The organism is Plantactinospora sp. ZYX-F-223 (genome assembly GCF_039649625.1).
GTDB lineage: Bacteria > Actinomycetota > Actinomycetes > Mycobacteriales > Micromonosporaceae > Plantactinospora.
The window spans coordinates 115,344-172,164 of the sequence record NZ_JBDJAV010000015.1 but is presented as its reverse complement, the minus strand read 5'-3'; the positions used below and the strand labels follow the sequence as shown (position 1 = coordinate 172,164).

49 protein-coding genes, 1 tRNA gene and 2 pseudogenes (2 of these 52 only partly in view) are annotated in these 56,821 nt (G+C 72.2%); 22 read left to right on the top strand and 30 right to left on the bottom strand.

The annotated features are described in order from the left end of the window. Positions 1–4 carry the final stretch of an ABC transporter ATP-binding protein gene (locus AAH979_RS17455; protein ID WP_346259148.1) on the top strand. The gene continues 1,124 nt to the left of window position 1, outside the view, so only the last 4 of its 1,128 coding nucleotides appear in the window; the start codon falls outside the window, past its left edge; it ends in the stop codon at positions 2–4. Beyond that, entirely contained in the window at positions 1–1,122 is a 1,122-nt protein-coding gene (locus tag AAH979_RS17450) for an oligopeptide/dipeptide ABC transporter ATP-binding protein (protein WP_346259147.1), read from the top strand. The genes AAH979_RS17455 and AAH979_RS17450 overlap by 4 nt, the downstream gene beginning before the upstream one ends. Positions 1,123–1,240: 118 nt before the next feature. Here AAH979_RS17450 and AAH979_RS17445 read toward each other — a convergent pair whose 3' ends face one another. Beyond that, the gene (locus AAH979_RS17445; RefSeq protein WP_346259146.1) at positions 1,241–2,113 is read right to left on the bottom strand and encodes an SRPBCC domain-containing protein; all 873 of its coding nucleotides are present in this window, start codon (positions 2,111–2,113) and stop codon (positions 1,241–1,243) included. Here AAH979_RS17445 and AAH979_RS17440 point away from each other — a divergent pair. Beyond that, positions 2,104–3,441 carry a transposase gene (locus AAH979_RS17440; protein WP_346259145.1) on the top strand — a complete coding sequence of 446 codons (1,338 nt, stop codon included), beginning with the start codon at positions 2,104–2,106 and terminating at the stop codon, positions 3,439–3,441. The two genes, AAH979_RS17445 and AAH979_RS17440, sit on opposite strands and share 10 nt — an antisense overlap. Here the strand turns inward: AAH979_RS17440 and AAH979_RS17435 are convergent. The 3 genes from AAH979_RS17435 to AAH979_RS17425 form a co-directional block, all read right to left on the bottom strand. Next, positions 3,438–3,992: a helix-turn-helix domain-containing protein gene (locus AAH979_RS17435; RefSeq protein ID WP_346259144.1), complete on the bottom strand. Its 555-nt coding sequence runs from the start codon at positions 3,990–3,992 to the stop codon at positions 3,438–3,440. The two genes, AAH979_RS17440 and AAH979_RS17435, sit on opposite strands and share 4 nt — an antisense overlap. An 86-nt stretch (positions 3,993–4,078) precedes the next feature. After that, entirely contained in the window at positions 4,079–4,447 is a 369-nt protein-coding gene (locus AAH979_RS17430; RefSeq protein ID WP_346259177.1) for a hypothetical protein, read from the bottom strand. After that, positions 4,342–4,980, bottom strand: a complete 639-nt coding sequence (locus AAH979_RS17425; protein ID WP_346259176.1) for an HNH endonuclease family protein — start codon at positions 4,978–4,980, stop codon at positions 4,342–4,344. The genes AAH979_RS17430 and AAH979_RS17425 overlap by 106 nt, the downstream gene beginning before the upstream one ends. A 133-nt stretch (positions 4,981–5,113) precedes the next feature. On the opposite strand from AAH979_RS17425, the gene AAH979_RS17420 reads away from it, so the two are divergent. Then, on the top strand, positions 5,114–6,601 hold the full coding sequence (locus AAH979_RS17420; protein WP_346259175.1) for a DHA2 family efflux MFS transporter permease subunit: 1,488 nt from the start codon (positions 5,114–5,116) through the stop codon (positions 6,599–6,601). Between the two features lie 160 nt (positions 6,602–6,761). On the opposite strand, the gene leuA is transcribed toward AAH979_RS17420, so the two are convergent. The 3 genes from leuA to AAH979_RS17405 form a co-directional block, all read right to left on the bottom strand. Further along, complete coding sequence (gene leuA / locus AAH979_RS17415) at positions 6,762–8,516, bottom strand: 2-isopropylmalate synthase (RefSeq protein ID WP_346259143.1); 1,755 nt, start codon at positions 8,514–8,516, stop codon at positions 6,762–6,764. A 310-nt stretch (positions 8,517–8,826) separates the two neighbouring features. Beyond that, positions 8,827–9,372: a nitroreductase family protein gene (locus AAH979_RS17410; protein ID WP_346259174.1), complete on the bottom strand. Its 546-nt coding sequence runs from the start codon at positions 9,370–9,372 to the stop codon at positions 8,827–8,829. A gap of 85 nt (positions 9,373–9,457) precedes the next feature. After that, entirely contained in the window at positions 9,458–10,273 is an 816-nt protein-coding gene (locus AAH979_RS17405; protein WP_346259142.1) for a hypothetical protein, read from the bottom strand. A 215-nt stretch (positions 10,274–10,488) separates the two neighbouring features. On the opposite strand from AAH979_RS17405, the gene AAH979_RS17400 reads away from it, so the two are divergent. Beyond that, entirely contained in the window at positions 10,489–11,754 is a 1,266-nt protein-coding gene (locus AAH979_RS17400) for an aspartate kinase (RefSeq protein WP_318396887.1), read from the top strand. Between the two features lie 6 nt (positions 11,755–11,760). Further along, positions 11,761–12,825 carry an aspartate-semialdehyde dehydrogenase gene (locus tag AAH979_RS17395; RefSeq protein ID WP_346259141.1) on the top strand — a complete coding sequence of 355 codons (1,065 nt, stop codon included), beginning with the start codon at positions 11,761–11,763 and terminating at the stop codon, positions 12,823–12,825. Between the two features lie 124 nt (positions 12,826–12,949). Here AAH979_RS17395 and AAH979_RS17390 read toward each other — a convergent pair whose 3' ends face one another. From AAH979_RS17390 to AAH979_RS17380, 3 genes are all read right to left on the bottom strand, one after another. Beyond that, a complete protein-coding gene (locus AAH979_RS17390) occupies positions 12,950–14,380 on the bottom strand; it encodes a diguanylate cyclase (RefSeq protein WP_346259140.1) in 1,431 nt (476 codons plus the stop codon). A gap of 106 nt (positions 14,381–14,486) precedes the next feature. Then, positions 14,487–15,110, bottom strand: a complete 624-nt coding sequence (locus AAH979_RS17385; RefSeq protein WP_346259139.1) for a DJ-1/PfpI family protein — start codon at positions 15,108–15,110, stop codon at positions 14,487–14,489. 194 nt (positions 15,111–15,304) lie between these two features. Further along, on the bottom strand, positions 15,305–16,273 hold the full coding sequence (locus AAH979_RS17380; protein WP_346259138.1) for a DJ-1/PfpI family protein: 969 nt from the start codon (positions 16,271–16,273) through the stop codon (positions 15,305–15,307). Positions 16,274–16,488: 215 nt separating this feature from the next. On the opposite strand from AAH979_RS17380, the gene AAH979_RS17375 reads away from it, so the two are divergent. From AAH979_RS17375 to AAH979_RS17365, 3 genes are all read left to right on the top strand, one after another. Beyond that, positions 16,489–16,938, top strand: a complete 450-nt coding sequence (locus tag AAH979_RS17375) for a hypothetical protein (RefSeq protein ID WP_346259137.1) — start codon at positions 16,489–16,491, stop codon at positions 16,936–16,938. 101 nt (positions 16,939–17,039) lie between these two features. Continuing rightward, positions 17,040–17,522 carry a GNAT family N-acetyltransferase gene (locus AAH979_RS17370; protein WP_346259136.1) on the top strand — a complete coding sequence of 161 codons (483 nt, stop codon included), beginning with the start codon at positions 17,040–17,042 and terminating at the stop codon, positions 17,520–17,522. Between the two features lie 186 nt (positions 17,523–17,708). Continuing rightward, positions 17,709–18,314 (top strand): hypothetical protein, encoded by a 606-nt coding sequence (locus AAH979_RS17365; RefSeq protein WP_346259135.1) that lies wholly within the window; start codon positions 17,709–17,711, stop codon positions 18,312–18,314. A gap of 108 nt (positions 18,315–18,422) precedes the next feature. Here the strand turns inward: AAH979_RS17365 and AAH979_RS17360 are convergent, their stop codons facing one another. Beyond that, a complete protein-coding gene (locus AAH979_RS17360; protein WP_346259134.1) occupies positions 18,423–18,608 on the bottom strand; it encodes a hypothetical protein in 186 nt (61 codons plus the stop codon). A gap of 171 nt (positions 18,609–18,779) precedes the next feature. Between AAH979_RS17360 and AAH979_RS17355 the strand changes: the two genes are divergently transcribed. Together AAH979_RS17355 and AAH979_RS17350 are read left to right on the top strand one after the other, a co-directional pair. Next, a complete protein-coding gene (locus AAH979_RS17355; RefSeq protein WP_346259133.1) occupies positions 18,780–19,928 on the top strand; it encodes a helix-turn-helix transcriptional regulator in 1,149 nt (382 codons plus the stop codon). A gap of 287 nt (positions 19,929–20,215) precedes the next feature. Then, on the top strand, positions 20,216–21,649 hold the full coding sequence (locus AAH979_RS17350; RefSeq protein WP_346259132.1) for a hypothetical protein: 1,434 nt from the start codon (positions 20,216–20,218) through the stop codon (positions 21,647–21,649). 51 nt (positions 21,650–21,700) lie between these two features. Here the strand turns inward: AAH979_RS17350 and AAH979_RS17345 are convergent, their stop codons facing one another. The 9 genes from AAH979_RS17345 to AAH979_RS17305 form a co-directional block, all read right to left on the bottom strand. Further along, a complete protein-coding gene (locus tag AAH979_RS17345) occupies positions 21,701–22,360 on the bottom strand; it encodes a methyltransferase domain-containing protein (RefSeq protein ID WP_346259131.1) in 660 nt (219 codons plus the stop codon). Between the two features lie 191 nt (positions 22,361–22,551). After that, complete coding sequence (locus tag AAH979_RS17340; RefSeq protein ID WP_346259130.1) at positions 22,552–24,150, bottom strand: alkaline phosphatase D family protein; 1,599 nt, start codon at positions 24,148–24,150, stop codon at positions 22,552–22,554. Between the two features lie 15 nt (positions 24,151–24,165). Next, positions 24,166–25,365: an ABC transporter permease gene (locus AAH979_RS17335; protein ID WP_346259129.1), complete on the bottom strand. Its 1,200-nt coding sequence runs from the start codon at positions 25,363–25,365 to the stop codon at positions 24,166–24,168. After that, positions 25,362–26,039 (bottom strand): ABC transporter ATP-binding protein, encoded by a 678-nt coding sequence (locus AAH979_RS17330; RefSeq protein ID WP_346259173.1) that lies wholly within the window; start codon positions 26,037–26,039, stop codon positions 25,362–25,364. Before AAH979_RS17330 ends, AAH979_RS17335 begins: the two co-directional genes overlap by 4 nt. 8 nt (positions 26,040–26,047) lie before the next feature. Beyond that, complete coding sequence (locus tag AAH979_RS17325) at positions 26,048–27,118, bottom strand: peptidoglycan-binding protein (RefSeq protein WP_346259128.1); 1,071 nt, start codon at positions 27,116–27,118, stop codon at positions 26,048–26,050. Then, positions 27,115–27,618, bottom strand: a complete 504-nt coding sequence (locus AAH979_RS17320) for a hypothetical protein (RefSeq protein WP_346259127.1) — start codon at positions 27,616–27,618, stop codon at positions 27,115–27,117. Before AAH979_RS17320 ends, AAH979_RS17325 begins: the two co-directional genes overlap by 4 nt. A gap of 295 nt (positions 27,619–27,913) precedes the next feature. Further along, entirely contained in the window at positions 27,914–29,407 is a 1,494-nt protein-coding gene (locus AAH979_RS17315) for a HAMP domain-containing sensor histidine kinase (RefSeq protein ID WP_346259126.1), read from the bottom strand. Next, a complete protein-coding gene (locus tag AAH979_RS17310; protein ID WP_346259125.1) occupies positions 29,404–30,144 on the bottom strand; it encodes a response regulator transcription factor in 741 nt (246 codons plus the stop codon). The genes AAH979_RS17315 and AAH979_RS17310 overlap by 4 nt, the downstream gene beginning before the upstream one ends. Positions 30,145–30,832: 688 nt before the next feature. Continuing rightward, positions 30,833–31,141, bottom strand: coding sequence for a hypothetical protein (locus AAH979_RS17305; RefSeq protein ID WP_346259124.1), 309 nt, complete (start codon positions 31,139–31,141; stop codon positions 30,833–30,835). A gap of 392 nt (positions 31,142–31,533) precedes the next feature. On the opposite strand from AAH979_RS17305, the pseudogene AAH979_RS17300 reads away from it, so the two are divergent. Continuing rightward, positions 31,534–31,783, top strand: a pseudogene (locus AAH979_RS17300) (site-specific integrase); the annotation flags it as partial. Positions 31,784–31,987: 204 nt separating this feature from the next. Here the strand turns inward: AAH979_RS17300 and AAH979_RS17295 are convergent. Continuing rightward, positions 31,988–32,061: transfer RNA gene (locus AAH979_RS17295), tRNA-Pro, on the bottom strand. Between the two features lie 98 nt (positions 32,062–32,159). Continuing rightward, the gene (locus tag AAH979_RS17290; protein ID WP_346259123.1) at positions 32,160–33,053 is read right to left on the bottom strand and encodes a metallophosphoesterase; all 894 of its coding nucleotides are present in this window, start codon (positions 33,051–33,053) and stop codon (positions 32,160–32,162) included. Between the two features lie 25 nt (positions 33,054–33,078). Here AAH979_RS17290 and AAH979_RS17285 point away from each other — a divergent pair, with 25 nt between their 5' ends. After that, a complete protein-coding gene (locus tag AAH979_RS17285; protein WP_346259122.1) occupies positions 33,079–33,537 on the top strand; it encodes a GatB/YqeY domain-containing protein in 459 nt (152 codons plus the stop codon). A gap of 168 nt (positions 33,538–33,705) precedes the next feature. Here AAH979_RS17285 and AAH979_RS17280 read toward each other — a convergent pair whose 3' ends face one another. Further along, positions 33,706–36,138 (bottom strand): transglycosylase domain-containing protein, encoded by a 2,433-nt coding sequence (locus AAH979_RS17280; RefSeq protein ID WP_346259121.1) that lies wholly within the window; start codon positions 36,136–36,138, stop codon positions 33,706–33,708. A 407-nt stretch (positions 36,139–36,545) separates the two neighbouring features. Here AAH979_RS17280 and AAH979_RS17275 point away from each other — a divergent pair, with 407 nt between their 5' ends. Further along, the gene (locus tag AAH979_RS17275; RefSeq protein ID WP_101369108.1) at positions 36,546–36,842 is read left to right on the top strand and encodes a WhiB family transcriptional regulator; all 297 of its coding nucleotides are present in this window, start codon (positions 36,546–36,548) and stop codon (positions 36,840–36,842) included. On the opposite strand, the gene AAH979_RS17270 is transcribed toward AAH979_RS17275, so the two are convergent. The 3 genes from AAH979_RS17270 to AAH979_RS17260 form a co-directional block, all read right to left on the bottom strand. After that, on the bottom strand, positions 36,829–37,980 hold the full coding sequence (locus AAH979_RS17270) for an ArsA-related P-loop ATPase (protein ID WP_346259120.1): 1,152 nt from the start codon (positions 37,978–37,980) through the stop codon (positions 36,829–36,831). The two genes, AAH979_RS17275 and AAH979_RS17270, sit on opposite strands and share 14 nt — an antisense overlap. A 274-nt stretch (positions 37,981–38,254) precedes the next feature. Next, a complete protein-coding gene (locus tag AAH979_RS17265) occupies positions 38,255–39,244 on the bottom strand; it encodes an ArsA-related P-loop ATPase (RefSeq protein ID WP_346259119.1) in 990 nt (329 codons plus the stop codon). A 41-nt stretch (positions 39,245–39,285) separates the two neighbouring features. Next, positions 39,286–40,713: a hypothetical protein gene (locus AAH979_RS17260; RefSeq protein ID WP_346259118.1), complete on the bottom strand. Its 1,428-nt coding sequence runs from the start codon at positions 40,711–40,713 to the stop codon at positions 39,286–39,288. 266 nt (positions 40,714–40,979) lie between these two features. Here AAH979_RS17260 and AAH979_RS17255 point away from each other — a divergent pair, with 266 nt between their 5' ends. From AAH979_RS17255 to AAH979_RS17220, 8 genes and pseudogenes are all read left to right on the top strand, one after another. After that, positions 40,980–41,135, top strand: coding sequence for a DUF4177 domain-containing protein (locus tag AAH979_RS17255; protein ID WP_130465462.1), 156 nt, complete (start codon positions 40,980–40,982; stop codon positions 41,133–41,135). Continuing rightward, positions 41,132–41,593, top strand: a complete 462-nt coding sequence (locus AAH979_RS17250) for a RidA family protein (RefSeq protein ID WP_346259117.1) — start codon at positions 41,132–41,134, stop codon at positions 41,591–41,593. The genes AAH979_RS17255 and AAH979_RS17250 overlap by 4 nt, the downstream gene beginning before the upstream one ends. Positions 41,594–41,817: 224 nt before the next feature. Next, positions 41,818–42,618 (top strand): MBL fold metallo-hydrolase, encoded by an 801-nt coding sequence (locus tag AAH979_RS17245; protein WP_346259116.1) that lies wholly within the window; start codon positions 41,818–41,820, stop codon positions 42,616–42,618. Beyond that, positions 42,615–45,902 (top strand): annotated as a pseudogene (locus AAH979_RS17240) (adenylate/guanylate cyclase domain-containing protein); the annotation flags it as partial. The gene AAH979_RS17245 and the pseudogene AAH979_RS17240, both read left to right, overlap by 4 nt. 764 nt (positions 45,903–46,666) lie before the next feature. Further along, entirely contained in the window at positions 46,667–47,110 is a 444-nt protein-coding gene (locus AAH979_RS17235; protein ID WP_346259115.1) for a hypothetical protein, read from the top strand. A 31-nt stretch (positions 47,111–47,141) separates the two neighbouring features. Further along, positions 47,142–48,911, top strand: a complete 1,770-nt coding sequence (locus AAH979_RS17230) for a serine/threonine-protein kinase (protein WP_346259114.1) — start codon at positions 47,142–47,144, stop codon at positions 48,909–48,911. A gap of 83 nt (positions 48,912–48,994) precedes the next feature. Then, complete coding sequence (locus AAH979_RS17225) at positions 48,995–49,936, top strand: transporter substrate-binding domain-containing protein (protein WP_346259113.1); 942 nt, start codon at positions 48,995–48,997, stop codon at positions 49,934–49,936. After that, entirely contained in the window at positions 49,933–51,273 is a 1,341-nt protein-coding gene (locus AAH979_RS17220) for a hypothetical protein (RefSeq protein WP_346259112.1), read from the top strand. The genes AAH979_RS17225 and AAH979_RS17220 overlap by 4 nt, the downstream gene beginning before the upstream one ends. Here AAH979_RS17220 and AAH979_RS17215 read toward each other — a convergent pair. The 4 genes in view from AAH979_RS17215 to AAH979_RS17200 are tightly spaced (at most 48 nt apart) and all read right to left on the bottom strand, a layout consistent with a single transcriptional unit that may run on beyond the window. Next, positions 51,267–52,505, bottom strand: coding sequence for an acyl-CoA dehydrogenase (locus tag AAH979_RS17215; RefSeq protein ID WP_346259111.1), 1,239 nt, complete (start codon positions 52,503–52,505; stop codon positions 51,267–51,269). The genes AAH979_RS17220 and AAH979_RS17215 overlap by 7 nt on opposite strands. A gap of 43 nt (positions 52,506–52,548) precedes the next feature. Beyond that, entirely contained in the window at positions 52,549–54,624 is a 2,076-nt protein-coding gene (locus AAH979_RS17210) for a biotin carboxylase N-terminal domain-containing protein (RefSeq protein ID WP_346259110.1), read from the bottom strand. 48 nt (positions 54,625–54,672) lie between these two features. Beyond that, positions 54,673–56,274, bottom strand: coding sequence for a carboxyl transferase domain-containing protein (locus AAH979_RS17205; RefSeq protein ID WP_346259109.1), 1,602 nt, complete (start codon positions 56,272–56,274; stop codon positions 54,673–54,675). 45 nt (positions 56,275–56,319) lie between these two features. Then, positions 56,320–56,821 carry the end of an acyl-CoA dehydrogenase family protein gene (locus AAH979_RS17200; protein ID WP_346259108.1) on the bottom strand. 668 nt of this gene lie beyond the right edge of the window, so the window shows 502 of its 1,170 coding nt (coding positions 669–1,170); its start codon lies off the right edge, out of view — the gene reads right to left on this strand; the stop codon is at positions 56,320–56,322.

Sequence of the window (56,821 nt, the reverse complement as noted above, 5' to 3'; positions counted from 1 at the left end):
ATGACCGACGTGAAGGTCACCGGGCAGTCCGCGAACCTGGTCGAGGTCCGGGATCTCAAGGTGCACTTCCCGATCACCCGGGGCGTGATCTTCGACCGGGTCGTCGGGCATGTCAAGGCGGTGGACGGGGTCGACCTGACCATCCCGCGCGGCAAGACGTACGGGCTGGTCGGCGAGTCCGGCTGCGGCAAGTCGACGCTCGGCCGGGCACTGCTCCAGTTGACCCGGCCGACGAGCGGGCAGGTGAACTTCGACGGTGTCGAGCTGACCGGACTGCCGCCGAACCGGCTCCGGGCGATGCGCCGCCGGATGCAGATGATCTTCCAGGATCCGATGTCCAGCCTGGACCCCCGGCAGAACGTCGAGTCGATCCTGGTCGAGGGTTTGCAGGCGCACGGGATCGGCGCCGACCGGGCCGCCCGGCGGGACATCATCGCCAGGACGCTGGACGCGGTCGGGCTGCCGAAGTGGGCGCTGTCCCGCTATCCGCACGAGTTCTCCGGCGGGCAGCGGCAGCGCATCGGCATCGCCCGGGCCCTGGTGCTCGGTCCCGAGCTGATCGTCGCCGACGAGCCGGTCTCGGCGCTGGACGTGTCGATCCAGGCCCAGGTGGTGAACCTGCTCGACGAACTCCAGGACGAGCTGGGGCTGACCTATCTGGTGATCGCGCACGACCTGGCGGTGGTCCGACACATCTCCGACGTGGTCGGTGTGATGTATCTCGGCGCGCTGGTCGAGGAGGCGCCGAGCGACCGGCTCTACCGGGAGCCGCTGCACCCGTACACCCGGGCGCTGATGTCGGCGGTGCCGGTGCCGGACCCGGAGGTGGAGGACCGCCGGGAGCGGATCCTGCTCGCCGGTGACCTGCCCTCGCCGGCCAACCCGCCGGCCGGCTGCCGGTTCCACACCCGCTGCCCGTGGGCGCAGCCGACCAGGTGTGCCGACGAGCGGCCGGTGCTGCGCCAGATCGGCGAGAGCCGGGTGGCCTGCCACTGGGCGGAGCAGATCGCCAGCGGCGAGATCCGGCCGCACAAGGTGACCGCGCAGATCGTCCGGCCGGAGGACGAGGGCGAGACGCCCGGCGTCGTCTCCGCGCCGAGCGAGCCGGGCTCGTTCGTCTAGTGCGTCCCGCGGCCGGAAGGGTCGCCCGCCGGCAGCGTGCTGGTGGGGCTCCCGGTTCCCGGACGTGCCTGTGCCGCCGAACCCGTACGACGGTTCGGCGGCACAGGCGGCCGGATTGTCAGCTCTCGGCGTGCGCCTCGGCCGGTACGTTGTCGGTCGGCTCGTAGAGCCAGATCGGGCGCCAGTCGGCCAGCTCGTGGTAGCGGCGCAGCTCGGCGACCCCGCTGAGCCACCCGGTCCAGGCCGCGTACGGCGGCTGGTCGAAGCCGCTCTGCACGAAGGAGAGCTTCGTCTTGCCCCCGCTGCCCTCCAGCTCCCAGCTCGCCACCCCGGCCGGCCCCCAGTCGACGGTCATCGCCTTGCCGGGGGTCAGGTCCAGCACCTTCGCCGGGTTGGGGTTGTTGTCGAAGCCGCCCATCGCGTAGCGGCCGCCGACGAAGGGCTCGATCCCGATCGGGTAGCCGAACCACTCGCTGGCCTTGGCCGAGTCGGTCAGCGACTCGAAGAGCGCCTCGGGGGAGGCGTCGATGAGGACCTCGTCGCGCAGCGTCGCCGAGGTGAAGTCGGTCCTCGGGGTGAGCGGCCGTCCCTCGACGTGGTCGACGAGGTTCGCGATCGCCAGCGACCAGTACGTCTGGAGCACGCCCCGGATGCTCGCGCCGGTCATCACGTCCTGGAAGCTCCAGTGGGTCTGCGAGAGCGCGATGATCGTGGAGTCCGGGCTCTCCTCGGTGAGGGTGATCTCGGTGGTGGTCTCCTCGCCGTCCAGTAGCCAGCCGAACCGGAGGCTGTGCTCGCCGATGTCGCGCAGGCGCTGGTGCGGGGCGTCGCCCTCGGGGACGTGCCGGCCCCAGAACTCGTACCGGTGCGGCAGCTCGACCTCGGCGTGGTCGGCGAGCCAGACGCGCAGCTCGGCGGCGTCGGTCAGGGCGTGCCAGACGGTCTTGACCGGTGCGGCGGCGCGGGCGCGGAGGGTCAGCGGTGCGGTCATCGAGAGCCGCCCGAGAAGCCCCTGGCTTCAGCCATGGGGAGGAAAGGGCGGTCGGGCGTGGTGTTGGTTTTCGGCATGGCGTCGACTCCTCTGTGTGGGCGAAACTGTCGGATGTAGCTGGGATGGTTGTGGGTGTGGGCGAGACGGTGCGGTACACCTACCGGTTGCGTCCCGGCGCGACTGCGGAGGCTGCGCTGGCGGTGGAGTGGGGGCGGTGTCGCTGGTTGTGGAACGAGGCCGTCCACCAGTACAAGACCGGTCGCAAACCCACCTTCCGCAAGCTGTCGAAGCTGCTGACCGAGGCGCGGGTCCGCTCGTCGTGGTTGCGGGACGGGTCTCAGGTCGCGCAGCAGCAGACGTTGCGTACCTACGCTCTGGCCCTCCAGCACTCCTTCAGGGTGAAGGGACGGGGCCGGCCGAGACCGAAGCGGCGCAAGGACAGCCTGCCCAGCCTGGAATACACGGTACGTGGGTTCTCGATCCGCGACCGTCGGCTGCGGCTGCCCGGCGGCGTCAGGATTCCGGTCGTCTGGTCGCGCGAGCTGCCGTCCGATCCGAGCAGTGTCCGGGTCTACCAGGACTCGCTCGGGCACTGGTACGCCTCCTTCGTCGTCCGCCGTGACGCCACACCCGTCCCCGATGCCGAGGGGGCGATCGGTGTCGACTGGGGTGTCACCGCGACTGCGACGACCACCGACCCGGCCTACGATCTGCCGTACCTCGGCCACCGGAAACGGTGTGCCGCCGAGCTTGCCAAACTCCAGCGCCGGATGGCCCGCCGTCGGCGCCCACGGGGTGTGAAGCCGTCGAGCGGCTACCTGCGGGCCAAGCGGCAGGCGGCGAAGCTGGCCAGGAAGGCGGCCCGGCAGAACATCCACGACGCCCGCGTCTGGGCGAAGAAGATCGTCGACAACCATGCGACAATCGCGGTCGAGGACTTCAAGCCCACATTCCTGACCAAATCCCGGATGGCCCGCAAGGCTGCTGATGCGGCGATTGGTGCGGCGAAGCGGGAACTGGTTGACCGTGGCTTGCGGGCGGGCCGGAGGGTGGTGTTGGTGCCGCCCGCCTACACCACGATGACCTGCTCGCAGTGCGGTACGAGAGCCAAGCACCGCCTCGGGCTGGGTGTCAGAGTCTTCCGGTGCGACACCTGCGGATACACCGCCTGCCGCGACCGGAACGCCGCGAGGACGATCCTCGCCACGGCAGAGCGCGACCGTGCTGGTGCCGACGACGTGAGACATGCGATCACCTCCTTCCGGAACGGTGGCCTCGTGCGGTCTGAGCCAGAAATCCCCCGGCTTCCAGCCGTGGGGAAGCGTTAAGTGGTGCCTCCATGTGGGTAACAGGCGACGGCGAGCTTGAAGGCGTCGCCTTCGGCTCCGCCGTAGCGGGTGAACAGCTCTTGCAGTGCGGTCTGTAGGTCGGTGAGGAACTGCTGGCGTTGTTCGGCCGGCACCCGGATCTCGCCGGAGACGCCGATCGACGGCAGCTCCGGAGCGGTCCGGTCCAGGGCGGCGATGTCGGCCTGGACCTCCTCCATCAGGTTGAGCAGGTAGCCGAGGCTCATCTCGTCCTGCGCCTTGCGCAGCCCGAGCCGGCCGACCAGCCGGGGCGAGAGCCAGTACGACCGGGCGCTCGCCTGGTAGATGCCCTCGGAGATGCCCCGCACTTTCCGCTCGGAGACCTGGTCGACGAGGCCGGCGTCGACCAGGCGCTTGACGTGGTAGTAGACCCGTTGCGGGGTCTGGCCGAGCTGGTTCGCCACCTCGGTGCAGGTGTGCGGCTCGGCGAGTTGCCGCAGCACCTCGATGCGCTGCGGCTTGAGCAGGGTCTCGGCCTGCTCGATCTGCTCCAGGTACATCACGTCTCTCATAGCGAAAACAATCCTGTACGTAAAACAAGATTTTGTCAATCGAGCATGCGAAGGCGGAGCAGGTCTCGCGGTGGATGCCGAGAAGCTCAGCCCTCGGGGCGGTTGAGCAGGCCGACCGCGACGGTGTGTACCGCGACCAGGTCGGCCGGGTCGGCCAGCGTCGCCCGCCCACCGGTGACGGCGTACCACTCGGCGGCGTCCTTGTACTGCACCCGCAGCACGGCGTCCTTCCCGTCCAGCTCGGTGCGGAGCGTCAGCTCCCCGGTGATCACCCCGACCTCGTCGGTCATCACCCCACCCGGGCCGGCGGTGATGTCGGTGCTCTGCGCGGCGGTTCCCGTCTCGCCCATCAGCAGCTCCCCAGCATGTCGTCGAGCGCGGCCTTCTCGCCGGAGGTCACCGAGAGCCGCCAGTAGTGCTTGACCGCGATCCAGTCCTCCGCGTACTGGCACCAGTCGTCCCGGTTCGACGGCTTCCACTGGGACGGGTCCTGGTCGCCCTTGGCCCGGTTGGAGCTCGCCGAGACCGCCACCAACTGTGGCCGGTCCAGGTCGTTGGCGAAGTCGCTCCGCTTGTCGTCGTCCCACTCGTCGGCACCCGAACGCCAGGCGTTGGCCAGCGGCACCATGTGGTCGATGTCCACGTCCGAGGGATCGGTGAGGGTCCGCTTGTCGTACCGGCTCGACCAGCGGCCCCCGACCACGTTGCAGCCGGAGAGCTTGATGCCGGTGCCGTCCCGCTGGAGCACGGTGTCCCGGACGTCACAGTTCTTGCCGGCGTTGCGCCAGTGCGGGAAACGTTCCCGGCTGTAGCCCCGCATCGAGCCCGCCCCGGCCACGGTGAGCTGGTCGAGCTGGGCCTGGGGGTCGGCCGAACCGGTGGGCTCCGGCGCCGGGCTCTCGACCGGGGCGCAGGCGGCGGCGCCGGCCGCGAGCAGGCCGGCGAGCACGGCCGCTGTTCCCGACCGCGCTAGTGATCTGGTACGGATGAACGGCACGTTTCCAGCTTGCGAGGTGTAGACCGGTGCACAGGCAACCGGTGCAGGTTCCGGCGTTTCGCGGCATCTTACGACACAGGCAGGGCAGATTGACACCGTGAGTGATTCGTCAGCACCGTTGCGGATGTCCAGTACGGCCGGCCGGGGCACCCTGCTCGCCGCCGTCGTCGCCTCCGGCATGGTCTTCCTGGACGCCACCGTGGTCAACGTGGCCCTGCCACACCTCGGCGCCGAGCTGCACGCCAGCACCGCCGGCCTACAGTGGACGCTCAACGGCTATCTGCTGACCCTGGCCGCCTTCGTACTGCTCGGCGGGGCGCTCGGCGACCGGGTCGGGCGGCGGAGAGTCTTCCTCGCCGGCGTGCTGGCCTTCACCGCCGCCTCCATCCTCTGCGGCGCGGCGCTGAGCATCGAGTGGCTGATCGTCGCCCGTTTCCTCCAGGGGCTCGGTGGTGCGCTGCTGACCCCCGGCTCGCTCGCCCTGCTCCAGGCCAGCTTCCACCCGGACGAGCGGGGCCGGGTGATCGGCGCCTGGTCCGGCCTGGCCGGCGTGTCGACGGCGCTCGGCCCATTCCTCGGCGGCTGGCTGATCGACGCGCTCTCCTGGCGGGCGATCTTCTTCCTCAACGTGCCGCTCGCGGTGATCGTGATCATCGCGGCGCTGCGCTGGACCCCGGAGAGCCGGGCCGACGGCGCGGCGGCAGCCCGGTTCGACGTGGCCGGCTCGCTGCTCGGCGCGCTCGGCCTGGCCGGCGTCACGTACGCGCTGATCGAGGCCCAGCAGCTCGGACCCGGCTCGGGGCCGGTGATCGGTGCCGCCGTCCTCGGGGTGGCCACCGCCGTCGCGTTCGTGCTGCTCGAACGGCGTCGGGGCGAGCGGGCGATGTTGCCGCCGACGCTCTTCGCCAGCCGGCTCTTCGGGGTGCTCAACGTCTACACCGTGCTGGTCTACGCCGCGCTGACCGGACTCACCTTCTTCTTCGCCGTCTATCTCCAGAATGTCGTCGGCTACTCCGCGCTGGAGACCGGCCTGGCCACCCTGCCGATGACCATCCTGCTGCTGGTCGGCTCGGCCCGCTCCGGCGCGCTCGCCTCCCGGATCGGGCCACGCCCACAGCTCACCGTCGGCCCGCTGGTCGCCGCCGCCGGGCTGTTCCTGCTGCACGGGGTGAACCGGGGCGACTCGTACTGGACCGCCATCCTGCCCGGGATCACCCTCTTCGGGCTCGGCATGACCCTGGTGGTGGCCCCGCTGACCGCCTCCGTACTGGCCGCCACCCCGGACCGGCTGGCCGGCGCGGCGAGCGGCTTCAACAACGCGGCGTCCCGGGTCGGCGGGCTGCTCGCCGTCTCGGCGCTGCCGCTGGTGGTCGGCCTCTCCGGCGGCGGGTACGCGCGCTCCGGCCAGCTCACCCCGGCGTACCGGCAGGCGGTGCTCTGGTCCGCCGGGCTGATGCTGCTGGGCGCGCTGCTCGCCGCCGTACTGGTGCACCGGCCGGAGCGGGAGCCGAAGAAGTCCCGCCCCTGCCCGTCCCTGCCGCCGCCCCCGACCCACCAGCACGAACCGGACCGGGATGCGGACCGGTCGGCGACGGGACAGCGCCGCTCGTAGCGGTGCCGACAGGCGTGCCCGGGAGGGATGGGACGGGCACGTCGGCGGCGGCGTGCCGGATCGGGCGGGTCGGCCGGGATGACCGGTCCGACCTGCCCGAGGCGGCCGTTGCGGGCAGGACAGAACTCAGCGCGGTGCGCGGTTGGGCAGACCGTCCGGCTCAGCGCAGGGCGCGGTTGACCGCGCTGGTCACCGCCTGGACCGAGGCCGTCACGATGTTGGCGTCGAGACCGACACCCCAGACCGTACGGCCGTCGACCTCGCACTCCACGTACGCGGCCGCCTGGGCGTCGCCGCCCGAGGACATCGCGTGCTCGTGGTAGTCGAGGACCCGTACCCGGACGTCGAGCGCCTGCAACGCGTTGACGTACGCGTCGATCGGGCCGTTACCGGTCGCCGAGAGTGCCCGGCGGCCGGCGCCGAACCGGGCGTCCACCTCGATCTCGACCTTGCCGTCGACGGTGCCGATGGTGTAGCTCTCCACCTGCACGACCGGCTCCCGCTGCCGATCGACGAGGTACTCCTCGGCGAAGAGCCGCCACATCCGCTCCGGCTCCACCTCGCCACCGTCGTCGTCGGTGACCCGCTGCACCACGCCGGAGAACTCGATCTGCAACCGCCGGGGCAGGTCCAGGTGGTGCTCCGTCTTCATGACGTACGCCACGCCGCCCTTGCCGGACTGCGAGTTGACCCGGATCACCGCCTCGTAGGTCCGGCCCAGGTCCTTCGGGTCGATCGGCAGGTAGGGCACCGCCCAGCCGAACTGGTCGATCGGCACCCCGGCCGCCTGCGCGTCGGCGGCCAGCGCGTCGAAGCCCTTGTTGATCGCGTCCTGGTGCGAGCCGGAGAAGGCGGTGTAGACCAGGTCACCCGCGTACGGGTGCCGCTCGTGCACCGGAAGCTGGTTGCAGTATTCGACCGCGCGCTTGACCTCGTCGATGTTGGAGAAGTCGATCTCCGGGTCGACGCCCTGGGAGAAGAGGTTCAGCCCCAGCGTGACCAGGTCGACGTTGCCGGTGCGCTCGCCGTTGCCGAACAGGCAGCCCTCGACCCGGTCGGCCCCGGCCAGCAGGCCCAGCTCGGCGGCGGCGACCCCGGTGCCCCGGTCGTTGTGCGGGTGCAGGGAGAGGATCACGCTGTCCCGCCGGGGCAGGTGCCGGTGCATCCACTCGATCGAGTCTGCGTAGACGTTCGGGGTGGCCATCTCGACGGTCGCCGGCAGGTTGATGATCAGCGGCCGGTCCGGGGTCGGGTCGATCACCTCGATCACCGCGGCGCAGACCTCCAGGGCGTAGTCCAGCTCCGTCCCGGTGTAGGACTCCGGCGAGTACTCGTAGAAGACGTCGGTGTCCGGGGCGTGGATCTCGTGGTATTTCTGGCAGAGCCGGGCGCCGGAGGTAGCGATGTCGGTGATCCCGGCCTTGTCCAGGCCGAAGACCACCCGGCGCTGGAGCGTCGAGGTCGAGTTGTAGAAGTGCACGATCGCCCGCTTCGCACCCCGGATCGCCTCGAAGGTGCGGTCGATCAGGTGCTCCCGGCACTGGGTCAGCACCTGGATCGTGACGTCCTCCGGGATCAGGTCCTGCTCGATCAACTGCCGGACGAAGTCGAAGTCGGTCTGGCTGGCCGACGGGAAGCCGACCTCGATCTCCTTGTAGCCCATCTGCACCAGGAGCTGGAACATCCGCCGCTTGCGCTCCGGCGACATCGGGTCGATCAGGGCCTGGTTGCCGTCGCGTAGGTCGACCGCGCACCACCGGGGCGCCGCCTCGATGCGCCGGGTCGGCCACTGCCGGTCGGGCAGGTCGATCGCGAACTGCTGGTGGTAGGGCTGGTAACGCTGGAACGGCATGCGGCTGGGCCGCTGCCGGGCTATCGGATCACCGTCGGTGGTGGTGCCGGCAGGTTGTGCCATGGCAGAAAGCTCCCGTGGTCATGTGGCGTGAGCGCCGAGTGTCAGATCGAGGTGTCAGATCTTCGTGCCGGATCCGGGTGTCGGATCCCCGAGAGACTGGCCGCAACGAGGTTCGGCCGGATGCAGGACGGCGCGCTTCAACCCCGCGACGAGGTGCCGGCCTGGGAAGCCTCGTCGCGGCGGCGAAGGAGCAGGGCCTGCCACATGACAAAGTCACCTTAAGTGCTCGACGAGCGATCGGGTAAGCGTAGTCCGCAATCTGAGAACCGCCCAGGTGGCGAGGGGTGCGCCGGGTGGGCGTCGGCCGGGGTCAGCGCAGCATCAACTCGGCCAGCGGGCGGCGCTGGCGCAGGCCGATCTCCCGGGCCCGCAGGTCCTCGGGCAGCGAGTACGGGTCGCCGAGCCGGCCCACCGCGACCACCACGTGCGGGCGTACCTCGGCGGAGAGTTCCAGGTCGGCGCGGAGCCCGGCGGCGTCGAATCCGGAGATCTGCCGTACGTAGAGGCGCAGCGCGGTGGCCTGGACCGTGAGATGCGCCACCGCTTGGCCGAGGTCGTAGGCGGCGTGCGGCAGCGGCCCGCCGGTCGGGCCGGTGGTGGTGTGCGCGCCGAGCAGCAGCACCGAGGCCCGCCCGGCCCACCGCTGGTTGCCGGTGGAGAGGTTGGTCAGGATCCGCTTGAACGCCTCGTCGTCCCGGCGGCCCACCAGGAAGCGCCAGGGCTGGGTGTTGTCGGCGGAGGGTGCCCAGCGGGCCGCCTCCAGCAGGGACGCCACCTCGGCGTCGGTGAGGTCGGCGACCGGGTCGAAGGCGTGCGGGCTCCACCGGGTCGCCAGTATCGGGGAGAGCTGGGCCATGGTGCCGAGTGTGCCGTATCGGGCACTCTGTCCCGGCACCGGGGTCACCTGACGTGACCGGGTGCACCCATAACGTGAATAGAGATCAACCACCGGTACCGGACGAGCCGTCGTCGCTGGACGAGCCGTCGTGCTCGGGCGTGCTGTTGTCGTCGGTCGGATCGCCGGGTGGCGGTCCGGCGATCCGCAGCGGCTCCCGGTCGACCAGTGGGCCGGGCAACGCGACGGTGGCCGGGGCGGCGGTCGGCGTACCGGCCAGGGTCAGGGTGCCGGCGGGCAACCGGGCCGCCGTCAGGGTGCCGTCTGGGGCGTAGCAGTAGATGCCCGGATCCAGCGGCGGGCTGACCGACGCCGAGGTCGACTCGACCGCGAAACAGCTGCCCTGGGCGCCCGGCAGGGTGGCGGCGGAGACCGCGAGCGGGGCCTGCCGGTCGGTGAGCACCTCCGGCCAGTCGGTGAACGGGTGCCGCATCCGGGGGTCGATGCCGGGATCGAGCGGCTGCCCGGGCCCGGCCACCCGTACGCAGCCCGCCTCCGGCTGCCCGACCGAGGGGAGCGCGCACTGGAACAGTCCGGCGCCGTTCTGGGTCAGCGAGACGTCGGCGCTGCCGCCGAGCGCGCCACCCGGGATGTCCACCCGCCAGGAGCGGTCCGCCGCCCGGACCACCGAGATCGACCGGTCCGGCTGACCGGGTGCGGTGAACGTGTAGACGGCCGTCAGTTGGCGGTCCTGAGCGGCGGCGGCGAGCGCCGCGAGCTGGTCCCGGGCCTCGGTCGGCTGGCTCGCCGCCGGGGCGGGGGTGGTCGCGGCCGGCGCCGGTGCCTGGCTGCCGCAGCCGGCCAGCAGCGCCGTCCCGGTCACCAGGAGTGCGCCGAGCAGGGGGGCTACGCCGGGATGCACCTCGCCATTCTCGGGGTATACCCCCGGAACGGGTGGTCAGTCCAGCTACCCTCGCGTGTCGCCGGCCGGTCGGATGGTGGGAACGCCTGGTCGGGGCGGCGGCGCCGGCCGGTACCCTGAGTTGGTCTCACACGGCGCCGCCGGCCTCGACCCGGCGGCGTCGGCACGCTCAGGGCCGTGCACCTCGCCCGGCCCAGGGGAAGGAGTGCACCGTCGTGGCACTGGTCGTGCAGAAGTACGGCGGATCGTCCGTCGCCGACGCCGAGCGGATCAAGCGGGTGGCCGAGCGGATCGTCGCGGCCCGCAAGGCCGGCGACGACGTGGTGGTCGTGGTCAGCGCGATGGGCGACACCACCGACGAGCTGCTCGACCTCGCCAACCAGGTCAGCCCGCTGCCACCCGGCCGGGAGCTGGACATGCTGCTCACCGCCGGCGAGCGCATCTCGATGGCGCTGGTGGCGATGGCGATCCACAACCTCGGCTACGAGGCGCGCTCCTACACCGGGTCCCAGGCGGGTGTGCTGACCACCTCGGTGCACGGCCGGGCCCGGATCATCGACGTGACGCCCGGCCGGCTGCGGGCGGCGCTCAACGAGGGCGCGGTGGCGATCGTCGCCGGCTTCCAGGGCGTCTCCCAGGACACCAAGGACATCACCACGCTGGGCCGGGGCGGGTCGGACACCACCGCGGTGGCCCTGGCGGCGGCGCTCGGCGCGGACGTCTGCGAGATCTACACGGACGTCGACGGGGTCTTCACCGCCGACCCGCGGATCGTGCCCAACGCCCGGCACATCAGGACCATCACCTACGAGGAGATGCTCGAACTGGCCGCGTGCGGTGCGAAGGTGCTGCACCTACGGAGCGTGGAGTACGCCCGGAGGGCCGGGTTGCCGATCCGGGTACGTTCGTCATACTCGACCAACACCGGCACGATGGTGACCGGATCGACGGAGGACCTACCCGTGGAGCAAGCACTTATCACCGGGGTCGCCCACGACCGGAGCGAGGCGAAGATCACCGCGGTCGGCGTACCGGACGAGCCGGGCGCGGCGGCCCGGATCTTCGAGACCGTCGCGGCGGCCGAGATCAACCTCGACATGATCGTGCAGAACGTCTCGACCGAGGGCACCGGCCGGACCGACATCTCCTTCACCCTGCCCAAGACCGACGGTCCGACCGCGATGGCGGCGCTGAGCAAGGTGCAGGAACAGGTCAAGTTCAAGGGCCTGCTCTACGACGACCACGTCGGCAAGGTGTCGCTGATCGGCGCCGGCATGCGCTCGCACCCGGGTGTGGCCGCCAGCTTCTTCGCCGCGCTCGGCGAGGCCGGGGTGAACATCGAAATGATCTCCACGTCCGAGATCCGGGTCTCGGTGGTCTGCCGGGACACCGACCTCGACGTCGCGGTCCGGGCCGTGCACGAGGCCTTCGACCTGGGTGGCAGCGAGGAAGCGGTGGTCTACGCCGGGACCGGGAGGTAGTCCGCGATGGCGACGCTCCCCACACTCGCGGTGGTCGGGGCGACCGGCGCGGTCGGCACGGTCATGTGCGACCTGCTCTCTTCCCGCAAGAACGTCTGGGGTGAGATCCGGCTGATCGCCTCCGCGCGCTCGGCCGGGCAGACGCGGATGTGCCGGGGCGAGGAGCTGACCGTACAGGCGCTGACCGCCGAGGCGTTCGACGGCGTGGACGTGGCGATGTTCGACGTACCGGACGAAATCTCCGCGCAGTGGGCGCCGGTCGCGGTCTCCCGGGGTGCGGTGGCGGTGGACAACTCCGCCGCGTTCCGGGGCGACAGGGACGTGCCGCTGGTGGTGCCGGAGATCAACCCGGAGCAGGTACGCAACCGCCCCAAGGGCATCATCGCGAACGCCAACTGCACCACCCTGACGATGATCATCGCGGTCGCGCCGCTGCACCGCGAGTACGGGCTGCGTGAGCTGGTGCTCTCGTCCTACCAGGCGGTCTCCGGGACGGGGCAGGTCGGGGTGGACACTCTGCACGACCAGCTCTCCAAGATCGCCGGTGATCGGGGGCTCGGCTCGCGGCCGGGCAACGTGCGCCAGGCGGTCGGCGACGACCTGGGCCCGTTCCCGGCCCCGATGGCGCTCAACGTGGTGCCGTGGGCCGGGTCGCTGCGGGACGGCGGCTGGTCGTCCGAGGAGCTGAAACTGCGCAACGAGTCGCGCAAGATCCTCGGCCTGCCCGACCTGAAGGTCTCCGCCACCTGCGTACGGGTGCCGGTGGTGACCGGGCACTCGGTGGCCGTACACGCGGTCTTCGGGACGGAGGTGGATGCGGAGGGTGCCCGGGAGGCGCTGCGCAACGCCCCCGGAGTGATCCTGGTCGACGACCCGGCGGCGGGCGAGTTCCCGATGCCGATCGACGCGGTCGGCACCGACCCGTCCTGGGTGGGCCGGATCCGCCGCTCGATCGACGACCCCCGCGCGCTCGACCTCTTCGTGACGGGCGACAACCTGCGTAAGGGCGCCGCCCTCAACACCGCCCAGATCGCCGAGCTGCTCGCCGCCGAGTTCTCCGCCGCCCGCTGAGGGGCATGATCGCGCTGCTTCCCGGAAGGAGTGCCTTCGCGGCCCGACGTGGAGGCCACTGTTTCCCTGAAGCAGCGCGATCCTGGGTTCCCTGACGTTGCGCGATCTTCTCGGGAGGAGCGGGTCAGGCGGCCGCCAGGCGGACGCCGTCGCGGCCCTCCCGCTTGACGCCGTAGAGGGCCTCGTCGGCGCGGCGCAGGGTCAGGTCGGGTGACTCGCCGTCCTGCTGCACGGCCACGCCGATGCTGACCGTCCGGCCGGTACGCCGGGCCGCCTCCACCAGTCGCTGGGCGATCCCGACCGCCTCCTCCGGGCGGAGCACCTCCACCACGGCCACGAACTCGTCGCCGCCGATCCGGTACAGCTCGTCGCCGTGCCGCAGCGCGCCCTGGAGGGCCCGGGCGAGATCGACCAGCACCTTGTCGCCGGCCTGGTGGCCGTAGGTGTCGTTGACGGTCTTGAAGTCGTCGACGTCGACCGCGAGCAGCGCCGTCCGGCCCGGGTGCGACTCGGCGATCCGCTCGCCGAACGACCCCTGGTGACGCAGCCCGGTCAGCGGGTCGGAACTGGCCCGCTCCCGTAACCGGGCCAGCCCGCGCAGCCGTTCGAGGCAGATCCACGACTGGGCGGCGAGCAGCTCGATCAGGTTGACGGTGGTCGGATCGGGGCGCAGCGTACGGGTGTCGCCGACCAGCAGCACCCCGCAGAACTCGGTCGGGCCGAGCGGCACCGAGATCAGGGTGCGTACCCCGGCGGCGATCAGTACGTCCTGGTCCGGCGTGGTCGGGTGGTGCCCCTCGCCGAGGGTGTAGGAGGCGCCGTAGGCGTGCGCGTGCGCCCGGAGCCGTTCCACGACCGGTCGGCCGGCGCCGGCCAGCGCGGCGTGCACCCGCGATTCGAGAGCGTCGGGTACCAGGCTCGGCGTCGCCACCCGTGGTCCGGCCGGCCCATCCAGCACGAAGACCGCCGAGGTGAGCCCGGAGACGTCCCGGGCCGCGGAGACGGCGGCGGTCATCAGGTCGGCCTCGGTGGCGGCGGAGGTCAGCGCGGAGGCGTGCCGGAGCAGCTTCTCGCTCCGGGTCTCGGCCGGAGGGCCGCCGAGCTGCCCGATCCTGGTGCCGAGCAGCGCGGCGACCCGCTCGACGGTGTGCCGCCAGGCGTCCAGGTCGACGTCGGCGGTCGGCCACTCCAGGTCCAGTACCCCGATCGGCTGCCCCGTCCGGTCGAGGATCGGGGCGCAGATCTCGGCCCGTACGTCGGGGCGCAGCGGTACGTAGTCGGGCTCGTTCGTCACCTCCGGCACGGTTTCGGTCTTGCCGGAGGCGTACACCCGGCCGACCGTCCCGGCCCCGGCCGGTACCGAGGCGAAGACCTGCCATGATCCGGTCGCGGCGACACAGCGGAGCCGGTCGCGGACCCAGAGCAGCACGGCGACCCGTCCCGGGGTGTGTTTGCCCAGCGTGGCCACCGTCACCTGGCCAGCCTCGACGGCGGTGGACGCCGTGGGCAGCCGGGTGGTCACGTCACGGACTACACGGGAGTGGTCGAGGGACACCGTTTCCGATCCGGGGAGGAGGGGTTCCGAGGGGCCCGACCAAGATTACTCAGGGTGCTGAGAATCTGCTGGACGCGAGTGATCCCCGCCTCCCCGGACGCTCCGGCTAGTTGATCAACGCCAGGGCCGCCTCGCGGAGCGGGGCCGGGGCGTTCACCGGGGAGCCGGCGTCGAACGGCGGGTCCGGCTCGTACTCGATGGCGAGCTGGACGGCGTGCGCGGTCGGCACGTCGGTCGCCTCGGCCAGCAGGGTCAGGGCCATGTCGACGCCGGCCGAGACGCCGGCCGAGGTGACGATCCGGTCGTCCCGGACCACCCGCTCCCGGACCGGCTCGGCGTCGAAGGCCCGCAGCCCGTCGACCCAGCCCCAGTGGCTGGTCGCCCGCCGCCCGGCCAGCAACCCGGCCGCGCCGAGCAGGAACGAGCCGGCGCAGACCGAGGTGGTCCACCGGGTGTACTGGTGCGCGAGGGCGATCCAGCCGACCAGCGCCGCGTCGGCGAGCGCCGCGCGGGTGCCGGCCCCGCCCGGTACGACGATCACGTCCGGGCGGGACAGCTCGGCGAAGCTCGCGGTGGCGGTGATCGCCATCGTGCCCCGATCGTCGACGACCGGACCTGGTTCGGCGGCGACCATGGTCACCGTGACGCCGGGGGCGAAGGCCAGCACCGTGTACGGCCCCACGACGTCGAGGGCGGTGTACCGGGGATAGAGCGGAATGGCGACGTGCATGCTCGGTTCCTCCTTGTCGGAACGGGATGGATCGGCTGCTCGGAACCGTGTCGTCCGGCAGGTGTCGGGGCGCGATGGATCGGCTGCTCGGGACGGGGCGTCCGGCAGGTGTCGGGGCGCGCGGGATCGGCTCCGGTGCCGGCGGGTGCCGGCGGCTGCCGGAGGTGCTGGGGCAGTTTCGATGGGGCGGGCGGTCAGCTCTGTTTCGCGCGGAACCGGCGGCGGTAGTCGCCGGGTGCGACCCGCCAGTGCCGGCGGAAGACGCGGTACAGGGTTTCGGCGGCGCCGAGACCGGACTCCCGGGCCACCCGGTCCAGCGGATGGCCGGTGTGTTCCAGCAGCCGGCGGGCGGCGTCCGCCCGGCTGCGTTCGACGTACCGGCCGGGGGAGACGCCGGTCTGCTCGGTGAAGAGCCGTGAGAAGTGCCGCTCGCTCATCCCGGCCCGCCGGGCCAGCGCCGGCACGCTCAGGTCCTCGGCCGGGTTGGCGTCGATGAAGGTCTGGAGTTCGCGCAGCGGTTCACTGCGGGGCACAGGCGTCCGCATCGCCGTACTGAACTGGCTCTGTCCGCCCGGCCGGTGCAGGTAGACGACCAGGCCCCGGGCCACGTGCCGGGCGAGCTCGTGGCCGTGGTCCGTGGCCACCAGCGCGAGCGCGAGGTCGATGCCGGCGGTCACTCCGGCCGAGGTCCAGACGTGCCCGTCCCGGATGTAGATGCGGTCGGCGTCCACCTCGACCGCCGGATAGCGGTCGCCCAGATCCTGGGCGCTCAGCCAGTGTGTGGTGGCGCGACGGCCGTCGAGCAGCCCTGCCTCGCCGAGCAGGAGCGCGCCGTTGCAGACCGAGGCGACCCGGTCGGCGATGCCGGCAAGCCGGGAGATCCCGGCGACCAGTTGCCGGTCGGCGACGTGCGCCGGGGCGGCGAGCCCACCGACCACCAGCAGCGTGTCGATCGGCCCGGTGACCTGGTCCAGTGCCAGTGGTGCCAGCGTCGCGACCCCGTTGCCCGCCGTGACCGGGCCGGGATGCACCGCCGCGACCTCCAGCCGGTAGCCGCGGCTCTCGCCGAGGATCAGACTCGCCAGTGCGAACACGTCGGCCGGGCCGGTCAGGTCGAGGCCCTGGAAGCCCTCGAAGATCACCGCCACCACCCGTCGCTGCATGCATTCATGCTGCTCGCGGCGGGGATGTGGCGTCAATGACGCAGGTATTGCAGATTACGCCAACGGGCGGGCTCGGCGGGCGGTCGGTGCTTGGTTAGGATCGGCCACAGTCTTTCTGATCATGATGCTCCGAGATTTGTCATCGGGATGGACCGGAAGCGGAAGCCGGAAAGCCGGATACCGGAAAGCGGACGTCGGAGGACGGAGAGCCCGACATGGCGAGGTTGCCCGACGAGGTGGTGGCCGCGATCGGCCGGATCACGATCGCGGCCGGCGACCTGGAGCTGATCCTGGCCTGGATCGGCGCCGACCAGGCGGGCGGCAACGCGTTCGAGGTACTGGCCAGACCCGGCGAGCCGGTACGCGCCGCCCGGGGCTCGGTCGAGTTCGCCACCCCGGAGTACCGGCAGGCGTACCTGCCGGTGGTCGAGATCGCCGCGAAGCTGCTCGCCAAGCGGCACGCGGTCGTCTCCGCGATGTGGGTCAGCGAGGCGCCGGACGAGTCCGTGCAGCGCTGGGAGCTGCTCGACGACAAGACCTACGTACGCCAGCTCGTCGACCCCCGCGCCCTCGACGAGCTGTCCCGGCAACTCCTGGAGGCGCGGAACCGGCTGGTGGCGATCGTGACCGCCCAACTCAACAACGACCCGGTGCCCGCGCCCTGAGCCCGGCCACGATCGGTCGGCGGCCGGTGACCGGAATCGGGTTGACCCGCTGGCGATGATGACCTGGTGGACCTGCTCCACGTGTCGAGGAGGAGTCTCGGGTGGGTGACGTGCGGACCGTGGTAGTCGGACCCGACGACTGGGAGTCGTGGCGGGAAATCCGGCTGCGTTCCCTGCGGCAGGACCCGGACGCCTTCGGCTCGACGTACGAGCGCGAGGCGGCGTTCACCGAGCAGACCTGGCGGTCCCGGCTCGACGGCACGAGCGGGCCGTCCGTGCTCGCGTACGCCGGGGACGAGGTCGTCGGGATCGGCGCCGGCTGGCTCCACGAGCCGGGCCGGCTGATGGTGGTCGCGATGTGGACGGCGCCGGACCGGCGCGGACAGGGCATCGGACGGCAGGTCCTCGACCACGTGCTCGGCTGGGCCGGTGAGCGGGCGCTACGGGTCGACCTGTGGGTCGCCGACGGCAATCCCGATGCGCGGCGCCTCTACGAGCGCCACGGATTCCGCCCCGACGGCCGGACCGCACCGGTCCGGGAGGGCAGCCAGGCCACCATGACCCATCTGGTGCTGCCTGACTGAACCTTTTTCAACCTGGACCGCGCGGCGCTCACGCACCGCGTCCGACCTTGCGGTCCGCCGGACCGCAAGGGGAGGTTGAAAAAGGTTCACTGATCCGCTCCGGACCGCACCAGTAGGGGATATGCCGGGGGCGGCTCTGGGAGATGCCCGGATGGCGCCGGGCGGTCCGGTGGCGAGGATGCTGGTATGACCTCGGTCCACGCGCCCCGCAACCAGGTGGAATCGATGCCGTGGCTGCGGATCTCCGCCGTTGCCGCACCGGTCCTGCTGCTGCTCTACGGACTTCTCCGGCTGGTCGACGGCGTCGACGGTGAGCACGGTCCCGGGCTGGCCTGGGACATCGGGCACACGATGTTCTTCGTCGCCTTCCTGCTCTTCGGCGTCATGGTCGTCGGCCTGCGCCAGATGGTGCCGGCGACCACCAGGGGCCGGCTGGTCGCAGCCGGCACCGCGACGGTGGCAGGTCTGTTCGGCGTCGCCGCCTTCCTCTGGGTGATCCTCGGCGACCTGTCCGAGCCGATCAGGGAGCAGGCTCCGCTGCCCGACCCGCTCTACGCCGTGGGCCCGCTGCTGTTCCAGTTCGGCGTACTCACGCTGCTGGTGCAACTCGTCGTACTCCGGCCACGTCGGCTCCCGCCGTGGAGCCCGGTCCTGGTGTTCCTCGGCTTCGTACAGATCGCCGTCAACCTCGACCTGTTGCCGCTCGGCGCCCTTCTCATCCTCGCCGGCCTCGCCCCGCTGGCCCGGCAGTCCGGGCCGTCAGCGCAGCCTGCCGAGGAACCGCCGGTGTAACGAGCCGACGGGAAGCCCGGCGAGATCCCGGGCGGCGCGGACGAAGTGCGCGGCCAGGTAGAGGGCAAGCGGCACCGGGTCGCCCGGCAACCGCGGATCCCCGTTCGTTCACCGCTGTTCCTCCCCCGGCCAGTGGCCCCGGTTGATCGGGATCCGGTGGCGTACCCGGCAGGGCAGGTCGGCGCCGCAGCGGCAGATCCGCCGCCATCTCCGCCAGGACCAGACCGGGCGGTGCAGGCGGGCGAGCGTGGCCGCGACCGCGAAGACGTACGCGTCGTACGAGACCCGTCGCATCGACTAACCCCTCTCGACGCAGGGCGAGAATTTCGCTCACCCTGCGTGGTCGCCTACTTCACTCTGCGGCGATACCCTCGGGCGGTCGACGGGTTGCGCGTTGCCACCGCCGGGCGGCAACGGACACCGTGAGGAAGGCGGGCGGGACGGATGCTGTCTTTCGGACCACAGATGCGTACGCTTCGCGAAGCTCGTGGGCTGTCACTGGGTGCCCTCGCCCAGCGGTTGCCCCTGGACAAGGGCCACCTGTCCCGCATCGAGAACGGCCGCCGCAAGCCCACTGAGGATCTGGCCCGGCGGATCGACGAGGCCCTCCACGCCCGGGGTGAGTTGATCGCGTGCGCCCACCTCGATGTGACCGCAACGCTGGACGCTCGGCCGTGGGAGACCGCCGAACTCCTCCGCCGAATGCAGTCCGGCGATGGCGCCCCGGCCACTGTCGAGACCTTGCAGGCCACCGTCACCGAGCTGTGCTGCGAGTACGGCTGGCGCGACGCCCGCCAACTGCGGGCCGAGGGACAAGGCTGGCTACGGGAGGTGGCTCGGCTGCTGCACCAACCGGTCGGACTACGGCAGCATCGCGAACTGCTGGTCTGCGCCGGCTGGCTCGCCCTGCTGGTCGGTTGCGTCGAGTACGACCTCGGGATGCGGGCCGGCGCCGAGGCGACCCGGACTGCGGCGCGGCAACTCGCCGAGGAGGCCGGGCACGCGGAACTCGCCGGGTGGGCGTGGGAAATGGCTGCCTGGTTCGCCCTTACCCAGTCCCGCCATCCGGCGGTGATCGCCGCCGCCCGGGCCGGCCAGGAGGTAGCCGGATCGGGGCCGGTGGTGGTGCAACTCATCGCGCAGGAGGCGAAGGCTCTCGGTCGGCTCGGTGACGTGCGTGGCGTCCGTGCGGCACTGGACCGTGGCCGACGGCTGCTCGACGCGCTGCCCGCGCCGGACCGGCCCGACAACCACTTCGAGGTCGATCCCGGGAAATGGCTGTTCTACGCGATGGACGCCTACCGGTTCGCCGAGGAGGACGCCCTTGCCGAGCACTACGCCGAGGAGGTCATCCGGGAGGGCGTCGCACCCGACGGCACCGAGCGGTCTCCGATGCGTACCGCTGAAGCCCGGCTGACGGTGGCAGCCACGGCGGCCCGGTCCGGCGACCTGGAGCGGGCGGCGAGCAACGGGTTGGCCGCTTTTGCGGGTGACCGCCGCTCACTGCCGTCGTTGCTGCTGGTCGCCGGTGAGGTGGACGCCGAACTGCACCGTCGCTATCCGCACGAGCGGGCCACGGCCGAGTTCCGGGAAGCCCTGCGGGTGCTCCGATAGGCAGGACCAGGGGCAGGCCGTCGCTCCCGACCGTCCGCACACGACAGACAGCCGTGGGAAATCCAGCGGTGAGCGGCCGGAGCGCTCTGCCCATCCACCATGGAACGATGGTGCTGTGGGTCGGGACGGCGTGATGAGTGTTGATCTGGTGGTCGGGGAGGGGTCCCGAGCCGGTCGGGTTAGCCTGCGAAAACCACACCGCCCGGCGGCGGTCAGCGGTGACCCGGCCACGTCCCACCGGCGGGACGACCGACCGATCGAACTGGCGTGACGGAGGAGGGACCACGATGGACGTCGTGACGCAGGCCGACCTGGAACGCGAGCCGGCGGACCGATCCCATGACCCGCTGGCCGCCGCTCTCGGCAACGCCTCCCTGATCGGCGTCGGTTACCTGATGCTCGGGCGCATCAAGCTGGCCGTGGCCGCGACCCTGGTCAGCGCCGTACTCGTCGCCTCCCTCGTCTGGGGCGCGCGATCGGTCTGGGCCGAGGTCGTCGTACTCCTCTGGTGGGTGGCGCTCGTCGTGCACGCGTGGATCCTGGCGGGCGGGCGCCGTCAGGGTGGCGTACAGCGCGATCAACGACTGGTCGCGCTCGCCGTCACGGTTCCGGTGCTGCTGGCCGTGGGATTCCTGCGGTTCGACGCGGCGAGGATCGAGTGGACCGTCGCCGAAGCCCGGCAGAGCGGCGACTGTGCCCGGGCCCTGACCGCGCTGGACCGGGTGGCGTTCGGTCACCGGGTGGCCGACGCTCCGCTGACCGTCCGTGGCGAGCGGAGCGTCGAAGCCTGCCAGCGGCTGCGGACTGCCGAGGAGAAGCTCGCCACCGGGCTGACCGGGGACACCGACGGGCTGAAGACGGGCTTCGACGGTCTCGGCTCGGTCCTCGCGGACCTGCCGGGCCACCAGAAGATGGTCGACGCCGCCCTGGACAGGTTTCTCGGCAGGCTGCCGACCAAGGACCCGTGCCAGACCGTCGCGGTTACCGACTGGCTCCGCCAGCGGCAGCCGACCAACAACACGCTGGACCGGTCCGCCGAGGTCGTGGCGCGGACCGCGCCGACGGCGCTCGTCGGGTGCGCCGACGGCCTGATGGCCAGCAAGAACTGGGAGGCGGCCCGGACGCGTTATCAGCAGCTTCTCGACCAGTACCCCGGCCAGGAATTCAGCGCCCGGGCCGTCGAGGGAGTCAAGCAGGCCGGCCTGGCCATCGAGCTGGCGAACGTCCGCAGCCTGCTTGAGGGGCCGACCACCACCCGACCCGAGTACTGCACCAAGCCGGCACCGTACAGCGCCGCCACCCCGTACACCAAGGGGAGGACGAACCGCGCCCTGTTCTACGGCGACGACGAGTACACGAAGAGGCTCCCCGCCGCGTGGCGGACCTCCGAGGTCACCGCCGCCGTGCTGATCGTCTGCGTGGGGCAGAAGGAGTACGGAACCACCGTCCGGACCTGCCCCTACGAGAACAAGATCTCCCGGCTGTTCCCCACCAACGTGGCGTTCCGCAAGATCGCGATTCCGGTGCAGGCCTACGAACTCCGGACCGGGAAGCTCGTGGTGAACGGCAAACTGCAGATCAGCGGCGCAAGCTGCCCGAGGGTGCTCAAATACACCCGCTACACCGGCCTCATCGATATCGGCCCGCCGTCCGAGGTGTATGTCACCGCATCCGCCGCCAACGTCCGGGCGGCCTTCCAGTCGCTGATCACCCGCGGCTAACTGCCGCTGTCGGCCCAGGGTGGATCTGATCCACCCCGGGCCGACTGGGGACTATCCGGCGTCGACGGGTTTGCGGGCGAGCAGGTGGCCCTGCTGGGTCACCTCCCGCTCGGAGTCCGGCGCCCGGATGGTCTTCACCCGGACCTCGAACCCCGCCTTGTCGAGCAGCTTGGCGACCTCCTCGGGTTGTTGCCGGTAGAAGTCGAGCGAGAACGTCAGGTCGTCGACCCCGTCGTAGTGCCTGCGGTCGTCACCGATCTGGAAGGCGAGCATCAACTGCCCGCCCGGGGCCAGCGTCCGATGGAATTCCGCGAACACCTGGGAGCGGTACTCCCAGGGAACGTGAATGATCGAATAGTTGGCGAGGAGGCCGCCGAGGGACGCGTCGGGGATGTCCAGTGCCAGCATCGACCCCACCTCGAACCGCAGACCGGGGTAGGTCCGCCTGGCCACTGCGATCATCTCGGGAGACAGGTCGACACCGAAGGCGCTGAGACCGTGCTCGTGCAGGGCGTTCGTCAGTCGGCCGGGTCCGCAGCCGATATCCGCGACCACGGTGTTGCCGGTCGCCTGGACCCACTCGGCGAAGACGGCCAACAGCGCCCGCTCCAGCGGCAGGCGGCTCAGGTCGGTGGCGACGACGTCCAGGTGGTCGAAGGACAGCACGTCGTAGGACTCGCGGGTGGCGTGCAGAAACGGTGCCTCGGTCATGGACAGCGATGTTAGCGGCTTGATCAACTGCCTCCGGCCGAACCGGCCCCCACCGGCGGTCACTCACTTGGTTGGCCAGGTAGCACAAGAGGACACGACTTCCGCTTACCGAATCAGCTACCGGTCGTCCGGCTTGCTGCCCAGGAAAAGGATCACGGGAAGATCCACTCCGGGCGGGCCGCGGGCGTCGCTCAGCCCGGCTGGGCCCCCGGCCGGCCGTCCAGTACGACGAAGCGTGCCTCCGTACGGCATTCCGCGTCCGGCGTGACGTACCGGACGCCCTCCGGCGGATACATGCTGCGGACCTCGGTCTCCATCCGCTCCGGAGTCAGCCTGACCGAGAGGTAGCCGTTGCGTTCCGAGCCGAACCTCAGGTGCGGGTTGTGGTCGGCGGCGCCGGTGGTGGTGCCGAAGCTGGGGCTGCTGATCGCCCCGGCCACGAACTCCGTCGCCACCACCCGAGCCGTCGGATCGGCGAAGTCGGCGGGCAGGTCGGCCACGGCGTGATCGTGGATGTCGCCGCTGAACACGACCGGGTTCGAGACGCTCCGGGACCGCAGGTGGTCGAGAATGAGACGTCGGTCCGCGGTGTAGCCGTCCCAACCGTCGGCCTCCATGACGAGCCGGCCGGGATTCTGCTCCTCCGCCATGCGCAGCTCGGCGAAGAGCATCTGTTGGGCGATCAGGTTCCACCGGGTGTCCGACCTGGCGAGGCCGTCGAGCAACCAGGCGCGCTGCTGCGCGCCGAGGATCGTCCGGGCGGGGTCGTCCCGTTCGGCGCAGGTGTCGTCGATCTTCAGGTTGCCGTGTCCGGTCCCGTCGTCACAGGGCTGGTCCGAGCGGTACTGCCGGGTGTCGAGCAGATTGATGGTGGCCAGCTCGCCGACCCGGAGTCGCTGGTACACGCGCAGCGTGGAAAAGTCCGTGGCGCCGGCCGGGCGGCGCATCGGCACGTGCTCGTAGAAGGCCTGGTACGCCGCGGCACGCCGGGCACCGAACGCCGCCACCACGTCCGGATCGCTGGAGGGTTGCGGAACGGGGCCGGCGTAGTCGTTCTTGACCTCGTGGTCGTCCCAGACCGTGCCGAACGGGGCGGCGGCGTGCGCGGCCCGCAGGTCGGGATCGGCGCGGTACTGGGCGTAACGCGCCCGGTATCCGGCCAGGTCGACCGGCTCCCCGCCGAGCAGCGGCCGGACGTCCCGGTCGCCCCGGGGCGGGTACTCGTAGATGTAGTCGCCGAGGAACAGGACCAGGTCGGGCCGTTCGGCGGCCAGTGAGCGGTAGGCGGTGTAGTAGCCGGTCTGGTAGTTCTGGCAGCAGGCGACCGCGAAGCGCAGCGCCGAGGGCGACGATCCGGGCGCCGGCAGGGTCCGGGTCCGGCCGATCTCGGAAAGGTGACCGTCGACCCGGAACCGGTACCAGTACTCCCGGTGGGCGCCGAGCCCGCGCGGCTCGACGTGCACGGAGTGCCCCAGTTCCGGCCTGGCCGCGCAGACTCCACGCTGGACCACCGTCCGCAGGTGTGGATCGGTCGCGATCTCCCAGTACACCTCCACGGGCCGGGCCGGCATGCCGCCGTCCCGGTCGAGCGGTCGCGGCGCGAGGCGGGTCCACAGCACCACCGCGTCGGAGGTCGGGTCGCCCGAGGCGACTCCGAGCGTGAACGGGTAGCCCAGCGTACGGGTGCGGGCCGTCACGGGGGCCGGCACCAGCGCCGCCAGCCCGGTTGCGGCGGCGGAGCCCAACAGGGCACGCCGGGTCAGCACGGGTCGGGAGTCGAACGTAGACATGATCACGTCCTTCGGTCAGATGGTGGACAGGGTGACGGTCGGCGAGAGCCGAGCCGCCCGCATGGCGGGGTAGATGCCGGCGAGGGCGCCGATGAGCAGCGTCACCGACACCGACCCGGCGACGGCCCAGGCGGGCACGACCACGGGCAGGTTTCGGGCCAGGGCGTACCACGTGGTGACCACGGCGCCGAGCAGGGTGCCCGCGCCGCCGCCGAGCAGGGACAGCAGCACCGACTCGGCCAGGAACTGGGACCTGATGTGGGTTCTCGTCGCGCCGAGCGAGCGGCGCAGGCCGATCTCACGGCGCCGCTCCAGCACGGAGACGATCATCGTGTTGGCGATCCCGACGGCGCCGACGACGAGGGCCACCGCACCGAGCCCGAGCAGCAGACCGGTGAACGCACCGACCGCCGCCGCCCGGGCGGCGAGCGCGTCGGACGGCCGGCTGACGGTGACCTGCTCGGGGTACTCCGGATTCACCGTACGCGGCAGCAGGGCACGCACGGTCGGCACGGCGTCGGCTGCCGAGCGGACGTAGATCGTCGTGGGGTGACCGTCGAAGGCGAGCAGGTCGACGGCCACGGACCAGCCGACGAGGGCCGCCCGGTCCAGGCCGGGCGCGAGCGGGACCGGCGCGAGCACTCCCAGTACGGTGAACCAGCGCTCTCCCAGCCAGACCTGGGCGCCGGGCGAGTCGATCCCGAGCTGCTCGGCGGCGATGCTGCCGAGCACCGTCGTCGGATAGCGCGCGGTCGCCTCGTTGAGCCAGGTGCCCGCGTCGAGGGTGCCGCGCAGGGTGACGGGCAGATCCAGGGTTACGGCGCGTACCGATATCCCGCCGGTCTGCTCGGCGGGGACCTGGTCGGTGCGGTACACGCTGGCCTTGAGGTCGCCGACGGCGCTCGCGGCGTCCACCCCGGCGACCCGGCCTACCATCGACAGCGACTGGGGTGGGAGTTCCGCGTTCTCCCCGGAGAGTGACTGGCCCGGCTTGACGGTCAGCAGGTTGGTACCAAGCCGATCGAGCTGACGGAGGAGATCCGCCTGACTGGACGAGGAGATACCGACCACCGCGACCATGGAGGCGATGCCGATGGCGATCCCGAGCGAGGCGAGGACGGCCCTCAGCGGGCGTGCCCGCATCCCGGCGACGCCAAGTCGGAGCAGGTCAGCGGCCGTCTGCCGGGCGGGCGGCAGCGTGGAAGCCGCAGTCATGGTCGGTACTCCTCACTGATGTCGGCCACGATCTGGCCGTCCCGCACCTGGATCTGCCGCTGCGCCGCGGCTGCCACATCGGTCGCGTGGGTGATGATCACGACGGTCGTACCGGCCGCGTGCAGCTTCCGCAGCAGGGCCAGGACGCCTGCCCCGGCGGCGGTGTCGAGGTTTCCGGTGGGCTCGTCGGCGAGCAGCAGCGGTGGTTCGCCGACGACGGCCCGAGCCACCGCGACCCGCTGTTGCTCGCCGCCGGACAACTGGGCCGGCCGGTGGGTGAGTCGACGCTCCAGCCCGACCTGGCGGAGCGCCTCGGTCGCCCTGGCCCGCCGCGTGCTCCGGGGCGTGCCGGTGTAGAGCAGGCCGTCGGCCACGTTGTCCAGCGCGGACATCGCGGGGGCGAGGTGGAACTGCTGGAAGACGAAGCCGATGCGGTGCGCCCGCAGCGCGGAGAGTTGCCGATCGGACAGCGTGCCGGTGAGCTGACCGGCGACCCGGACGGTCCCGCTGGTCGGCCGGTCCAGGGTGCCGATGATGTTCAGCAGGGTGGACTTTCCCGAACCGGACGGGCCGACGATCGCCACCATCTCACCGGACATGATCGTCAGGTCGATGCCGCGAAGCGCGCCCACGCCCCCGGGGTAGCGCCGCCGCACCGCCGACAGTTCGACCATCGGGGTGGTCATGACGCCGGCACCCGTACCTGCGCGCCCTCGGTCAGGTCGCTGTCGGTGATCTCCACTCGACCACCGGCGAACATCCCGACCCGTACCGGCACCGTACGGGCCGTCCCCGCCTGGACCACCTCGACGGCGTAACCGCCCTCGCGCATCGCCAGCAGCGCCTCGACCGGCACCGACAGCACGCCGGCGCGGGTCTGGCTCCTGAGCGCGACCACGACCGGCGTCTGGTCCGGGACCTGGACCTTGCTCTGGTCGTCCAGGCCCAGCTCCGCCGAGATGGTGGCCGGGACGTCGGTGCCCCCGTCGTCGGCGGAGTCGGCCGTTCCGTCGGCAGCGGCGACCAGACCGACCTCGTCGATCCTGGCGGGCACGTCGACTCCGCCGGGCAGACGTACCGTGACCTCGGCGCCCTGGCCGAGAAGGTGCTGGTCGGCCACGTCCACTCTGATCGTGACCACCCGCTGGGTACTGCCCACGGTGAGGAGTCCGGCAGCCGGGCGCACCCGCGCGCCAACCGTCACGGCAGCGGCGACGACACGGACGTCCTGGGGCAGGAACACCACCCGCTCCACCCCGACGCTGCCGGTCGCCGGGACGCCGAGCCTGGCCTGCCACGCCCGCACCGCCCGCGCGGTCGCCGCCGTGAAGCGCCGGTCCACCGTCAGCCCTGCGCCGTGCCCCAGGGCCCGCAGTCCCGCCTCCAGCTGGGCGACGTCCGGCCCGTCCGGCACGCCCGGGGCCAGCGTCCGGTACATCGGTACGCTGCCGCGCAGCAGCACGGTCGGCATGCGATCCAGGGAGTAGAGCGAGTGTCCGGCCTTGACGACCGTGCCGGCGCTGGCGACCGCGGTGACGGTACCCGCCCGTACCGCGGTGAGCGTGCGCTGGTCGGCGAACCGCACCGTTCCGGTGACCGTCTTCGTGTCCACCAGATCGGTGCGGAGGACCGGCGCCGTCGCGTCGTTCTTGACCGTCGGCGCGGGGTCGGACTCGGCCGCCCTGGTCGCCACGGCGACCCCGGCGAGGACCGTGCCGAGCACCACCGCCCCGATGAGGAGGAGCCGCCTCATCGGGCGCCCACGCCGGCGCCGGGCAGGAGCGACCGGCACGCCTGCTCCGCGTCGACATACAGTGACGACTTCGGATCGGTTCGCGGAGCGAGCGTGACCTCGCCGTTCGCATCCGCCACCGGATCGGGCAGGTCGACGCCGCGTTCCCGCATGCAGCGCGCGAAGTCGAGGTACTTGGCCATCACCTCCGGGTCCGATGCGTTCGGCCGATCACCCGCCGCCGCCTGGACGTACTGCCGGCAGGCCTGCTGCGCCTGCTCCAGCGTCTCCGCGCTGATCCCCTCGGTGTCGGCGGCGAACCGGCCGCTCTCCCGAGGGTCCTCCACCGTGACGCCGTGTTCCCGCATGCACCGCATCCAGTTGGCCAGGTTCTCCCCGCTGCCCGGAGTGGCGCTGGCGGCCGCCTCGTCGCCGGTGCTGCCGGTACCGGCACCGCAACCCGCCGCCGCCGTCGCCAGCACGACGCCGAGAATCAACCCGGCCCGTCGAAGTCGTGTCATCGAACAACCTCCCGCCGGATATCCCGCTCCGGACCCGCGGTCGCGCCCACCTGGGCACGTGTCCACGGTGGATGGCCAACCTGACCCGTCCCGGACCGCCGGCCGAAGGTTTCCTTACCGCCGCGGCCGATGCCGGCCGGGCCAGGCGCCCGTGAGGACTCCGGTTGGCCGGGCGGGGGTGTCCGTGAGGGACCGCTGTCGGCCAGGCGAGGCGTCCGTGAGGGACCGCGGTCGGCCAGGCGAGGCGTCCGTGAGGACCGCCCGGCGCGGGGCCGGCATGGCGCCCGAGGCCGGGTCAGCCCGGCGCGAGGGGCAGCGTCACCCGGAAGGTCGCACCCTGCCCGGGCGCGCTGACCACAGTGACGGTGCCACGATGTGCCGCCACCAACGCGGCGACGATGGCCAGCCCGAGCCCGCTGCCGCCGCTGCGCCCACCGCCCCGGTCCGGTCGGGGCCGGCCGCGATCGACCCGGTAGAAGCGTTCGAAGACCCGCTCGGCCTGGTCGCCCGCCAGGCCCGGCCCCTGGTCGGCCACCTCCAGCACCGCCGCCGGTGCCCCCGCCAGCGTCCCGGCCCCCAGGCGCACCGACACCGGTGTTCGCGCCGGGGTGTGCACCAGCGCGTTGCTGGTCAGGTTGCCGATGACCTGGCGCAGCCGGGCGTCGTCACCGCGCACCAGGTACGCCGCCCCGTCGTCCGCGGTCAGCGTGATCCGGCGGTCCGGCCCGAGCACCGCCGCCTCGCGTACCGCGTCGACGACCAGGGCGAGCAGGTCGACCGGGTGCTGCGCCAGGGGACGTTGCTCGTCCAGCGCGGCCAGTAGCAGCAGATCGTCGACGAGCAGTGCCATCCGTTCCGTGGTCGTCTCGATGTGCGTCAGCACCCGCGCCGCGTCGTCCGGGTCGGCGGGTCCCCGCCGCCGCAGTTGCTCGGCGAATCCTCTGATCACGGTCAGCGGCGTACGCAGTTCGTGGCCCGCGTCGGCGATGAACCGGCGCATCCGCTCCTCCGACCGGCGGGCGCTGGCCTCCGAGGCCTCTCTCGCCCGGGCGGCCGACTCGATCTGGGTCAGCATCCCGTTGAGCGCGCGCCCCAGCCGGCCCACCTCGGTGGCCGACGTGGTGCCGCCGTCGACGCGTCTCGAGAGGTCACCAGCGGCGATCGCCTCGGCGGTGCGCTCGATTCCCGCGAGCGGGCGCAGACTGGCCCGGACGATCGCGGCACCGGCCGCGGCCAGGGCCAGCACGGTCGCGCCGCCCGTCGCCAGGACGACGTTGATGAGGGTCGACACCGTACGGCGCAGATCCGCCAGACTCATCGCCACGACGACGGTGTGCGTACCGTCGCCGGGCGGCAGGGCCAGCACCCGCCAGCTCTGGTCTCCGGAACGCGCCGGTACGGTGACGGGTCGATTCGGCCGTGCCACCGCGGCTCGTAGCCGGGCCGGGTGGGGCGCGGAACCGGCCGGGTCGGGCGCGGGCGTACCGGACCGGGGGTTTCCGGCACTGTCGACCAGCATCACCACGACGTCGCTGGGGACCCGCACCAGCAGTACGCCGTCGGGCGCCGGGCGGTCGTCGGTCAGGTCGTCAGCCACCCGGGCCGCCGCGTCGCGCAGTTGGACATCGACCCGCCCGAGCAGGTAGGTGTGCAGCCCCGCGACGGTGGCCACGCCCATGACCGTCAACGCGACCGCCACCAGCAGCGCCGACGCCGCGGTCAGCCTGAATCGCAGTGTGGTGCCGCCCCGCAAGCGTGGTGGCCGCCCCGGACCGGAGCGCGCGATCATCGGGCGTCCGGGGGTCTCCGGAGCGCGTAGCCCACACCGCGGATGGTGTGGATCAACGGTGGGTCGGCGATGTCGACCTTGCGGCGCAGCGCCGACACGTACTTCTCGACGATCCCGCTGTCACCGCCGAAGTCGTACCGCCAGACGTGGTCGAGGATCTGCGCCTTGGACAGCACCCGGCCCACGTTCGTCATCAGGTACCGCAGCAGGGCGAACTCGGTCGGTGACAGCGCCACCGGGAGACCCTGCCGCCACACCTCGTGGGTCTCCTCGTCCAGCTCGATCCCGCCAACCGCGAGCCGGACGGGCACCGGACACCCACCGTCGCGGAATCGCCGCAGCACCGCCCGGATCCGTGCCAGCAGTTCCTCGAAGCTGAACGGCTTCGCGACGTAGTCGTCGGCCCCGAGCGTCAGCCCGCGTACCAGGTCGTCGACCGCACCACGCGCCGTCAGGAACAGCACCGGAACCCGATCGCCGCCGGAACGCAGCCGCCGGACCACCTCGAACCCGTCCAGATCCGGCAGCATCACGTCCAGCACGACCAGGTCCGGCCGGCATCGCCGGGCGGCGTCGACCGCCTGCGCCCCGGTGGACGCCGCCGCCACGTCGAAGCCCGCGTACCGGAGGCTGCTACCGAGCAGCTCCCGGATGTCCGGCTCGTCCTCCACCACCAGGAGCCGCGCCTCCGGCCGGCGCGGGACGGCGCCGGGCAGCGCCGCCGCCGTCACCGCCATCGCGTCGCCGCCGGCCCCGCCGCCCCGCCGGGGACCGTCGTCGCCGTCTCGTCGTAGCGCACACCGGGGGATCCTGCCGGGCCGAGCTGACTGGCGGCCGAACACTTCCTGACCGCTTCCTGAGAAGCCGTTGCGGACCACTATTCCCGGGGCCGTTCCGAGAAGCCGTTCCCGACCGCGTTCCCGTAGCCGTGCCCGAGTAGCTGCTTCCGAGTAGCCGTGCCCGAGTAGCTGCATCCGAGTAGCCGTCCGAGAGGTCGGGCCAGGCAAGGCAACGGCGGGGCGCTCCCGGGAGGAGGGCGGGACGCCGCAGGCAGCGGCCCGGGGGCCTCAGCTCGCCTCGCCCGCGGCGCTGAACGAGCGGAGCCGGTCGATCGCCAGCACGGTGCAGCCGACCGTTGACCGCGCCGAGGCGTACAGCGCGCCGTAGCTCCCGCTCCCCCCGCTCCCCGCTCGACCGCGCGATTCTCCGTCGGGTCGGATCGGCTCGGATGAGTGGCGGCACTGGTGCAGGCGGAAATCGCCGAAATGATTTGGTAATTCACGTACAGGTGGCCCCGGGTCGCTCCTCAACGAGAAGCAACCAGGGGCTCGCTGCGACATCGCCGCTATCCGTTTTTCCCGTCTCGGCGTTTGAGCGACGTGCTTACCGCTGCTGCCGGAAACGGGAGTGGCCGACCGGATGCGACTAGCAGGTGGCGGTGCTCTGGTACTGGTTGATGCGATATCCGGCGGTGTTGGACTCGTACGCGGTGAAGCTGCGGGTGGCCCTCGGCGAGATCGAGTAGCAGGAGCTGTCCGGGCCGTTGTTCACCACGACCTTGCGCTTCACCGTACCCGAGCTGCAGTTGAAGAAGCCCCACGTCCACTTGCGTTGCCAGGTCGTGTCCGAGATGTGACGCCACGAGTCGTACGTGACACTGACTCCGCAGGCGTAGGCCGGAGTTGGCACGGCGAGTGCTCCGGCGACGGCGAATGTACTGAACGCGACTGCCAACGACTTTCGGCCGACCTTCGACAAGGCGGTTCCTCTCCACTGGTCGAGCCCTCGGTGATCACCGGGCCCTGTTGGCGCATATGTTCGCATCCGCGCATACGGTTTTTCGCCGATCGATGTGGAACCAGAGCGAATCTTGAGGTTGGCGACCGCATGCTCGGCAGGTACCGTGCCAGAACCCTGTCGTACAGGCTGTGAGCTCGAATTCTCTCGACCAAGTCGGTGATCGTCGGTATGGTCGTGCGGTTGCCGTACTCGGGGATGGGCCGCTTGTTCAGCGGTTTGGGGTTACGGTCAGGGCGGCCGACGCCCAGATCAGGCGGCCCGCTCAGTCGGCGAGGACCTGGACGTTGACGCCGTGCCGCCGGTGCTTGCCGGAGAAAGTTCCTGTGCAAGTCGCCGAGGACCGCCCGTCAGCCGCCAGAGGCGCAAAGGTCGTCCTCGGACAGATGCTCGCCCTGGCCGTCCGTCGTGGCGCACTGACGACCAACCCCACCCGCGAGACTGGTCGACTACGTAACCCGAGCCCGCAAGGTGGTCGCCCTAGAAACGGAGCAACTGGACGGCGTTCGCTCGGCCATCGGGAAGTGGCAACAGCCCACGCCGGGCAAGTCGGGACCTCGGCCAACCGCTGACCTGGCGACAAGGGCGCTGAGGACCCTGATCATGGACCGTCGAGGCCGCGTAGCCCAGCGGACGCCTGGCGCTTCCGCATCACGGGGCAGCGCACCCGCTGACGAACGTGGTCGCGTCCTGTTGTTTGTGGGGGTTCGGGGGTGACTCACAATCCCATAGATAGTCATGAGGCCCTGACCTGCGTTTCCGCTGGTCAGGGCCTCACCTTTGTCGGGGTGGCCGGATTCGAACCGACGACCTCTTCGTCCCGAACGAAGCGCGCTACCAAGCTGCGCCACACCCCGAGGCGTGCCGAGCAATAGTAGCCCACCCGCCCCGCCGGGCAAATTCGGTATCCCGCCCGGTGCGTCCCGGCCCACACCGGCCGCTGAGCGCGGGCAGGTCAGCGCGGGATCAGGGTCAGCAGCGACGCCTCCGGTCGGCAGGCGAACCGTACCGGGGCGGTGGGGTGGGTACCGAGGCCGGCGGATACGTGCAGCCAGGCGTCCGTCTCGGGCCAGCGGTGCAGGCCGCGGGCCATCGAGCGGGGCAGCCCGCAGTTGGTGGTCAGCGCGCCGACCAGCGGGACCCGGACCTGGCCGCCGTGGGTGTGGCCGGCGAGCAGCAGGGTGAAGCCGTCGGCGGCCATCTCGTCCAGCACCCGGGGCTCGGGCGAGTGGGTGACCCCGATGGCGAGGTCGGCCTGCGGCGGGACCTGCCCGGCGACCGAGGCGTAGTCGTCCCGTTCGACGTGCGGGTCGTCGACGCCGACCAGCTCGATCTGCCGGCCGCCGGCCTTGATCGACGTACGGGCGTTGTTCAGGTCCGCCCAGCCGGCGCCGACCAGCACCTCCCGCAGGTCCTCGGCGGGCAACTCGACGCCCTGCACGTACTCCCGCTCGGGCAGCAGGTAGCTGAACGGGTTCTTCCAGACCGGTCCCCGATAGTCGTTCGAGCCGAACACGAAGGCACCGGGGTAGTCGAGCATCGGTTGCAGCGCCCGCAGCGCCCCGGGAACCGCGTCGGGGTGTGCCAGGTTGTCCCCGGTGACCACCACCAGATCCGGGTCGGTGGCGGCCAGCGAGGCGACCCAGGACTGCTTGCGGCGCTGGTCCGGCATCATGTGCAGGTCCGAGAGGTGCAGGATGCGCAGCGGCTCGGCGTCGGTGGCGAGCACGGGTACGTCGTACCGGCGCAGGGTGAACATGTTCCGCTCGACGAGCGAGGCGTACGCCAGGGCGGCACCGCCCGCGACGGCCATACCGGCGGCCAGCCGGAATACTGTGCGCTTTCGCATGCCGCTCAGGGTAGTTTGACCGTCCATGGGCACCTTGAAGGACCTCCTGACCGCGGACATGCGTACCGCGCTGAAGGCTCGTGACGAGCTGACCACCTCGACGCTGCGGATGGCGCTGGCGGCGATCGGCACCGCCGAGGTCGCCGGCAAGGAGAAGCGGGAGCTCTCCGACTCCGAGGTGCTGGCGGTGCTCACCAAGGAGGCCAAGAAGCGCCGCGAGGCGGCCACCGCCTTCGGCGACGCCGGGCGGGCCGAGCAGGCGGAGCGGGAGCGGGCCGAGGGCGAGGTGCTGGACCGGTACCTGCCGAAGCAGCTCGCCGACGAGGAACTGACCGAGCTGGTCGCGGGTGCGCTGGCCGCCGGCGGGTTCACCGAGCGCGGCCAGATGGGCCCGGCGATGAAGGCGGCCCAGGCCGCGGTGGCGGGCCGGGCCGAGGGCGGTCGGGTGGCCGCGGAGGTACGCCGGCAGCTCGGCGCCGGCTGACGGCCGCGCGCCAGCCCAGCGGGTCGCGGGCGACACCGCACGAAGACGGCGAACTCGCGACAGTCGATGCGCGACGGGCGGGCATCCCCAGACTGGGGATGCCCGCCCGTTGTCGTCGTGACTGTTCGGCGCGGCGTCAGCCGGTGGGCTGCACCACGACCGATCGGCTCAGCGGCGGCCGGGTGGCCGGGGGCCGCCGGGGCCGCCGGGACCCCCGGCCCCGGGACCGCCGGGGCCACCGGCCGGCGCCTTGCCGTTGCTGACCTCGACGACCACCGTCCCACCCTTGATCGTCCGACCGTCGGGGCTGGTGCCGGCCGCCGTGCCGGCCGGGCAGGTCGAGTCGACCTGGCCGCCGACCTCGGCCTCGAAGCCCGCGCCCCTGATCCGGGAGAGGGCGGACTGGACCGGCTGGCACTTGACGTTCGGGATGCTCCGCTGGTCGCCGTTGACGATCTTCCCGCCGGGCGGAGTGAACTGGATCGAGGGCTTGCCTTTCATCGCGTCCCGGAGCGTCTGGTAGACGGCGTGGTTGACGCCGCCCGGCTCGTTGTGCCCCATGTTCTGCGTGGTCTCGGCCCAGTCCGGGTCGGCGAGGATGCCGGCGACCGCGAGCTGCTTGGTCATCACGACCAGCGAGGCGGTCTTCTCACTGTCGGTGGTACCGCTCTTGCCGGCGACCGGCTTGCCGACGATGCCCCGGACGTTTCCGGCCGTACGCCCCTTGCAGCGTGAGGTCGACGAGTTGTCGCCGACCGGGCAGCGGGCCGCGTCCACGGCCGCCCGAGCCACCTCGGGCTTGATGTTCTGGGAGCAGCGCGGGTTGGCGATGTCGAGCTTGTTGCCCTCCTGGTCCCGGATCAGCTGCACCGGGATCGGCTCACAGTACTTGCCGTCGGCGGCCAGCGTGGCGTACGCGTTGGCCAGCTCCAGCGGGGTCGTCTGGGAGACGCCGAGGGTGAACGCGCCCCAGCCGTTCGCCATCTGCTTGGTGGCGGCGAAGTTGGCGTCGTTACTGGCCCGGAACGTGATGCCCATTCGCTTCGCCGCGTCCACCACCTTGGCCGCGCCGACCCGCTCCTGTAGCGGCACGAAGTAGGTGTTCACCGAGGCACCGAACGCGCTCCACATGTTGTGTACGCCCGCCATGCTCGCGCTGGCGTTCTGCGGGCAGTACTTGTTGGTGCCGGGACAGGCGGCCGGGGAGTTGTATTCGACGATGTACTTCGTCTGGGCGACCGGCTTGGCGTTGATGGTGGTCTCCAGCGGGTAGCCGTTCTCCAGCGCCGCCACCACAGTGAAGATCTTGAAGGTCGAGCCGGCCTGGTAGCCGGTGATGTCGCCGCCGCCGGTCAGCAGCGGGTTGGTGGTGTTCGGGTAGGTACCCCGGATCTTCTTCTTCTTTTTCGCCGGGTTCGTGCTGATCTTGTTCGCCGGCTTGTTCGGGTCGTCGAGCTTGTAGTTCCGGTTCACCGCCAGCGCGCGGACCCGTCCGGTGCCGGGCTCGATCGCCGCCACCATCATGGCTTCCTTCTTGCCCGTCTTGACGTTGCGCTCGACGGCCCTCTTGGCCGCGTCCTGCGTCTTGGCGTCCAGGGTGGTGACGACGGTGTAGCCGCCGCTCTTGAGCCGCCGCTCCCGGTCGTACTGGGTGCGGCCGAAGGTCTCCTGCTGCATCCACCAGCGGTAGAAGAAGTCGCAGAAGAAGCCCCAGTCGTTCTTGCCGACGTCGACGCAGCCGTTCGGGGTGCGCTTGTCCTTGACGACAAGCTTGATCGCCTTGGCCTTCTCGGCCTCCTCCAGCGTGATCGCCTTGGTCTCGACCATCTGGTCGAGGACCCAGTTGCGCCGGTTGAGCGCCTCCGGGTAGCCGCTCTTGGTGGTCGGGTCGTTGTCCGACGGGGCCTTGACCATCCCGGCCAGCATCGCCGCCTCTTCGAGCTTCAGGTTCTTCGGGTGCTTGCCGAAGTACACCTGGCTGGCGGCGAAGATGCCGTACGCACCGTTGCCGAACGGGGCGATGTTGAGGTAGCCCTCCAGGATCTGGTCCTTGGTCAGGTCGGCGTCGAGTTGCAGGGCGTACCGCATCTCGCGGACCTTCCGGATGCTGGTGTCCTCAGTGGCCGCCACGACGTCCTGCGGATGCGTCGCCGAGTAGGCGATGGTGAGCCGGACGTACTGCATGGTGAGCGTGGACGCACCCTGGGTGGTGACCCCGGCCTGGTTGTTGGCCACGAACGCCCGGGCGACGCCGTTGACGTCGACGCCGTTGTGCTCGTAGAAGCGCTTGTCCTCGGCGGCGATCAGCGCCTGCGCGACCACCGGCGCGACATCCTTGAGCGGCACGTCGCGGCGGTTCTCGTCGTACATGGTGGCGAGCGGGGTCTTGCCGTCAGAGGCGTAGAGGTAGCTGATCTGCGGGGCCTTCTTGACGGTCAGCTCGGTGGGCAGCTTGTCGAACGTCTCCGCGCCGGCCTTGGCGGCCAGCCCGGACATCGCCACTGCGGGGAACGCGGCCGCGGCAACCACCACACCGGCCAGCAGCCCACAGATCAGCAGCGACGCGGCGTTGGTGAAGACATTGTGGTCACGCTTCCGCATCCAGGTCACCTCGACAGGGTACGTGAATCGACACAGAGGTCGCGCCCTGCGTACTTTCCCCATTTCCTGCGGGCGCTGGCCTCGTTGTGTTAAACGCACGACCCCTGGTGCGCGGTTGCGGGCTCCTTGCTGCAGAGTCTCCTCCCTCCGGGAAGTCTCCGCAGCGTTTTCGCTGATCGCGGCCGGGTAGTCAGGGCCGGATTGCCGGACGAAGGGCCAAGGAATGTCCGGGTTGACGGATTTGGCTAACAACGTTGCGTAATCAGTTGACTACAGAGCATGATGGTCGAGCGAGAGAAACGCATGTCGTCCGTGGTGCCCGGGGGAGGGCGGCACGGGTGGCCGGGGGGTATCGCCGGCTGACCGGCTCTGGTCGGTAGCGGGACTGCAAGGGGGGACAGGAACAGATGGGCATGATCACAGATTGGCCCACGTTGGCAGCGTGTCAGAACGGTGATCCTGACGCGCTGTTCGTGCAGGGCGCCGAACAGAACGTGGCGAAGCGGATCTGCCGCAGCTGCCCGGTGCGGTACGAGTGCCTGGCCGACGCGCTCGACAACCGCATCGAGTTCGGCGTGTGGGGCGGCATGACCGAGCGGGAACGCCGGGCTCTGTTGCGTCGTCACCCGCAGGTGGCGAGCTGGCGCAAGATGTTCGAGGCGGCCTTGAAGAACAAGGACAAGGTCCTCGTCAACGCCGGCTGATCGCGGCACCGATCGTGCGCAGCCCGTCGACGTCGTGTACGTCGGCGGGCTGAGCCGTCACCGCAACCGTCGGTACCGCCGGAAAGGCATCGGTGAAGACCCGGGCGACCCGCCGCTCCCGCGCCGCCTGCTGGCTGAGCGCGGCATGTGCCAGCAGGGTTTCCACGGTCGCCTCGTGCCCGCCCACCTCCACCAGCCGTTCGGCCGCGGCCAGGCTCTCGGCGGCGGTCGGCCGCTCCACCGCGGGCCGGTGCACCCGGTTCAGCACCAGACCGGCCAGCGGCATGCGCTCCTGGCTCAGCCGCCCCGCGAAGTACGCCGCCTCCCGGACCGCGTCCGGCTCGGGCACCGCGACCAGCAGGAACGCCGTCTCCCGTGCCTGGAGCACCTGGTACGTCTGCTCGGCGCGCTGCCGGAAACCCCCGAACATCGAGTCGAGCGCCGCCACGAAACCGGACAGGTCAGTGAGCAACTGGGCGCCGAGCACCTTCTGCACCACCCGGGAGAACATCCCGAACGAGGCGGTGACCAGGCTGAACATGCTCCGCCCACCGCTGCGGGCCGGCGCCAGCAGCAACCGCAGCATCCGCCCGTCCAGAAACCGGGAGAGCCGGGCCGGTGCGTCGAGGAAGTCCAGGGCGGACCGGGACGGCGGGGTGTCGACCACGATCAGGTCCCACTCGTCCCGGGCGTGCAACTGGCCCAGCTTCTCCATCGCCATGTATTCCTGGGTGCCGGCGAAGGTCGAACTCATCGCCTGGTAGAACGGGTTGGCGAAGATCTCCGCCGCCTTCGCCGGATCGGTGTGCGCGAGCACCACATCGTCGAAGGTCCGTTTCATGTCCAGCATCATGGCGTGCAGTTCGCCGCCGCTGGTCTCGACGTCGATCCCCTTGACCTGCCGCGGGGTGTTGTCCAGCTCGCTCAACCCGAGCGACTGGGCCAGCCGCCGGGCCGGGTCGATGGTCAGCACCACCGTACGCCGGCCGTGCCGCTCGGCGGCCCGGAGCGCGAGTGCGGCGGCCGTGGTGGTCTTGCCCACCCCGCCCGAGCCGCAGCAGACCACGATCCGGACGCCGGGATCGGCGAGGATCTGGTCGATGTCCAGCTCCGGTGCTGGGTGATCGGGACGCACCAACCGAGCGTATCGGCACAGTGCCGCGCGGACGGCGTGGTGCCACTCAGGTGTGAGTCAATCGGCTGTCCGGGCCCGCGCTCGCCCTCTCGCTCGGCGGCCCGGCCTGCTCGCCGCCTTCCAGGCCCGGCCTGCTCGCCGCCTTCCAGGCCCGGCCGGCGTTGCGGAAGCGGCCGTAGTTGGCGCCGGCGCCCCCGGCTCGGTCCGGGCGAGGTCCGACCGGAGTGCGGCCGGGCCCCCGGCCGGAGTCCGACCAGGGTCCGACCGGAGTCCGGATTCAGTCGGCGGCCAGCAGCGTGTCGGCGATCACGTCCAGACCGGTGCGGTCCACCCCTTCGGCCAACAGCGGCAGCTCCACCAGGGGCAGCCCCAGCTCGACCAGGTCGGCCCGGAGCGACTCCTCCAACTCACGCCGGATGAGCTGGTCGCGGGCCTCGGCGTGCAGGCCGGCGACGGTCGCCCGGTCGGTCGGCAGGCCGGCCGCGGCCAGCCCCCGGCGCAGCTCGGCCTGGGTGACCTTGCCGGCCAGCAACGGCGGGCGGGTCGCGTTCAGGATCAGCCGGCCGACCGGGATCCGCAGGCCGTTCAGGTCGGCGATCGCGTCGATCGTCTCCTGGACCGGCATCTCCTCCAGCAGCGTGACCACGTGTACGGCGGTCATCGGGGAGCGGAGCAGCGCCGCGACCCCCTCGCTCTGGGTCTTGATCGGGCCGACCTTGGCCAGCCGGGCGGTCTCGGCGGTGACGTTCAGGAACCGGCCGATCCGACCGGTCGGCGGGGCGTCCAGCACCACCGCGTCGTACACCCGGCGCTTGTCGGCCGTCCGGGTGGTGGCCTCCTTGACCTTGCCGGTGAGCAGTACGTCCCGCAGCCCCGGTGCGATCGTGGTGGCGAAGTCGATCGCGCCGAGCTTGCGCAGCGCCCGACCGGCCGCCCCGAGCTTGTAGAACATGTCGAGGTACTCGAGGAGCGCCTCCTCGGAGTCGACGGCCAGGGCGCGTACCTCACCGCCGCCGCGTGCGGTGGCGATCGACCGCTCCTCGTACGGCAGCGGGTCGGTGCCGAAGAGCTGGGCGATGCCCTGCCGGCTCTCCACCTCGACCAGCAGCGTACGGCGACCACCGCTCGCCAGTGCCAGCGCCAGGGCGGCGGCGACCGTCGTCTTGCCGGTCCCGCCCTTACCAGTGACCACATGCAGCCGGGCCGGCCACCGGGCACTCGCCCGGAGGGCGCCCGCCCGGTCGCCCGACTCCTCGCCCGCTCGCACCCTCCGAGCCTAACCAGCCCGGAGCCCGACCAGCCGGCCGGTCAGATGACATCGCAGACCCACCACCCGGTCTCCCGTACCACCACGAAGGTCAACTGCTGGTCCACCGACCGCTCGTCGCCGGTGGTCATGGTGAGTCTGGTCGACACCAGGGCCCGTTCCTCGGTCTGCTCGTCGACCTTGGGCGTGGCCCACCGGAACCGCGCGGCGTCGTACCGCCCGGCGAACTCCGCCACCTCCTGGATCTTCGCGGCGATCTCGTCGTCGTCCCGGGCGGCCGAGCAGACCAGGCTGGCCGCCCGGCCGGCGTCCCGCTCGCTGTAGACCGCCGTCAGGAACTCGTCCACGGCGACCACCGGATCCGCGGCCCCCGCGCCCCGCTCCGCGCCGCGGACCAGCAGGAAGGCGGAGACCCCGCCGACCACGCAGAGCAGCAGCGTCACGGCCAGCGCGATCGACGCGATGATGAGACCGCGCCGCTTCCTCGGCGGTGTGGCGGGTCCGGTCGCCGGATGGCCGGGAGGTGCCGGGTGACCGGATACGGCGGGGCCCGGCCCGGGCTGGCCGGGGTGGTATCCGCCCGGACCGGGCTGTCCCGGAATCGGCTGTCCCGGAATCGGCTGTCCCGGTCCCGGCGGACCGTATCCGGGCGGCGCCGACATCGGCGGCCCGGACATCGGCGGCCCGGACATCGGCGGGGCCGAGATCGGCGGGCCGGACATCGGCGGGGCCGAGATCGGCGGGCCGGACATCGGCGGGGCCGAGATCGGCGGCCCGTACGGCATCGGCCCGGCCGGCGTCGGCGGGACAGGCTCGGAAGCCGCCGTGACCGGCGACGCCCACGGCCCGGTCGGGGCCAGCGGAGCTGCCGCTTCGGTCGAGGGGAGCGCGGCCCCCGCTTCGGTGGGGGCCGGCGGGGCGGGCGCTCCGGTCGCGGCGGTGGCGGCCGGCGATGCCGGGACGATCCGCTGGGTCGGTACCTCTGGGGGATCCGGGAGGACCAGGGTCTCCGGGTCGAGCCGTCGGGTGGCCGTCTCCGGGAGGTCCGGGACGGCTGAGGTCTCGGGGGCGAGCCCTCGGGTGGGGGACTCCGGCGTGTCGGGGGCACCGGAATCGGCGGGAGCGGACGGCGGCTCTGCGGTCTCGGCCGGAGAGGTCGGCCCCATCCGCTCGTCGTCGGACGGCGTGTTGGCGGACGCGTCGACCGGCGCGGCGACCTCGGACGAGGGTTCCGCCGGCGCCGGAACCTCGGTCGGGCGTGTCGCTCCGGCCGGCCCGCCGGTCGATCGTTCCGGCACGCCGATCGGTGCCGGTTCGGTCGGTTCGGCCTGCGGTGCCGGTTCGGTCGGTTCGGCCTGCGGTGCCGGTTCGGTCGGCTCGATGTCCGGGACTGGTCCCGTGGGCCCGGAATGCGGCGAGGACTCGGCCGGCGGGCGGGCGGGTTCGTCGCCGTCGGACGGTTGCCTCATGGTCTCCCCAATCCCCGCAGGGCCCCGATGCGGTGGTCAAGGCGCCGGCCGGCGGGTCGGGAGGGCTGGCGTGGTCGGAAGGTACGGCGGCAGAACTGTGGCGACCCGCCCCGGCGAGGGTATATCGCCCCGGCCAACCGGGGCAGCCACGGTCCGGCGCGGGACCGGGACAGCTCCGCCCCACCGATCGGGAGGCGTACGCGTACCTCGGTGGCCGCAGCCCGTAGGCTGTCGCCGACAAGCCCGAGACGAGGAGACCTCTAGCGATGCAGAAGTGGGAGTACGCCACGGTGCCGCTGCTCACGCACGCCACCAAGCAGATTCTCGACAACTGGGGCGAGGACGGTTGGGAGCTGGTGGCGGTGATACCCGGCCCGAACCCGGAGCAGCTCGTCGCGTACCTCAAGCGGGCCAAGTCGTGACGGCTGGACCACACGGCAAGCTCGCCGAGCTGGGCCTCGTACTGCCCGAGGTGGTGCCACCGCTGGCCTCGTACGTACCGGCCGTCCAGTCCGGTCGCCAGGTGTACGTCTCCGGCCAGTTGCCGTTTCGCGACGGCAAGCTCCTCGCCACCGGCAGGGTCGGCGCGGGTGTCTCGGCCGAGCAGGCGAAGGACCTGGCCGCGCAGTGCGCGCTCAACGCGCTGGCCGCGATCGACGCGCTGGTGGGCCTGGAGAGCGTCGTCAAGATCGTCAAGGTGACCGGCTTCGTGGCCTCCGCCGACGGGTTCACCGGGCAGCCTGGCGTGGTCAACGGCGCCTCGGAACTCTTCGGCACCGTCTTCGGCGAGGCGGGCCGGCACGCCCGCAGCGCGGTCGGGGTCGCCGAACTGCCGCTGGGCGCGCCGGTCGAGGTCGAGGTCATCGTCGAGGTGGCCTGAGCCGGGAGCCGGGTGCGGTCCCCGCTCAGCTAGGCGCTGGGGCGGCCCGGCGGATCCCTGCGGCCGCCCGGGAGCGGGCGGGCCGGGTGGTTCGAGCGGTTGCCGGAGCCGGGCCGGCGACACCGGTGCGGCGCTGCGTGCTGCGGTGACGCCGGGGTGGCCTGTCCGACCGGCGACACCGGCAGGTCACGGTGCCCTCGCCTGCGGGTCGTACCATCTCAGCCATGACCGGGCACGTGACCGCGCCGGCGGCGGCGCTGGCCGACCAGCTACCGAGCTGGGCGACGCTGCTCCGTGCCCCCAACCCGGGGCCGATGACCCTGGACGGCACCAATACCTGGGTGCTGGGCGTCCCGGGCACGGGTGAGGTGGTCGTGGTCGATCCGGGCCCGCTCGACGAGGGCCACCTGGCCGCCGTGGCCGCGCACGGGCCGGTCGCCGGGGTGCTGGTCACGCACGGCCACCCCGACCACACCGAGGGGCTGGACCGCTTTCTGGAGCTGACCGGTGCCGAGCCGCTGACCTTCCGCTGCGGGTGGTCGACGATCGAGCTGGCCGGCCTCCGGATCCGGTTGCTGATCACCCCGGGGCACACCGCCGACTCGCTCTGCTTCCTGGTCGAGGGCGGCGACGAGCGGGCCGTCTGCACCGGCGACACCATCCTGGGCCGGGGCACCACGATCGTCGCGCACCCCGACGGCGACCTGGGGAACTATCTCGAGAGCCTGGAGACGCTGACCGAGTTCGCCGGAGTGCCGGCGCTGCCCGGGCACGGCCCGCCGCTGGCCGACTGCGCCGTCGCGGCCCGGTTCTACCTGGCCCACCGGCAGGCCCGGCTCGACCAGGTCCGCACGGCCCGCAGCCAGGGGGCGCGCACCGCCGCCGAGGTGGTGGCGGTGGTCTACGCGGACGTGGACCAGTCGCTCTGGTCGGCGGCCGAATGGTCCGTCCGGGCCCAACTCGCCTATCTCGATCAAGAGAACCGGGAATCCGGCCCGGGGGCCGGTGGGTTGGAAAATCCGTGACCTGCCCGGTGTGTGGAACCGTCGCCGTACCCGGTGCGCGGTTCTGCCACAACTGCGGAGTCGCGCTGCCAGCCGCCGCGACCCTGCCGGAGGCGGAGCGCCGGGTGGTAACGGTGCTCTTTGGCGATTTGTCCGATTTTACCTCCTGGTCCGAGGATCTTGACCCGGAGCGGGTCAGTACGGTCACCGACCGGGTCCTCGCCGCGCTCGCCGGTGCGGTCAAGACCTTCGGCGGGCACGTCGACAAGCTGACCGGCGACGGGATCATGGCCGTCTTCGGCGCACCCGTCGCGCACGAGGACGACGCCGAGCGGGCGGTCCGGGCGGCGCTCTCCATGCAGCGCGCCGTACGCCGGGTGCTCGACGACGAGCAGGGCGGCGGAGCCCCACTCGGGCTGCGGGTCGGGCTCAACACCGGTGACGTGGTCGCCGGCATCCAGGCGTCGATCGAATACACCGTCATCGGCGACACCGTGAACACCGCCGCCCGGCTGGCCGACGCCGCCGCGATCGGCGCCGTCTACGCCGGTGCCCGGACGGCAGCGGCCACCCGGCGGGTCGCCTCCTGGCGGCAGCTCCGGCCGCTGCGGCTGAAGGGCAAGCGGGAGCCGGTCGAGGCGTACGAGCTGCTGGGCCTGCTGGACGCGCCCGGCACCCGGTCCGGGCTCGGTGACGAGGCGCCCTTCGTCGGTCGGGAGACCGAGATCGGCCGGGTCGCCGGTCGACTCGCCGAGGTGATCGACCAGGGGCAGCCCCGGGTGCTGCTGATGACCGCCGAGGCGGGGATCGGCAAGTCCCGGTTCGCCGCCGAGGTGGAACGGCTGGCCGCCGGTTACGACGTCGGCGCCGGCCGGTACGCGACGCACACCGGCGCCCGGGTGCTCTCGGTGAAGTGTGCGGCGTTCGGGGAGCGCCGCCGGCTCGCCCCGCTCGCCGACCTCGTCCGGTCGGCGGTCGGCCTGCCGGACGGCCCGGCCACCGCCGTAACCCGGCCGGTGGTCGAGGAGCGGCTGCGCCGGCTCGGCCAGCGGCTCTCCCGCTACCGACCCGACCCGCCACCGGTCGCCGTCGACCTCCTGCTCGCCCTGCTGGGCTACGCCGAGCTGCCTCCGGCGCACGGCACCGTGCCGGCGGGCCCCGCTGAGTGGTCAGCCGGCGAACCCGGCCCGGACGCCGACGCGATTCCGGCCGCCGTCGCCGAACTGCTCAGCGCGCTCGCCGCCGAGACCCCGCTCGCGGTCATCGTCGACGACCTGCACGACGCCACCCCGGAGACCACCGACGCGCTCGGCGTGACGCTGTCCCGGCTGACCGGGCCGGTACTGGTGCTGCTGCTCGGCCGCCCCGAGCTGGTCCGCACCGCCGGTGCGCTGACCCGGGTGGCCGACGCCGAGGTGCACGCCCTGCCGCCGCTGCGCGGTGCGGACGCCGCCCGGCTGCTGACCGCCTACCTCGGCGGGGGGCGGCTGCCCCAGGCCGACGTGGACCGGCTGCTCGCCACTGCCCAGGGCAACCCGTTCTATCTGGCCGAGCTGGTCACGCTGCTGATGGAGCGGGGCGCGCTGACCACCGTGCGGGGCCGGGCTCCGGCCAGGCCCTCCCTCGCCGGCCAGGCCGTCGCCCCGGGTACCGGTGTCGCCGGCTCCGCCGTACTGACCGACGCGGCCGGGACCGCCGCCCCGGCCGAGCGGACCGGCGGAACGGTCGGCGGACGGACCGGCGGAACGGTCGGACGGAGCAGCGGAACCGTCGGCGCGGACGAGGCGCGGGGAGCGGGGCACGGAGGCGGCTCGACACCCGTCCCGGTCGGCGTGGGGGGTCCGGTCGGCGGCACCGGCGTGGGAGCCGCCGGCATCTGGCGGCTGGCGCCCGGTTCGCTGGGCAGCCGGCTGCTCTCCCGGGACCTCGCCGCCGTGCTGGCGGCCCGGATCGACGCGTTGCCGCCTGACGCCCGCGCGGCGCTGCGGGATGCCGCGGTGGTCGGCGACACGGTGCCGGCCGGTGCGCTGGAGGCGCTGCGCGAGCGGCGGGCCGGGCGCGAGGGGCGGCCGACCGCGGTCGTCGCGGTCGAGCTGGAGCGGGCCGTCGAGGAGCTGCTCCAGCGCCGGATGCTGCACCGCAACCGGGACGGTTACATCTTCGCCACCCCGCTGATGCGGGAGGCCGTCTACGCCGGCATCGGCAAGGCCGATCTCGCCGACCGGCACGCCGCGCTCGCCGAGTGGGCCGCGCCGCCGGACCCGGTAACCGGTCCGGGCGAGGCGGTCCGGGCCGGTGCCGGGGCGAGCGGGCTGCCGGCCGCCGAGCGCGACGCCTTCATCGCCGAGCATGCCGAGCGGGCCAGCGCGCTCGCCGACGTGGTCAGCCTGCGCTCCGACGCGACCGCCCGGAACGTGGCGCCGCTCGGCATGGCGGCGCTGGGCCGCTCCGCCCGGCGGGCACTCGCCGCCGGAGAGCCGGCACAGGCCGTCGAGTACGCCGAGCGGGCCGCCCGGCTCGCCGGTGAGTCGGTGCCCGGTGGCGACCGGCTGGTGCACGCCCGCGCACTGCTCCAGGTGGGGCGGATCGCCGAGGCGCTCGCCTTCGCCGAGAAGATCGGGGCGAACGCCGGGGACGACGTCGCCGTACGGGCCGGGGCACTGCTCGTGGTCGGTCAGGCGCACCTGGCCCAGGGGGACCAGGCGCGGGCGGTGAGCTCCTGGCAGGAGGCGTTGCAGGTGGCCACCCGGCACAACCTGCCGGGGCCCCGGGCGTCGGCGATGCGGCGGCTCGGGATGGCCGACTTCGTCAGCGGCCGGCTGAGCCAGGCCAGCAGCCGGTTCGCCGGGGCGTACCAGGTCAATCTGGATGCCGACGATCCCCGGGGGCAGGCCTGGTCACTCCAGAACCTGGCCTGGGTCACCACTACCCGGGGCGACTTCGCCGGCACCGACGCGGTACTCGGCCGGGCGGCCCGGCTCTTCGCCGAGATCGACGATCCGGTGGGGCGGGCCTGGCTGCGCGGTACCACCGCGTTTGCCCGGCTGCTCGCCGGCCGGCTCGGCGAGGCGCGCCGGCTGGCCCAGGTCTTCCTCCCGTTCGGCGAGCGGGTCAGCGAGGCGTGGGCGGTGGGTACGCTGCGCGCCGTGGAGGCGTTCGCCGCCGCTGAACTGGGCGAACTCGCCGAGGCCGACCGCGAGGCGCGGCGAGCGTACCGGGACTTCGCCGCCGCAGCCGACGACTGGGGCCGGGGCTTCGCCCTGGTCGTACGCGGCGCGGTGGCGCGCGGCGTCGGCGAGCCGGAGCACGCCACCGACCTGCTCACCGACGCGCTCGGGTACGGCCGGCGCACCTCGCACCCGCTGCTTACCGGGCTCGCCGGCACCCTGCGCGGGTTCGTGGCGCTCGACCGGGGAGATGTCGCGGCGGCGGAACGGGACGCCGAGGCGGTGCTGGCGGCGGTGGAGCCGCACAACCCGTTGGCGCCGACCCAGCTCGGTCCCCGGATGCTGCTCGCCGCGAGCCGGCTGGCCGACGGCGACGCGGCGACCGCGGTGAAGCTGCTCGAACCGATCGCGACGGCCGGCGCGGTGCCGTCGGTGTTGTTCAGCCGCCGCCAGGCCCTGGCCCGGTACGCGTCCGCGCTGCTCGCCGACGGGCGGCCGGCGGTCGCGCTGGATTGGGCCCGGCAGGCGGTGGAGGCTCCGGGCGAGGACATCCGCAGTCGGGTGATCGCCGTTCGGATACTCGCCGAGGCACTGGCCGGGGCGGGCCAGCCGGCGGAGGCGGCCGAGGCGGCCGAGGAGGCGGTCCGGTTGGCGTACTCGACGCAGCAGACCAGTGAGCGGGCCGCGGCGGAGGAGTTGCGGGCCCGGCTGGCCCGGCCGTCGACGGGTACCGCCGCCCGGGAGGGGCTGGCGGTGGTCCGGCAGCGGCTCGCTGAGGAGATCACGGCGCCGGCCGCCGGGTTCGATTCCATCGATCTTCGGGATACCGCCCAGCCCGGGCAGCCGTTAGCCTAGATCCACTGCCGTCCACAGCGGACTGGCGCCGGCACGGAGGAACGCAGGTGAGGCTGCCCCGCTCGGCCGCAGGCTGGACCATCGCCGTCTTCGGAGGGCTCGCTCTGCTGCTCGGCGCCGTCGGCCTGGTCCGGCCGGAATGGCTGCTCGCCATGCTCGGCTTCGAGGTGCTCGAACCGGCCGACCGGGTCGCCGGCGACTACACCCGGACCTTCGTCGCGGCCTCGTCGATGGCTTCGTTCAACATGGGCGTCTACTACCTGCTGGCCGCGTGGACCCAATGGCGGTCGTTCTTCCGGTTCACCGTGCTGTTCCGGCTGCTGACCTTCACCGTCTTCACCATCCTGGTGCTGACCGAGGTGGCGCCGGGACGGTTCTTCGGAGTGGCCCTCTGGGAGGGCCTCGGTGCGGTTGCCACCGCCGCCGGTCTCTGGTACGACCGGCGCCGGAATGGCAACCAGCCGGTAACAGCCACGGGTGCGGGGGGCTGAACCCGCTCATGTTCCCGGTATTTTCAAGTCTGTGACCGACACCCCGCCAGGCGCGCTGCCGCTGCCCGTCGTGCCCGGCCTGACGGATTTGCAGGTATTTGCCCGGGGTGGTTATGCCACCGTGTACCGGGCGACCCAGCAGTCCGTGGGGCGCGAGGTCGCGGTGAAGGTCGAGAACCGGACCCTGGACAGCGAGCGGGACCAGCGCCGATTCCTCCGCGAGGCGCGGGCGGCCGGCCGGATGTCGTCCCATCCGCACGTGGTCGATCTCTTCGATGCCGGGGTCACCGAGGACCAGCACCCATATCTGATCATGGAACTCTGCGACGGGTCGTACGCCGAGCGGATGCGTACCTCGCCGCTGAGCCCGGTCGAGGCGCGCGACGTCGGCGTGAAGATCGCCGACGCGCTCGCCGACGCCCACCAGCTCGGGGTGCTGCACCGGGACGTCAAGCCGGCCAACATCCTCTACTCCCGGTTCAACGAGCCGGCACTGGCCGACTTCGGGCTGGCCGTACTCGCCGAGGCCCGGGACTCGGCGATCACCCTTGAGGTGCTGACCCCGGCGTACGCGCCACCGGAGATGTTCCGGCACAGCCCACCGTCACCGGCCGTGGATGTGTACGCGCTCTGCGCCACCCTCTACGCGGTGATGCACGGCAAGCCGCCGCGCTGGCAGGCCGACCGCAACCCCGGACTGCTCACCCTGCTGGAGCTCTTCGCCGAGCCGATCCCGGAGCTGCCGGGCGTACCGGCCCCACTGCTCGACCTGCTCCGCTACGGGATGGCGAACGACCCCGCCGACCGACCCACCGCCGAGCAGTTGCGGGACCTGCTTGCCGCCGTACCGTTGGATCCGCCGGCCGTGCCGAAAACGCCGAACCGGAACGTGGTCGCCGCCGTGCCGGTGTCGGGGATTCCGGTCTCCGGGATTCCGGTCTCCGGCGGGTCCTGGCCACCCGGTGCCACCGGCGCGCCGGCCGGCGGCGCCGCCGGCTCCGGGAGCGGCGGCCCGGCGGGCTCCGCGATGACCTCGGCCCCCGCCGGTACGCCCTCGCCCCGCACACCCACCTCCGGCGCGCCCGTCTCCGGCGTGCCGGTCTCGGGCGTCCCCGTCTCCGGGGCGCCGACCTCGGGTGGTGCCCCGCCCAGCGTCTACCTCTCGAAGTCCTACACGCCGCCGCCACCCCGGCCCGGTTCCGGCCCGCCGGAGATGGATGCGGAGTCCACCATCTCCCGGCCCCGCCGCAAGCGGCGATACTGGATCTTCGGCGGCCTGGGCGTGCTGGCCCTGCTGGCCACCATCGGCAGCGGTTCCTGGTTCCTCGCCACCCGGGGGCTGCCGGGGCCGTCGCCGAGCGGGCGGGCGGTGGCGACGACGGCCGGTCCGACCGCCAGCCGACCGCCGGTCGGGACCGGCGCGCTGCCGGGCTGCCAGTTGCCGCTGCCCGAGGCCGCCCGCTGCCCGGCCGAGCTGGAGTGTTTCGGGCCGGTCCGGCTCCGGGGCACGACGGCGGAGGCCAGCGAGATTTCCTGCGCGGGCCGGCACACCTGGGAGTCCTATGCCGAGGGTGACCTGCCACCCGGGCTGGACCCGGCCGACCATGCGGCGGTGAAGAACGACACCACCGTCCGCCAGGTCTGCAACGCGACCGTCTTCCGGCACACCACCACCCTGATCGACGTCGCCCCGTGGCGTTTCGAGGTGTTGCCGCCGCCCGGCGGGACCGGGCGGACCTTCCGCTGCCTGGCGGGCAAGGGCGTCGACCGGCTCACCGGGCCCGCCCTGTCGGCGAGCTGACCTCCGCGTGGTGCTGACTACCGAAGTGGACGTTGCCGGCTACGCTCGGCGCTTAGCATCCCCTTCCAGACCGGGGTCCGCCCATGACCGAGACATCGCCCAGAGGCCGGCTACGGCTGCTCGGCACGACCATGGCGGTCGTGCTCACCCTGCTGCTCGCCGCCGGAGCGGGCTGCGACAGCCAGCGCGGTCCCGAACCCCCCTCGGTGCAGGAGAAGCTCAAGCAGTCGCACATCTACGGCCAGAGCAAGCTGCGGATCGGGGTCGCCACCCTGGAGCCGCTGATGGGCATACTCGACGACAACGGCAAGTACGTCGGGTTCGACATTGACATCGCCCGGTACGTCGCGGCGTCGCTCGGCTACGCCGGGGACCAGCGGATCGAGTTCGTGCAGCTCGCCACCGAGGACCGGATTCCCGCGCTGCAGAGCGGGCAGGTCGACATGGTGGTCTCCAGCTTCTCCATCACCGAGGAGCGGCAGAAGCTGGTGAGCTTTGCCGGACCGTACTTCATCACCACGCAGGAGGTGATGATCCCGGTCGCGCTGAAGAACCGGATCCGCACCATCGAGGACCTGCGCGACTCCAGCTTGCGGATCTGCGTCGGGGGCGGGTCGACCACCGAGGCCGAACTCGAGAAACACGACATCAAGACGCTGGTGGTCAAGAACGTCCGGGACTGCGTGCAGGGGATCATCGACGGCAGGTACGACGCGGTGAGTTCCGACGAGACGATCCTCGCCGGGTTCCGCTCCCGCTATCCGGCGAGGTTCGAGATCGTCGACATGCCGTTCGGCACCAGCGAGCAACTCGGCATCGGGGTGCCGATCAGCGATCCGGCGCTGCGTGACCTGGTCGCCTTCTTCCTGCACAAGAGCTACCAGGAGGGGCGCGCCGGCCGGACGAGTCCGTGGCTCAGCGCGTACCACCGGAACCTGGGGCCCTGGCTCGGTCCGGATCGTCAGCAGCCGCCGCCGCTGAACGTCCCGGATCTGGTGGACTTCGACGAGAAGGCGCCGGTGTGACCCTCTCCGGGCGGAAGTCGACGGCACCCCGGTCCGCCGCCCCGACCGGCCGGGGTGGCGTCGAGAGTGGCCGGTCGGCGGCCGGTGACGTCCCGGCAACCGATGCCCTGTCAACCGATCTGCCGACGGACGACCTGCCGGCGACCGACTTACCGGCGACCGACCTGCCGACGTCCGATGATCCGAAATCCGACGTTCCGGTGGTCGGTGCCTCCAGCGGCGGCGGTGACCGGGGTGGACGGTCGGAGGTCGGGTGGCCGTCCGCGGCCGACGACGCCGCGGAGCGGAGATCCCGGGCCAGCCAGTCCTTCTGGACGCTGGTCGTCGGGGTGCCGGCGATCTTCTCGGTACTCCGGCTGGGCGTGGAGGCCGGCGGCGAGTTGCAGACCACCCTGCTGCTGGTCGCCAACGTGAATCCGGTGAATCTGGCCGCCGCGCTGGTCACCACCGCCGCCCGGCTGGTCTCGGCCGGGCTGGTCGCGGTCTTCGCGATCGGCGCCGTGCTGCTGGCCAGTGCCCAGCGCAACCCGTCGCACCGGATCGGCCGGCATCCGCCGATCTTCGCCCGATGGCGGGCGATCACCCCGCCGTGGGTGGTGATCGCCAGCTTCGCCGTCGCGCTCGCCACCTGGCCGATCCTCTACCTGCCACTGCTGCTGCCGGCGTTCGCGGCCGCGTTCCAGCTCAGCCCGGCCCGGCTCGACGAGCGCCGGATCCCCCGGCTACTGCTCCTCGGCGCACTGCTGGCCGGGTACGCCGTGCTGATGCTGCCGACCCTGGCTGACGCGTGGAAGCAGCGGGAGGCGTTCGCGGTACTCGTGATCGCGGCCCCGCCGCTGCTGGCAATGCTCGTCACCGGGCCCGTACCGGTGGTGGTGGCCCGGCCGCTCGCCATGACGGCCCAGTTGGCGGTACTGGCGATGCTCTGCTGGGCGGCGCTGCCGGTGATCACCACTCCGGTGCTGCCGCTGACCGTCACCACGATCCGGGCCGCCGACGACGACACCACCCCGCCGGCCTCGGGCGGCGGGCCGATCGCGCCCGGTGCGGAGGCCGGTGGCGTCGAGCGGATCCGGGGGCACGTGATCACGGTGGACGACGTCAGCATGGTGATCCTCCAGGAGCGCGGCGGCGTCCGGTACGTGCCGACCGGCCGGGTCGAGGCGCAGGTGCTCTGCCCGACCGAGGAGGAACTACCCCGCTACCGGCTGCGGATCCGCGGCTTCCACGTCGAGGACTCGCTGCTGGAGGGGATGGGCCGGCGGGTACGCCCGGTGAACCGGATCGACGCGGAGTGCCGGACTGCCATCAGCATGGGCTCTCCGGGTGATCAGTAGCTCCTCGGCTGTCCGAGGACGCGCTGGGCGACGAAGTTGAGGATCATCTCGCGGCTGACCGGGGCGATCCGGCCGGCCCGTACCGCGCCGAGCAGGGTGGCCACCCCGTAGTCGGTGGTCATCCCGTTGCCGCCGTGCACCTGGATCGCGGTGTCCACGGCCAGCGCCGCCGCCTCCGCCGAGGCGTACTTGGCGAGGTTCGCGGCGACGCCGGCCTCGACGTCCCGCCCGGCGTCGTACAGGGTGGCGGCCTTGGCGATCATCAGTCGGGCCAGTTCCACCTGGGCGGCGGCGTGTGCGAGCGGATGCGAGACTCCCTGGTGGGCGCCGATCGGCCGACCCCAGACCCGCCGGGTGGCGGTGTAGGTGGAGGCGCGTTCGATCGCGTACCGGCCGGTGCCGGCGCTCATCGCGGCGACCGTGATCCGCTCCGGGTTGAGCCCGGCGAAGAGCGCCGGCAGTCCGGCGTCCAGCCCGCCCCGGTCGCCCGGCTCGGCCTCCCCGCCGATCAGGGCGTCACCGGGCAGCCGTACGTCGTCGAAGTAGAGCAGCCACTGGTTCTCCGGGGAGACGATCTCCATCTCCAGCTTCGACATGGTCAGCCCGGGGGCGTCCGTCGGGACGACGAAGAGCGCGGGGCGGAGCCGCTCGTCGGCCGTCGGGCGACCACCGCCGCCCCGGTCGGTCGCGCCGTCGCCCTCCGCCGGCCCGTCGTCGGGTACCCGGGCGACGACCAGGACGTACGGCGCCTCGTCCACCCCGGAGATGAAGCACTTCCGGCCGGAGAGCACCCAGTCCGCGCCGTCCCGGCGGGCGACCGTGCCGAGCCGGTGGAAGTTCGAGCCCGCCTCCGGTTCGGTGATCGCGAAGGCGATCTTCAGCGACCCGTCGGCGAGCCCGGGCAGGAAGGTCCGGCGCTGCGCCTCGGTACCGTGCCGACCGATCACCGTACCCGCGATGGCCGGCGAGACCACCAGGAGCAGCAGCGGGCAGCCGGTCGCCGCCAGCTCCTCGCAGACGATGGCCAGCTCGGTGATACCGCCGCCACCGCCGCCGTACTCGGCGGGGATGTTGACCCCGAGGTAGCCCAGCCGGCCGGCCTCGTCCCACAGTTCGGTGGTGTGCTGGCCGGCCTTCGCCTTGGTGACGAAGTAGTCGTGGCCGTAGCGCTGGCCGAGGGCCCGGACGGCCTCGCGGAGCTGCCGCTGCTCGGGAGTGGGGTCGAAGTCCATGCGGGATGCCTTCCGACGAGGGGAGCTGGGGATGGGCGCCGGACTACTCCGGGCCCGGCACGCCGGTCCGCTCCGGGCCCGGTGTCGTGGGCCGTTCCGGGTCTGGTGTCGTGGGCTGCTCCGGGGTGACGACGGCGAGCACCGCACCGGTCTCCACCTGGGAGCCGGCGGCGACCGGCAGCTCGGTCACCACCCCGGCGGTCGGGGCGGCGACCAGGTGTTCGAGCTTCATCGCCTCCAGCACGAGCAGCGGCTCACCGGCGGCGACCCGCTGCCCGGCTGCCACCAGGGTCCGGCTGACCGTGCCGGGCATCGGTGCCAGCAGCGAGCCCTCGGCCAGCGCCGGTGCCGGCTCGGCGTACCGGGGCAGCTCGGTCAGCGCGACCGAACCGTCCGGACCGTCCACGAAGGAGACTTCCCCGACCCGGTGTACGGCGAACGCGTGCCGGACGCCGTCGACCGCCAGCACGGTGCGGGACGGTTCGGCGGCGAGCAGCACCACGTCGGGTTGCCCGCTCGGCTCGGGTTGCCCGCTCGGCTTGGCGCCGATGGGCCGGGCCGCCCAGGTGACCAGGGTGCCGGAGCGGTCCAGCCGGTAGTCGACCTCGATCGGGCCGGTCGGGCCGGCGTACCCGATGGTCTGTGGTGTGCTGGGGACGTTGCGCCAGCCGGACGGCAGCGTGCCGAGCACCGGGGCCGCGGCCCGGCGTTCGGCGGCCCCGGCCAGCGCGGCGGCCAGCCCGGCCAGCCCGACCCGGTCCGGCGGGAGCAGCGGGGCGAAGACCTCCGGATGCCGGTCGAGGAAACCGGTGTCGATCTCGCCGGCCCGGAACTCCGCCGAGCGCAGCACCCGGACCAGCAGGTCCCGGTTGGTCGTCACGCCGTGCAGCTCCGCCCGACGCAGCGCGCCGGCCAGCGCCCGGGCCGCCTCGTCCCGGGTCGGTGCCCAGGCGATCAGCTTGGCGACCATCGAGTCGTAGTGCACCCCGACCACCGAGCCGTCCCGTACCCCCGAGTCGAGCCGCAGCCCGGAGTCGTGCCGGGGATCGGTGCCGAACTCGGCGGTGACCCCCGGCACGGCGAACCGGTGCAGCGTGCCGGTGGCCGGCAACCAGTCGGCGGCCGGGTCCTCGGCGCAGAGGCGTACCTCGATCGCGTGTGCGGTGACCGGCGGGGCGGTGGTCGGCAGCGCCCCGCCCTCGGCGACCAGCAGTTGCAGCCGGACCAGGTCGGTACCGGTGACGCACTCGGTCACCGCGTGCTCGACCTGGAGCCGGGTGTTCATCTCCAGGAAGTGGAAGTCGCCGGCCGGGGTGAGCAGGAACTCGACGGTACCCACCCCGAGATAGCCGACGGCGCGGGCGGCGGCCACCGCCGCGCTCTCCAGCTCGGCCCGCAGTTCCGGGCCGACCGCGACCGAGGGCGCCTCCTCGACGATCTTCTGGTGCCGCCGCTGGATGGAGCACTCGCGCTCGCCGAGCGAGTGCACGGTGCCGTGCGCGTCAGCGACGACCTGCACCTCGACGTGCCGGGCCCGCTCGACGTACGGCTCGACGAAGACCGTGTCGTCGCCGAACGCGGCGGCCGCCTCCCGGCGGGCCGACTCGATCGCCCGGGCGAGGTCGGCCGGGTCGCGGACGATCCGCATCCCGCGCCCGCCGCCGCCGGCCGCCGCCTTGACCAGTACCGGAAACGCCTCGACCTGAGCGGCGACGGTGTACGTCGGCAGCATCGGCACGCGTGCGTCGGCGAGCAGCGCCTTCGCCTCGGTCTTGTCACCCATCGCCGCGATCGCCTTGGCGGGCGGGCCGACCCAGGTCAGCCCGGCGTCCCCGACCGCGCTGGCGAAACCGGCGTGCTCGGCGAGGAAGCCGTAGCCGGGATGCACCGCGTCGGCCCCGGTCCGGCGGGCCGCCTCGACCAGCAGGTCGACCCGGAGGTACGTCTCGACCGGCGCGGCGCCCGGCAACCTGACCGCGACGTCGGCCTCGGCGACGTACGGCGCGTCGGCGTCCGGGTCGGAGTACACGGCGACCGTCTCGATGCCGAGGGACCGGCAGGTGGCGAAGATCCGTCGGGCGATCTCGCCCCGGTTGGCCACCAGCAGTCTGCGGATCATCCGCCGCTCCTCCTCGCAGGGTTGGGTGCACCAGAGGTGGTCATTGGCTCAGAACCGGAAGACGCCGTAGGTGTCCGCGCCCCGGACCGGTCCGTTGTGGACCGCCGAGAGGCAGAGCCCGAGCACCGTACGGGTGTCCCGGGGGTCGATGACGCCGTCGTCGTAGAGCCGGCCGGAGAGGTGCAGCGCGGCCGACTCCGCCTCGATCTGCCGCTCCACCATGGCCCGCATGGCGGCGTCGGAGTCCTCGTCGTAGGGCCGGCCCCTGGCCTGGGCCGCCTGCCGGGCCACGATCGAGAGCACTCCGGCGAGCTGGGTCGGGCCCATCACCGCCGACTTGGCGTTCGGCCAGGTGAAGAGGAAACGCGGCTCGTACGCCCGCCCGCACATGCCGTAGTTTCCCGCCCCGTACGAGGCGCCGAGGTTGACCGTCAGGTGCGGCACGGTCGAGTTCGACACCGCGTTGATCATGAGCGCGCCGTGCTTGATGATGCCGCGCTGCTCGTACTCGGTGCCGACCATGTAGCCGGTGGTGTTCTGCAGGAACAGCAGCGGGGTGTTGGCGGCGTTGGCGAGCTGGATGAACTGGGCCGCCTTCTGCGCCTCCTCGGAGAAGAGCACGCCCTGGACGTTGGCCAGGACGCCGACCGGATAGCCGTGCAGGCTGCCCCACCCGGTGGCCAGGGCGCGCCCGTAGGCCGGCTTGAACTCGTCGAACTCGGAGCCGTCCAGGATCCGGGCCAGCACCTCGCGCGGGTCGAACGGCACCCGCAGGTCGCCGCTGGGGATGCCGAGCAGCTCCTCGGGGTCGTACTTCGGCGGCTCGGGCAGGGCGGTCCGGGGTGCCGGACCCTGCTTGCGCCAGGCCAGCCGGCGTACGCACTGCCGGGCCAGTCGCAGCCCGTCCGGCTCGTCGGCGGCGACGAAATCGGCGAGTCCGGAGGTGCTGGCGTGCATGGCGGCGCCGCCCAGCGACTCGTCGTCGGCGTCCTCCCCGGTGGCCATCTTGACCAGCGGCGGACCGGCCAGGAAGACCTTCGCCCGGCCGCGCACCATGATGGTGTGGTCGGACATCCCCGGCACGTACGCCCCGCCGGCCGTCGCGGTGCCGAACACCACCGAGACGGTCGGGATCCGGGCCGCCGAGAGCCGGGTCAGGTCCCGGAAGACCCGCCCACCGGGGATGAAGATCTCCGCCTGGCTGGGCAGGTCGGCCCCGCCGGACTCGACCAGGTTGATCATCGGCAGCCGGTTCGCCAGGGCGATCTCGCCGGCCCGCTGGGTCTTGCGCAGCGTGTACGGGTTGACCGCGCCGCCGCGTACCGTCGGGTCGTTGGCGACGACCACGCACTCGACCCCCTCGACCACCCCGATCCCGGTGACCACGCCGGCACCGGTCGGGAAGTCGGTACCCCAGGCGGCGACCGGGGAGAGTTCCAGGAACGGGGCGTCCCGGTCGAGCAGCAGCTCGATCCGTTCCCGGGCCAGGAGTTTGCCCCGGTCGTGGTGCCGGGCCACGTACTTCTCGCCGCCGCCGGCCCGGGCGGCGTCCAGCGCGCTCTCCAGCTCCGCCAGCCGGTCCAGCATCGCCGCCCGGTTCTCCCGGTACGCCGGAGCCGCCGGATCGACGGCCGTCCGCAACACGCTCACCCTCGGCTCCTCACGCCCACGGTCCTGGCTCCCGATGTGCCACGGTCAGATCCCCAGGCCCTTGGCGATGATCTCGTTCATGATCTCCGTGGTACCGCCGCCGATGCCCAGGATCCGTGCGTCCCGGTAGTGCCGTTCCACCTCGGCGTCGCGCAGGTAGCCGTGGCCGCCGTGCAGTTGGACGGCCTGGTCGACCACCCAGTCGCAGGCCGCCACGGCGGCGTTCTTGGCCATCGCCACCTCGTCCGGCACCGGCTCGCCGGCCGCCACCCGGTCGGCGACCTGCCGGACGTACCCGCGGGCCGCCGCCGTCCGGGTGGCCATCTCGGCGAGCCGGTGCCGGACGACCTGCCGTCCGGTGAGCGGAGCGCCGAAGGTGTGCCGGTCCCGGCACCAGGCCAGGGTCAGGTCGAGGCAGCGCTGCGCGGTGGCGTACGCCTGGGTGGCCAGGGAGAGCCGCTCGGTGCCGAACTCCCGCATGATGGCGGCGAAGCCGGCGTTCTCGGCGCCGACCAGGTTCCGCGCCGGGACCCGAACGTCGGTGAAG

Excerpts from the sequence above, each read along its gene's own strand:
- AAH979_RS17450 (WP_346259147.1), top strand. The coding sequence starts at position 1 with ATGACCGACGTGAAGGTCACCGGGCAGTCCGCGAACCTGGTCGAGGTC.
- AAH979_RS17445 (WP_346259146.1), bottom strand. The coding sequence starts at position 2,113 with ATGACCGCACCGCTGACCCTCCGCGCCCGCGCCGCCGCACCGGTCAAG.
- AAH979_RS17435 (WP_346259144.1), bottom strand. The coding sequence starts at position 3,992 with ATGAGAGACGTGATGTACCTGGAGCAGATCGAGCAGGCCGAGACCCTG.
- AAH979_RS17420 (WP_346259175.1), top strand. The coding sequence starts at position 5,114 with ATGTCCAGTACGGCCGGCCGGGGCACCCTGCTCGCCGCCGTCGTCGCC.
- leuA (WP_346259143.1), bottom strand. The coding sequence starts at position 8,516 with ATGGCACAACCTGCCGGCACCACCACCGACGGTGATCCGATAGCCCGG.
- AAH979_RS17410 (WP_346259174.1), bottom strand. The coding sequence starts at position 9,372 with ATGGCCCAGCTCTCCCCGATACTGGCGACCCGGTGGAGCCCGCACGCC.
- AAH979_RS17395 (WP_346259141.1), top strand. The coding sequence starts at position 11,761 with ATGGCGACGCTCCCCACACTCGCGGTGGTCGGGGCGACCGGCGCGGTC.
- AAH979_RS17385 (WP_346259139.1), bottom strand. The coding sequence starts at position 15,110 with ATGCACGTCGCCATTCCGCTCTATCCCCGGTACACCGCCCTCGACGTC.
- AAH979_RS17380 (WP_346259138.1), bottom strand. The coding sequence starts at position 16,273 with ATGCAGCGACGGGTGGTGGCGGTGATCTTCGAGGGCTTCCAGGGCCTC.
- AAH979_RS17375 (WP_346259137.1), top strand. The coding sequence starts at position 16,489 with ATGGCGAGGTTGCCCGACGAGGTGGTGGCCGCGATCGGCCGGATCACG.
- AAH979_RS17365 (WP_346259135.1), top strand. The coding sequence starts at position 17,709 with ATGACCTCGGTCCACGCGCCCCGCAACCAGGTGGAATCGATGCCGTGG.
- AAH979_RS17360 (WP_346259134.1), bottom strand. The coding sequence starts at position 18,608 with ATGCGACGGGTCTCGTACGACGCGTACGTCTTCGCGGTCGCGGCCACG.
- AAH979_RS17355 (WP_346259133.1), top strand. The coding sequence starts at position 18,780 with ATGCGTACGCTTCGCGAAGCTCGTGGGCTGTCACTGGGTGCCCTCGCC.
- AAH979_RS17350 (WP_346259132.1), top strand. The coding sequence starts at position 20,216 with ATGGACGTCGTGACGCAGGCCGACCTGGAACGCGAGCCGGCGGACCGA.
- AAH979_RS17345 (WP_346259131.1), bottom strand. The coding sequence starts at position 22,360 with ATGACCGAGGCACCGTTTCTGCACGCCACCCGCGAGTCCTACGACGTG.
- AAH979_RS17340 (WP_346259130.1), bottom strand. The coding sequence starts at position 24,150 with ATGTCTACGTTCGACTCCCGACCCGTGCTGACCCGGCGTGCCCTGTTG.
- AAH979_RS17335 (WP_346259129.1), bottom strand. The coding sequence starts at position 25,365 with ATGACTGCGGCTTCCACGCTGCCGCCCGCCCGGCAGACGGCCGCTGAC.
- AAH979_RS17330 (WP_346259173.1), bottom strand. The coding sequence starts at position 26,039 with ATGGTCGAACTGTCGGCGGTGCGGCGGCGCTACCCCGGGGGCGTGGGC.
- AAH979_RS17325 (WP_346259128.1), bottom strand. The coding sequence starts at position 27,118 with ATGAGGCGGCTCCTCCTCATCGGGGCGGTGGTGCTCGGCACGGTCCTC.
- AAH979_RS17320 (WP_346259127.1), bottom strand. The coding sequence starts at position 27,618 with ATGACACGACTTCGACGGGCCGGGTTGATTCTCGGCGTCGTGCTGGCG.
- AAH979_RS17315 (WP_346259126.1), bottom strand. The coding sequence starts at position 29,407 with ATGATCGCGCGCTCCGGTCCGGGGCGGCCACCACGCTTGCGGGGCGGC.
- AAH979_RS17310 (WP_346259125.1), bottom strand. The coding sequence starts at position 30,144 with ATGGCGGTGACGGCGGCGGCGCTGCCCGGCGCCGTCCCGCGCCGGCCG.
- AAH979_RS17290 (WP_346259123.1), bottom strand. The coding sequence starts at position 33,053 with ATGCGAAAGCGCACAGTATTCCGGCTGGCCGCCGGTATGGCCGTCGCG.
- AAH979_RS17285 (WP_346259122.1), top strand. The coding sequence starts at position 33,079 with ATGGGCACCTTGAAGGACCTCCTGACCGCGGACATGCGTACCGCGCTG.
- AAH979_RS17280 (WP_346259121.1), bottom strand. The coding sequence starts at position 36,138 with ATGCGGAAGCGTGACCACAATGTCTTCACCAACGCCGCGTCGCTGCTG.
- AAH979_RS17275 (WP_101369108.1), top strand. The coding sequence starts at position 36,546 with ATGGGCATGATCACAGATTGGCCCACGTTGGCAGCGTGTCAGAACGGT.
- AAH979_RS17260 (WP_346259118.1), bottom strand. The coding sequence starts at position 40,713 with ATGAGGCAACCGTCCGACGGCGACGAACCCGCCCGCCCGCCGGCCGAG.
- AAH979_RS17255 (WP_130465462.1), top strand. The coding sequence starts at position 40,980 with ATGCAGAAGTGGGAGTACGCCACGGTGCCGCTGCTCACGCACGCCACC.
- AAH979_RS17245 (WP_346259116.1), top strand. The coding sequence starts at position 41,818 with ATGACCGGGCACGTGACCGCGCCGGCGGCGGCGCTGGCCGACCAGCTA.
- AAH979_RS17225 (WP_346259113.1), top strand. The coding sequence starts at position 48,995 with ATGACCGAGACATCGCCCAGAGGCCGGCTACGGCTGCTCGGCACGACC.
- AAH979_RS17215 (WP_346259111.1), bottom strand. The coding sequence starts at position 52,505 with ATGGACTTCGACCCCACTCCCGAGCAGCGGCAGCTCCGCGAGGCCGTC.
- AAH979_RS17210 (WP_346259110.1), bottom strand. The coding sequence starts at position 54,624 with ATGATCCGCAGACTGCTGGTGGCCAACCGGGGCGAGATCGCCCGACGG.